Source organism: Bifidobacterium biavatii DSM 23969 (assembly GCF_000741165.1).
GTDB classification, from domain to species: Bacteria; Actinomycetota; Actinomycetes; order Actinomycetales; family Bifidobacteriaceae; genus Bifidobacterium; species Bifidobacterium biavatii.
The window spans coordinates 1-57,671 of sequence record NZ_JGYN01000007.1; the positions used below are offsets into that span (position 1 = coordinate 1).

General features: G+C 63.9%; 33 protein-coding genes and 1 rRNA gene (1 of these 34 running past the window's edge). 25 read left to right on the forward strand and 9 right to left on the reverse strand.

Annotation, left to right across the window (positions count from 1 at the left end):
- From BBIA_RS03480 to BBIA_RS03525, 10 genes are all read left to right on the forward strand, one after another.
- The coding region (locus tag BBIA_RS03480) for an alpha/beta fold hydrolase (RefSeq protein ID WP_035138012.1) at positions 1-674 on the forward strand (674 nt) is incomplete at its 5' end.
- A gap of 46 nt (positions 675-720) precedes the next feature.
- Positions 721-1,818 (forward strand): NAD(+) diphosphatase, encoded by a 1,098-nt coding sequence (gene nudC, locus BBIA_RS03485; protein ID WP_081891943.1) that lies wholly within the window; start codon positions 721-723, stop codon positions 1,816-1,818.
- Positions 1,819-1,883: 65 nt separating this feature from the next.
- Positions 1,884-2,294, forward strand: coding sequence for a glycine cleavage system protein GcvH (gene gcvH, locus BBIA_RS03490; RefSeq protein ID WP_152600637.1), 411 nt, complete (start codon positions 1,884-1,886; stop codon positions 2,292-2,294).
- A 45-nt stretch (positions 2,295-2,339) separates the two neighbouring features.
- Positions 2,340-3,572, forward strand: coding sequence for an App1 family protein (locus BBIA_RS03495; RefSeq protein WP_081891945.1), 1,233 nt, complete (start codon positions 2,340-2,342; stop codon positions 3,570-3,572).
- A 58-nt stretch (positions 3,573-3,630) separates the two neighbouring features.
- Positions 3,631-6,138 carry a S9 family peptidase gene (locus BBIA_RS03500; protein WP_033495822.1) on the forward strand — a complete coding sequence of 836 codons (2,508 nt, stop codon included), beginning with the start codon at positions 3,631-3,633 and terminating at the stop codon, positions 6,136-6,138.
- A gap of 236 nt (positions 6,139-6,374) precedes the next feature.
- Positions 6,375-7,406, forward strand: a complete 1,032-nt coding sequence (locus tag BBIA_RS03505) for a 3-isopropylmalate dehydrogenase (RefSeq protein WP_033495820.1) — start codon at positions 6,375-6,377, stop codon at positions 7,404-7,406.
- A gap of 70 nt (positions 7,407-7,476) precedes the next feature.
- Complete coding sequence (locus BBIA_RS03510) at positions 7,477-8,760, forward strand: lipoate--protein ligase family protein (RefSeq protein WP_051923735.1); 1,284 nt, start codon at positions 7,477-7,479, stop codon at positions 8,758-8,760.
- Between the two features lie 210 nt (positions 8,761-8,970).
- Complete coding sequence (locus BBIA_RS03515) at positions 8,971-9,690, forward strand: Crp/Fnr family transcriptional regulator (RefSeq protein ID WP_033495818.1); 720 nt, start codon at positions 8,971-8,973, stop codon at positions 9,688-9,690.
- Between the two features lie 117 nt (positions 9,691-9,807).
- On the forward strand, positions 9,808-12,273 hold the full coding sequence (locus tag BBIA_RS03520; protein WP_081891947.1) for a transglycosylase domain-containing protein: 2,466 nt from the start codon (positions 9,808-9,810) through the stop codon (positions 12,271-12,273).
- 260 nt (positions 12,274-12,533) lie between these two features.
- Entirely contained in the window at positions 12,534-13,634 is a 1,101-nt protein-coding gene (locus BBIA_RS03525; RefSeq protein ID WP_152600639.1) for an NADH:flavin oxidoreductase/NADH oxidase, read from the forward strand.
- Positions 13,635-13,807: 173 nt separating this feature from the next.
- On the opposite strand, the gene BBIA_RS03530 is transcribed toward BBIA_RS03525, so the two are convergent.
- On the reverse strand, positions 13,808-14,956 hold the full coding sequence (locus BBIA_RS03530) for a quinone-dependent dihydroorotate dehydrogenase (RefSeq protein WP_033495814.1): 1,149 nt from the start codon (positions 14,954-14,956) through the stop codon (positions 13,808-13,810).
- A gap of 270 nt (positions 14,957-15,226) precedes the next feature.
- Here BBIA_RS03530 and BBIA_RS03535 point away from each other — a divergent pair, with 270 nt between their 5' ends.
- From BBIA_RS03535 to BBIA_RS03580, 10 genes are all read left to right on the forward strand, one after another.
- Positions 15,227-16,030: a DeoR/GlpR family DNA-binding transcription regulator gene (locus tag BBIA_RS03535; protein ID WP_033495812.1), complete on the forward strand. Its 804-nt coding sequence runs from the start codon at positions 15,227-15,229 to the stop codon at positions 16,028-16,030.
- Between the two features lie 5 nt (positions 16,031-16,035).
- Positions 16,036-17,286, forward strand: a complete 1,251-nt coding sequence (gene galT / locus BBIA_RS03540; protein WP_033495810.1) for a galactose-1-phosphate uridylyltransferase — start codon at positions 16,036-16,038, stop codon at positions 17,284-17,286.
- Positions 17,287-17,322: 36 nt separating this feature from the next.
- A complete protein-coding gene (gene galK, locus BBIA_RS03545) occupies positions 17,323-18,582 on the forward strand; it encodes a galactokinase (protein WP_033495808.1) in 1,260 nt (419 codons plus the stop codon).
- Between the two features lie 282 nt (positions 18,583-18,864).
- Positions 18,865-20,343 (forward strand): DHA2 family efflux MFS transporter permease subunit, encoded by a 1,479-nt coding sequence (locus tag BBIA_RS03550; RefSeq protein WP_051923740.1) that lies wholly within the window; start codon positions 18,865-18,867, stop codon positions 20,341-20,343.
- A 123-nt stretch (positions 20,344-20,466) separates the two neighbouring features.
- Positions 20,467-20,739, forward strand: a complete 273-nt coding sequence (locus BBIA_RS03555; protein WP_033495806.1) for an ACT domain-containing protein — start codon at positions 20,467-20,469, stop codon at positions 20,737-20,739.
- A 32-nt stretch (positions 20,740-20,771) separates the two neighbouring features.
- A complete protein-coding gene (locus BBIA_RS03560) occupies positions 20,772-22,136 on the forward strand; it encodes a PFL family protein (protein WP_033495804.1) in 1,365 nt (454 codons plus the stop codon).
- 104 nt (positions 22,137-22,240) lie between these two features.
- Complete coding sequence (locus BBIA_RS03565) at positions 22,241-22,891, forward strand: tRNA (cytidine(34)-2'-O)-methyltransferase (RefSeq protein WP_081891960.1); 651 nt, start codon at positions 22,241-22,243, stop codon at positions 22,889-22,891.
- A gap of 33 nt (positions 22,892-22,924) precedes the next feature.
- A complete protein-coding gene (locus tag BBIA_RS03570) occupies positions 22,925-23,824 on the forward strand; it encodes an HhH-GPD family protein (RefSeq protein ID WP_033495802.1) in 900 nt (299 codons plus the stop codon).
- 165 nt (positions 23,825-23,989) lie between these two features.
- Positions 23,990-24,625, forward strand: a complete 636-nt coding sequence (locus tag BBIA_RS03575) for a hypothetical protein (protein ID WP_152600636.1) — start codon at positions 23,990-23,992, stop codon at positions 24,623-24,625.
- 120 nt (positions 24,626-24,745) lie between these two features.
- Positions 24,746-25,411, forward strand: a complete 666-nt coding sequence (locus BBIA_RS03580) for a hypothetical protein (RefSeq protein ID WP_033495798.1) — start codon at positions 24,746-24,748, stop codon at positions 25,409-25,411.
- A 97-nt stretch (positions 25,412-25,508) separates the two neighbouring features.
- Here BBIA_RS03580 and BBIA_RS03585 read toward each other — a convergent pair whose 3' ends face one another.
- The gene (locus BBIA_RS03585) at positions 25,509-27,899 is read right to left on the reverse strand and encodes a PHP domain-containing protein (protein WP_051923736.1); all 2,391 of its coding nucleotides are present in this window, start codon (positions 27,897-27,899) and stop codon (positions 25,509-25,511) included.
- Positions 27,900-28,297: 398 nt separating this feature from the next.
- Here BBIA_RS03585 and BBIA_RS03590 point away from each other — a divergent pair, with 398 nt between their 5' ends.
- Positions 28,298-29,347 (forward strand): helix-turn-helix transcriptional regulator, encoded by a 1,050-nt coding sequence (locus tag BBIA_RS03590; RefSeq protein ID WP_033495796.1) that lies wholly within the window; start codon positions 28,298-28,300, stop codon positions 29,345-29,347.
- A gap of 94 nt (positions 29,348-29,441) precedes the next feature.
- On the opposite strand, the gene BBIA_RS03595 is transcribed toward BBIA_RS03590, so the two are convergent.
- Both BBIA_RS03595 and BBIA_RS03600 read right to left on the reverse strand, forming a co-directional pair.
- A complete protein-coding gene (locus BBIA_RS03595; protein ID WP_033495794.1) occupies positions 29,442-31,865 on the reverse strand; it encodes a DUF262 domain-containing protein in 2,424 nt (807 codons plus the stop codon).
- Positions 31,862-33,757 (reverse strand): DUF262 domain-containing protein, encoded by a 1,896-nt coding sequence (locus BBIA_RS03600; protein WP_160268262.1) that lies wholly within the window; start codon positions 33,755-33,757, stop codon positions 31,862-31,864. The genes BBIA_RS03595 and BBIA_RS03600 overlap by 4 nt, the downstream gene beginning before the upstream one ends.
- A gap of 432 nt (positions 33,758-34,189) precedes the next feature.
- On the opposite strand from BBIA_RS03600, the gene rpoB reads away from it, so the two are divergent.
- Both rpoB and BBIA_RS03610 read left to right on the forward strand, forming a co-directional pair.
- Positions 34,190-37,720 (forward strand): DNA-directed RNA polymerase subunit beta, encoded by a 3,531-nt coding sequence (gene rpoB, locus BBIA_RS03605; RefSeq protein WP_051923742.1) that lies wholly within the window; start codon positions 34,190-34,192, stop codon positions 37,718-37,720.
- Positions 37,721-37,886: 166 nt separating this feature from the next.
- Positions 37,887-41,897: a DNA-directed RNA polymerase subunit beta' gene (locus BBIA_RS03610; protein ID WP_033495788.1), complete on the forward strand. Its 4,011-nt coding sequence runs from the start codon at positions 37,887-37,889 to the stop codon at positions 41,895-41,897.
- 297 nt (positions 41,898-42,194) lie between these two features.
- On the opposite strand, the gene BBIA_RS03615 is transcribed toward BBIA_RS03610, so the two are convergent.
- The 5 genes from BBIA_RS03615 to BBIA_RS03640 form a co-directional block, all read right to left on the reverse strand.
- On the reverse strand, positions 42,195-44,933 hold the full coding sequence (locus tag BBIA_RS03615; RefSeq protein ID WP_081891950.1) for a transglutaminase-like domain-containing protein: 2,739 nt from the start codon (positions 44,931-44,933) through the stop codon (positions 42,195-42,197).
- Positions 44,930-46,177, reverse strand: coding sequence for a DUF58 domain-containing protein (locus BBIA_RS13700; protein WP_081891952.1), 1,248 nt, complete (start codon positions 46,175-46,177; stop codon positions 44,930-44,932). Before BBIA_RS13700 ends, BBIA_RS03615 begins: the two co-directional genes overlap by 4 nt.
- A 34-nt stretch (positions 46,178-46,211) precedes the next feature.
- Positions 46,212-47,141 carry an AAA family ATPase gene (locus BBIA_RS03630; protein ID WP_238548424.1) on the reverse strand — a complete coding sequence of 310 codons (930 nt, stop codon included), beginning with the start codon at positions 47,139-47,141 and terminating at the stop codon, positions 46,212-46,214.
- A 318-nt stretch (positions 47,142-47,459) separates the two neighbouring features.
- The gene (locus BBIA_RS03635; RefSeq protein ID WP_051923739.1) at positions 47,460-53,768 is read right to left on the reverse strand and encodes an Ig-like domain-containing protein; all 6,309 of its coding nucleotides are present in this window, start codon (positions 53,766-53,768) and stop codon (positions 47,460-47,462) included.
- A 212-nt stretch (positions 53,769-53,980) separates the two neighbouring features.
- Complete coding sequence (locus tag BBIA_RS03640) at positions 53,981-55,507, reverse strand: serine/threonine-protein kinase (protein WP_035138017.1); 1,527 nt, start codon at positions 55,505-55,507, stop codon at positions 53,981-53,983.
- 236 nt (positions 55,508-55,743) lie between these two features.
- On the opposite strand from BBIA_RS03640, the gene BBIA_RS14115 reads away from it, so the two are divergent.
- Complete coding sequence (locus BBIA_RS14115; RefSeq protein ID WP_156103664.1) at positions 55,744-56,037, forward strand: hypothetical protein; 294 nt, start codon at positions 55,744-55,746, stop codon at positions 56,035-56,037.
- Positions 56,038-56,235: 198 nt separating this feature from the next.
- A 16S ribosomal RNA gene (locus BBIA_RS03645) occupies positions 56,236-57,671 on the forward strand (it continues 100 nt past the right edge of the window).

A 57,671-nucleotide genomic window follows, 5' to 3' on the forward strand; every position in this document is an offset into this window, starting at 1 on the left:
TCGGTGCCGACGCGGCCGAATCCGTGGCGCTTGCCGCCGGGGGAGCGGCCGAAGACGGCGCGTACGAACATGCGCTCGACCTGCTGGCCGACGCGTACGTCGCGCTGCTGCATAAGGCCGGATACGAGAAGGCCGTGTGGGTCGGCCTGTCGATGGGCGGCTACGTGATCCTCGACATCCAACGCCGCCACCCGGACGCCGTGGCCGGATTCGCGATGTGCGACACGAAGGGCGACGCCGACGCGCCGGCGCAGCGCGCGAACCGCGTGCGTGTGGCCGAAACGTGCGAAAGCGGCCATACGGTCGATCCGGTGATGCACTTCGCCGACGCGACCGACGCGGACTCGAGCTTCAAACGCTCCGAGGCTGGCAAGGCGCTGTTCTCGCGATGGATCCGCGACCAGCGGCCCGAAGGTGTCGCATGGCGCCAACGCATGGCCGCCGGACGCCCTGATCTCAACGACCAGCTACCGCTCGTCACGGTCCCGGCCGCGGTGATCGGCGGCGACCGCGACCCGTTCAGCCCGCCGGCCACCATGCGCGCCGTCGCCGACGCAATGACCGGCACAGACGTCACCTACACCGAAATCGCCGATTGCGGCCATTTCAGTGCCACCGAGCATCCCGCCACCGTCGCGGCCGCGCTCGTCGACCTCATGCGGCGCGTCGGCTGAACGACGGCAATCGAACGACGGCAATCGTCGGAAGGAAGTAATCAGTATGTTTTCACCGCTGGCGCTCACCCAGGCGCTGCCGTTCTTGCCGCTCGCCCAGGGCGACATCGACTATCAGACCGAACGGCGCGGCGAGTCGGGCCTCATCCCCGCGCTGCTCGCCGAACCGACCACCAAGGTCGTGCTCACGCGGGCGGGCCGCATCGCCGTGCCCAAGGGGCAGGGTGCGATCGTCGACTACGAGAACGTGCACATGCGCCTCGCCACGCTGCCGGGCGCGTATGTGGGCGCCGAACTCGCGGCCCATCCGCAGGCCGTCGCCATGTTTCTCGGCGGATACGGCGGCGAACGCGACGAGCACGTCATCGCCGTGGACATCACGCGCGTCGAACCCGCGGCCGACGCGACCCGGCCGAACGTGCCAGATTCGGCCGGCAACGGTGCGGACGACGCGTTCGACGAACAGCCGGACGTTTCTGCCGCGGCCGCATCGCGTCCGAGCCTGCTCGAACAGGCCGTCCGGCGCTTCGACTGGGTCGATTTGCGGGGATTCGCGCCGCACGCGTCCGCGCGCGAGGCCGGACAGGCGACCAACGCGATCACGCTGAGCATCTGGCACAACCGGCAGCGGTTCTGCCCGACCTGCGGCGCGCCGGTCACAACCGCCATGGGCGGTTGGGCCCAGCGCTGCACCAGCGAGACGGACGGCAACCGGCTTCTGTTCCCGCGCGTCGAACCGGCCGTAATCACTGCGATCGTCGACGGCGAGGACCGCCTGCTGCTGCAGCACAACAAGGCGTGGAAGGACGCGCGGCTGTACTCGGTGTCGGCCGGATTCGTGGAGGCCGGCGAAAACCTCGAACACGCGGCCCGCCGTGAGGCGCTCGAGGAAGTCGGCCTGAAGCTCGGCGAGGTGCGCTACCTCGGTTCGCAGCCGTGGCCGTTCCCCGCGTCGCTGATGATGGCGTTCAAGGCGCACGCGCTCACCACCGACGTGCACGTCGACGGCGAGGAAACTGTGACCGCACGCTGGGTGACCCGCGACGAATACACGGCCGAGCTGGTCTCCGGGCGCATGGTCGCTCCGGGCAAGGCCACGATCGCACGGTACATGATCGAGGAATGGTACGGTCGGGAGCTGTAAGGCCAGTTTGGCGCGGATCCGGCGTCCGCCGGGTCGCGCGTCACGGCGTTCGTAAGGTAGGGTAGATGACCATGAGCGAAAACAATGAAGAACAGCCGCTGAACCTTGAAGTCCCCGACCACCTCTCGTATTCCGAGGAGCACGTGTGGGTGGACGAGTCCGTCTCGCCCGCGCTTGTCGGCATCACCGAATACGCGGCCAACCAGATGGGCGAACTCGTGTTCGTCGACCTGCCCGAACCCGGTACACGTGTTGAAGCCGGCGACGAGATCGTCGAACTCGAATCCGCCAAGGCCGTGCAGCCGCTGATCTGCCCGGTGTCCGGCACCGTGCGCTACGTGAACCACGAGGCCGCCGACGACCCGAGCGTGATCACCAACGACCCGTACGGCGAGGGCTGGATCCTCAAGATCGAACTCGACGACGATGAGCCGGACCTGCTCACCGCGGACGAGTACGCGAAGCTGGCCAAGTAGCGGCCGGTAACCGTTTTAGCGGCGGCGGGCGGTATAGTTCGGGGTATGAGCAGGGAACAGCGCAATCCACGTATCATGCCCGCCGCCGACGCGACGGACGAAGACGAGATGGCGACCGTGCCGATTCCGGCGCGACGGGTCGTCACCACCTTCGACGCCGCGTCGAAGCACGAGCGCATCGAAAACAAGCCGCTGCCCGTGCAGGCCACGCGACGCATCATCACCAACGCGTTCGGATTGTGGGTGCGGTTCTCCACGCGGGCGGTGCGACGCTGGGGCTGGTATCCGAACGTCGAACCGTACGTCGGCTACGGCACCGAAGACTACTCACGCCTGATCTGCCGCACCGTATACGCGCCAGAACGCGCGCAGTCCGGAGCGCTCACGCGCGGCATCCGCGGCATGCTCACCGTGCCCGCACCGCACCGGCAGGTGCGCATCGCCATCGACGGCAATCCGCTGTCCACCGTGCAGGTCGGCAAATCGGAAACGTACGACCGCGTCGACCGCACTCTCGAACGCGGCAGCGAATACGCGATCTCCGACTCGAGCGGCTATCTTGATCTGGTCGCGGAGCACCGGCTCGAACCGGGCGTGCACCGCGTCTCCTACCAGGTCGCGCGGCGCAAAACCGTGCACGCCAACCTGTTCACCGTGCCGTCCACCGCGCGCGTGGGCATCATCTCCGACGTGGACGACACCATCATGATCACGCAGGCACCCACATTGTGGAAGGCCGCGTACAACCTGCTGCTGCTCAACCCGAAGAAGAAAGCCTCCGTGCCGGGCATGAGCGTGCTGTTCACCAAACTCGCCGACCTGTTCCCCGACGCGCCGTTCTTCTACCTGTCCACCTCGCCATGGAACGTCGAAAGCTCCATCCGGCACTTCATCGAAGACCATGGCTTCCCGGAAGGCCCGCTGCTGCTGCGCGACCTCGACCCGCGTCCCAAAACCTTCGTGCCCACCGGCCCCCAGCACAAGCTCGAATTCGCCGAACAGCTCATGGCCGACTTCCCAGACATGAAATTCATCCTCATCGGCGACGATGGGCAGAAGGACCCCACCACGTACGCGACGATCACGCGCCGCTATCCGGGCCGCGTGCTCGCCATCGCGATCCGCCAGCTCAGCCCGCGCGAATCATCGCCGCTGTCGTCCGTGGCCGGCGTCACCGCGACCCAGCCGGTGCCGGTGACCGACGTGCCCGTGTTCATGGGCACCACTGGGTCGAATCTCATGAAAACGATGCTGCCGTACCTGCGCGAACACTGCTGACCGGCAGGCGCGGGCGGCGGCGGAAGGCCGGGACGGGCGCGCATTACAATGGGCGCTCATGACTGACGAAGAGAAGACCACCGCGCCGGACACGCCGCTCGCGCCGCCCGAAGCCAAGCGCGTGCCGCACGAGCGCACGTTCCACGGCGACACGTTCACCGACCCCTACGAGTGGATGCGCGACAAGGAATCGTCCGACGTGCGCGACTACGTGGCCGCGCAGAACCGCTACTGCGACGCGCGCATGAACGGGCTCGCCGGACTGCGCGCCACCCTGTTCGACGAATTGAAGTCGCGCATCCAGCAGACCGACATGTCCGTGCCGACGCGCATGGACGGCTACTGGTACTTCGTGCGCACCGTCGAAGGCCAGCAGTACGGCTATCAGTGCCGCATTCCAGTGCGCTCCGACGACGACTGGGATCCGCCGGTCATCGATCCGGCGTCCGCGCCCGGTTCGATGCCCGGTGAACAGATCATCTTCGACGCGAACTGCGAGGCGGAAGGCCACGACTTCTTCCGGCTCGGCGGCATGGACCTGAGCCGCGACGGCCGATGGATGCTCTACGGCGTGGATACCGCCGGCGACGAACGCTACGACTTCCGCATCCGCGACCTTGACACCGGCGAAGAGCTGCCCGAACGGCTCGACGGCATCGCCGGCGCATGCTTCACACCCGACGGCAAGTGGGTGTTCTACACGCTGCTCGACGACGCGTGGCGGCCGTACGCGATCCGCCGGCACCGCGTCGGCACGCCGGTCGAATCGGACGTCGAAGTGTACCGCGAGACCGACGAACGCTTCTGGGCTGGCGTAGGTATGAGTTTCGACGAGCGCAGCATCGTCATCGGCACCGGGTCCAAGACCTCGACCGAAGTGTGGATGCTGCCGGTAAGCGACCCCGAAGGCGAGTTTTCCGTGTTCATCCCGCGCGAGCCCGACATCGAATACGACGTGAGCTTCGCCTGTTTTGAAGGCGCCGGCGAACACGGTGAGGACGTGCCGCTTGCCGTCGTCTACCACAACGCGACGAATCCGAACTTCGAAATCGACGTGATCGACATGCGCTCGCATCAGCCGCCGTACCGGCTCGGCGAAGGCATGCCCGTGGCCATCGGCTCACCATACGGATGCGAGCGCGGCGACGACGTGGAAGCCGGCGCCAGCGCGCGGCCGGTCGGCGCGGGATACCGCAATCCCAGCAATCCCGCCATTCTGCAGGGCGCGCATGGACTGGCGATCGAGGGCATCGCCATCCACCGCCACTTTGTCGCGCTCTCGTACCGCACCGACGGACTACCGCACGTGGCCGTCATGACCAAGCGACAGGCGGCCGCGGACTTTCTCGCGGGCCGTCCTTGGTCGTTCCGCGAACTGACGCCGCCCGCGCTCGACAATGACTGGGACGTCGATCCGATCGTCGACGAGGCTGAATCGGCGGCCGCGATGACCGGCGACGATGCGGCCGGTCCGCACGCGCACCATGACGCGGCGGCTGGACGTGCGGTCGGCGGAGCGTCCGCAATGGTGACGACGTGGGACGGCGCGGCCGACGACCTGCTGCCCGGCGAGACGCGACGGCTGTACTCGATCGGCACCAGCAGCAACCCGTCGTACGATGCGCCGCGCGTGCGCTACGCGTTCTCCAGCTACACGCGGCCGGGCGAACTGCACGAGATCGACCCGGCAACCGGCGAGGACCGGCTGCTCAAGCGTGCCACCGTGCTCGGCGACTTCGACCCGCGCGACTACATGGAACGCCGCGTGTGGATCACCGCGCGCGACGGTGAGCAGATCCCCGTCTCGCTCGCATGGCGGCGCGACATCCCCGTGTCCGATTCGGCTATGTTCGTCACAGGCTACGGAGCGTACGAAATCGGCTCCGATCCGGGCTTTTCGGTCGCCCGTCTGAGCATGCTCGACCGCGGCGTGCTGTACGCCGTGCCGCACATCCGCGGCGGAGGCGAAATGGGGCGCGCATGGTATGAGCAGGGGCGGCGCCTGCATAAGATGCATTCGTTCGAGGACTTCGTGGATGCGACCGTGGCCCTGCAGGACGCGGGACTCGCGGACCCGCGGCGCACCGTGGCCAACGGCGGTTCGGCCGGCGGCCTGCTCATGGGCGCGGTGGCGAACATGGCACCGGAACGGTTTGCGGGCATCGAGGCGGACGTGCCGTTCGTGGACGCGCTCACGTCGATCCTCGACCCGTCGCTGCCGCTGACCGTGACCGAATGGGACGAATGGGGTGACCCGCTGCACGACGCGGACGTCTATCGGTACATGAAGTCGTACACGCCGTACGAGAACGCGCCGGTCGACCCGGCCGACCCGCGCGTACGCGACTTCCCGAAGATGTTCGTGACCACGTCGATGAACGACACGCGCGTGCTGTACGTGGAACCGCTCAAATGGGTGGCACGACTGCAAGCGGCCGGCGTGGACGCGGTCGTCAAGGTCGAGGTCGAGGCCGGGCATGGCGGCACGTCCGGGCGCTACAAGCAGTGGGAGGAGGTCTCCTACGAGAACGCGTGGTGCCTAAGTGTGATGAACATCCTGCACTGAGCGTGGTGCGGTTCGTGCCGTGCGCGCCGGGTCCCGTCCGGTGACGCTGCTCATGCTCTGCATGTTCGCGTTTGCACAATGTGTGCGCGAACATGCAGAGGTTTGAGGCGGCTCTGTCCTCCGTATGTTTGCGCCGATGTCTTGATCGCGCGAACATACGGAGGATGCGACGGCGCGTGTCCACAGGCTGAGAGGTTCGCGGCCGGCCTGTGGGCGCGCGTGTAGTCTCGCGTGCTATGAGCAAGACATACACAATCGCCGTGATTCCCGGCGACGGCATTGGCAAGGAAGTCACCCCGTGGGCGCAGAAGGCCCTCGAAAAGGCCGCTGAAGGTGTGGCCGACTTCACCTACGAACCCTTCGACCTCGGCGCGGAACGCTACCTGCGCGACGGCGCCATCCTGCCCGACGAGGAGCTGGAGCGCATCAAGAAGACTGACGCGATCCTCCTCGGCGCGGTCGGCGACCCGCGCATCAAAGCCGGCATTTTGGAGCGCGGCCTGCTGCTCAAGCTGCGCTTCGCGCTCGACCAGTACGTGAACCTGCGCCCGTCCAAGCTGTACAAGGGCGTCACCTCGCCGCTCGCCAACCCGGGCGACATCGACTTCGTCGTCGTGCGTGAAGGCACCGAGGGGCTCTACTGCGGCGCGGGCGGCGCGGTCCGCCGCGGCACCCCGCAGGAGGTCGCCACCGAGGTGTCCATCAACACCGCGTACGGCGTCGAACGTGTCGTGCGCTACGCCTTCGAACTGGCCATGAAGCGCCGCAAGCACATCACGCTCGTGCACAAGAAGAACGTGCTCGTCAATGCGGGCGACATGTGGCAGCGCATCGTCGACAAGGTCGGCGAGGAATACCCCGAGGTCACGCACGACTACTCGCACATCGACGCGGCCACCATCTTCCTCGTCTCCAACCCGAGCAAGTTCGACGTGATCCTCACCGACAACCTCTTCGGCGACATCCTCACCGACGAAGCCGGCGCGGTCGTCGGCGGCGTCGGCTACTCGGCATCCGGCTGCATCAACGCAAGCAACGAATACCCGTCCATGTTCGAGCCGATCCACGGCTCCGCCCCGGACATCGCCGGCAAGGGCATCGCGAACCCGACCGCCGCGATCCTGTCCGCCGCGATGCTGCTCGAACACCTCGGCTTCGACGACGCCGCGAAGAAGATCCACAAGGCCGTCGAAGCGGACATCGAGGAGCTCGGCTCCACCGAACGCTCCACCGCGCAGGTCGGCGAGGACATTCTCGCCCGCATCTGACGGATTCGCACGCGACTAGCGTACATGTTGCAAGGCCCTGCCGGTGACGGCGGGGCCTTATCATTGCCGCATGAGGATATTGCGTGGCGAATGCAAGACGCCGGGCGGCAAGCTGGTCGGTGTGAACGTGACGGTCGATCCGGACGGCCGGGCGATCGCATGCCGGCTGGACGGCGACTTTTTCGTCGAAGGCGACGATGATGCGGCGTCGTCGGTGATCGCCGACATCGAACGCGCGCTGGTCGACTGTATGCTGATCGGCGATACTCCGGACAGTCCGACCGAATCGGCGTCGGCTGTGGCGGTTCGCGCGGTGATCGACCGGTATGCGATCGATCGCGGCGTGCAGATCGTCGGCACGGACGCGGCGGCGATCGCGACGGCGTATGTGCACGCGATGGGCAGTCGGCCGATGATGGGTGAAGAAGATTTCTCGACTCGGCTTCGCCTCGCTCGAAATGACAATGTTGGTAATGTTGCGCCGGTTCGAAATGACAATGTTGGTAATGCTGTGCCGGCTCGAAAGGGCCATGAGAGTGAGAAGACGTCGATTCCGGACGATGGGAAAGCCGCCGCATCCGAACGGAACGCCGCTGGGGATGATGAGGCGGAGCGGTGGCGCGCGCGATGGGCCGCATTGCGGCCGCTTGTCGTGCATGACGCGCCGCGCGATCCGGCCGAACAAATGATGATCGACGAACAGTGGGCGCGCGACGTCGCGTCCGGTGATCGACCGGCGACCGTGCGGTTCTGGGAATGGGCCGGGCCGGCCGTCGTCGTCGGCCGGTTCCAATCGATCCCGGACGAAGTGCACGAGGACGAGGCCGCGCGCGAACACATCGCCGTCGTGCGCCGGTGCACGGGCGGCGGGGCCATGTTCATCGAACCCGGCAACACGATCACCTACTCGCTGTACGCGCCGCTGCCGTTCGTCGACGGCATCGACGTTGAAACGTCGTACCGGCTGTGCGACCAGTGGCTCATCGACGCGCTGCGTGGCCTCGGCGTGGACGCGCGCTTCGCCGGACTCAACGACATCGCCTCGTCCCACGGCAAAATCGGGGGAGCAGCGCAACGCCGGTTCCCGGCGACGAACGGCGGGCCCGGCGCGGTCCTGCACCACGTGACCATGGCGTACGACATCGACGCCGAAAAAATGACGCGCGTGCTCAACACGTCCGCCGAAAAACTGTCGGACAAAGCCGTGCGGTCGGCGCGCAAACGGGTCGACCCGCTGCGCTCGCAGACCGGACTTGCACGGGAGACGATCATCGAACGGCTCATCGCGCATCTGACCGGCCTTGGCGCACGGCCGCTGTCCGGCGCCGGGTTGGCCGAGCGCCTGCCGGCATAACCGGCCATGGCGCATACATCTGGAAACCGGTCGCCGGCAACGAATACCGCCGGCGTGAGCGCCACGCCATGCGCACGGTTCGTGGAAAAAGACGGAACGTCGCCGGCGAACGCGGGATGATTACAATAATATGGTCAGTCATGCGAGACCGGCCCGACCAAGCGGGCGGACGGTGACCGCAAAGGCAGCAATGACAGCAAGGAAGGTGCGATGAGCGTAAGCAAGCCGAACGAAGTGCCAGAGGAAAGCAACACGCTGCTGCACACCGCGCTGTTCGCCCAGGTCGCGCCCGATCAGGCCGAGGAACTCCTGCCGTACCTTATGGAAACCACGCTCGACAAAGGCGACTTCATCTTCCGCGAAGGCGACACCGACTGCCGCCTCTACGTGCTCGAATCAGGCAAGGTCAAGCTCACCAGAACCTCCACCGACAACCGCGTGCAGCTGCTGTCCATCCACGCGCGCGGCGAAGTGCTCGGCGAAATCCCCGTCTTCGACCCGACCGGCGGTCCGCGCACCGCGTCCGCCGTGGCCATGACCGACAACACGCGCGTCGTCTGGCTCGAACGCGACGCCCTGTTCGGCTGGCTCGACAAGCATCCGCGCGTCGCCATCAACATGCTGCAGGTCATGGCCGCGCGCATGCGCTCCAACAACGAGCACATCAGCGACCTCGTGTTCATGGACGTGCCCGCGCGCCTCGCCAAAACCCTGCTCAACCTCGGCAGCCGTTTCGGCGAGCCGATGGAGGACGGCCTGCTCGTGCCGCACGACCTGACGCAAGAGGAAATGGCGCAGTTGGTCGGCTCCTCGCGTGAAACCGTGAACAAGGCGCTCACCGACTTTTCCAATCGCGGTTGGATCGCGCGCAAGGGGCGCTCCATCATCATCTACCAGCCGGGCATGCTCATCCGGCGGTCGCGGCGCTAGGCGCGCATCCGCCCGTTCCAAGCCAATGTCCAGCCATTATTAGGCTGTTGCGGGTTTTGTGACGAAATGCGCACGGGGGTGTGCGGGAAACAGGCAAGGTAGACCCGGCCCCTTAGAATGAGCTGCATGCCCAAGAAGAAATCCCCTACCGTCGCACGCGTGCTCTCGCTCATCATGGCCTACGTGACCCTGTGTGTCGCGGGCGGCATCGCGGCGAGCGTGCTGCTCATGCCGGCCGTGTTCGCCGCCAACAAGGCCACGCAGGCGCTGGTTCCCTCCCTTCAGGTGGAGGGCATCGACTTCGACGTGACGAGCCTGCCGCAGAAATCCATCATGTACGCCTCCGACGGCACCACGAAAATGGGCGAATTCTATGAGGACAACCGCATCGTCGTGCCCATCAAGAACGTGTCCAAATACATGCGCTGGGCCGTGGTGGCCCGCGAGGACAAGCGCTTCTTCGACCACGCCGGCGTCGACGTGCAGGGCGTGATGCGCGCGTTCGTCAAAACGTACGTGCTCAAGCAGGACGAACAGGGCGGCTCCTCGCTCACCCAGCAGTACGTCAAGAACGTGCTCATCACCAAGGCGGAAAGCGACAACGACCCGATCGCCCGGTACCACGCTTCCGAAGGCACCGTCGCGCGCAAGATCCGCGAGATGCTCATCGCCGTGCAGATGGAGCAGAAGTACTCCAAGCTGGAAATCCTGCAGGGTTACCTCAACATCGCGCAGTTCGGCCGCAACCGACTCTACGGTGTCGAAACCGCGGCCCGACGCTACTTCAACGTGAGCGCCAAGGACCTGAACATCGTACAGTCGGCCACCATCGCCGCCATCACGAAGAACCCGGAAAAATTCGATCCGTCGGTCGAAGCGAACCTGCCCACGGCGCAGAAGCAGCGCAACACCGTGCTGCAACTCATGTACGAGCAGGGCTACATCACCAAGGCCGAATGCACGCAGGCGCAAAAGACGCCGATCCAGGACACGCTCAACATCCAGCCGCTGACCACCGGCTGCCAGAACGCCGGCGACTACGCGTTCTTCTGCGCGTACGTGACCCAGCGCATCCTCAACTCCTCCGAATTCGGCAAGACCAAGGAGGCACGCCTCCAGCTGCTTAAGGAAGGCGGCCTGAGCATCGTCACCACGCTTGACGTGGACGCGAACAGCCTGCTCATGAAAGCGGCCCGCGACACGGTCCCACCCACCGACCCCAGCGGCTTCGAAATCATGATGGCCTCCGTCAAACCCGGCACGGGCGAAGTGCTCGGCTTCGGCATCAACCGAACGTACACGGGCGGCGACGCGACCGACCAGACGCAGACATCCATGAACTACATGGTCGACGCGGAAGACGGCGGCGGCGCGGGTTTCCCCGTCGGCTCGACCATCAAACCGTTCAACATGGTTGCATGGATGGAAGCGGGCAGGTCTATCAACGAGAACCTGCAGACCACCACCAGCTACGCGACCAGCGAATTCGCGTGCGAAAACTACAACGGCAAGATGCAGAACTATTCGGGCACCACCGAACTGTGGCCGGTCACGAACGCGCTCACCAACGGCACGGTCAACCCCGAAAGCCCGTTCCTCGGCCTCGTGCGCTCGCACAACACCACGCAGGCGTCCATGGGCGCGATCATCGGCCTGTGCCGTGTGGCCGACGCTTACACGCAGGCCGGCTACCACGACGCGTCCAGTCTCAAGACCATCGACCAGGTGCCCGCCACGTACAATCCGGCCATGATGATCGGCTCGGTGAACGTTTCGCCGCTGACCATGGCGAACATGTACGCGACGCTCGCCGCGGACGGCGTCGAATGCACGCCGATCGCCATGAAGAAGGTCACCCGCATGAACGGCGAGGAGATCAGCGTGCCGAAGGCCAACTGCCATCAGGCCATCGACAAGGAGATCGTGCAGACCGTCGCGTACGCGCTCAACCAGGGCACCATCCGGTCCGACGGCGCCGGCCAGTACGCGAAGCTGGACAGCGGGCGCAAAACGTTCGCCAAGACCGGTACGAACGAGACCATGTACATGGCCACCGGCGGCTTCATTCCCAAGCAGATCGCTACGTTCGTGCTCGTCGGCGACGCGCAGGCCCCGATCCAGAACCCCGTCGCCAACATCGCGATCAACGGCACCTACCGCGGCTACTGGGACGGCGGCACCATCGCGGCCCCGGCGTGGAAGGAGTTCATGGACGCCTACGCCGACAAGAAGGGACTCGGCAAGGACGTCGGCAATGACTACGGCACGCCGGTCGCCAAGTACACGACGAGCAGCGGCTCGGTCACCACGATCCAGGGACGCACGCTCGGCACGTACAGCAACACGAGCAATTCGAACAACGGCACGACGAACTCGAACGGCACGACCGGCAACAACAGCTCGTCCAATTCGACCGGCGGCAATTCGACCCAGTCGAATCAGTCGGGGCAGTCCAACCAGTCCGGCCAGTCGAACGGGCAGTCGTCGACCCAGTCGAACAGCGGCACGTCAAGCCAGCAGGGAACCTCCAACCAGCAGAGTTCCAACAGCCAGCAGTCCGGCACGACCAACAGCGGCCAGTAACGGCCAGCAGATGCGCGCCTGACGTGTGCCCGACGCTGTTCGGCATCGTCCCCAGCACCATGAGAACGCCCGCCCGTTACGGCGGGCGTTCGCCGTATATGCCGTATAACCGTTCGACGTACAATGGCGGAAGCGCACCCTCGTTGGGGGAAGCACGCGGATCCGCCCGGATCCGCATTTGGGTTCGCACGCGGGAAAGGAAACGCACGATGAGCGACACCGACGTCAAAGATGTCAAAGACGGCAAGAACGGTAAGAAAATGAAGAAAGGCAAGAACGGCGCCACGCTGTTCTCCCCGATGTCGCTGCGCGGCGTGACCGTGCGCAACCGCATCTGGATGCCGCCGATGGACACGTATTCGGCTGTGGCCCGCGACGGCAAGCCGACCCCGTTCCACTACCAGCATTACATGTCGCGCGCGATGGGCGGTTTCGGCATGATCATCTGCGAGGCGACCGCCGTGGCTCCCGAAGGGCGCATCTCGCCGTGCGACACGGGCCTGTGGAACGACGATCAGGTCGAAGCGTGGCGCTGGATCGTCGACGGCATGAAGCAGGCGGGCGCGGTGCCGGCCGTGCAGCTCAACCATGCCGGCCGCAAGGGCTCCACCGGCTGCTTCGGCGTCGGGTTCGCTGGCGGCAGCGTGCCGTTCGAGGACGGCGGCTGGCAGACCGTGGCGCCCAGTCCGATCGCCTACGGCCACTACGCGATGCCGCGCGTGCTGAGCGTGGAGGAGATCCACGGCATCGTGGCGCAGTTCCGCGACGCGGCCGCCCGCGCCGTACGCGCCGGATTCCAGGCGATCGAAATCCACGCCGCGCACGGATACCTGATTTCGCAGTTCCTCGACCCGCTCAGCAACGAGCGCACGGACGAATACGGCGGCGATCTGGCCGGCCGCATGCGGTTCCTGGTGGAAATCGTCGATGCGGTGCGTTCGGCGATTCCCGAGGACATGCCGCTGCTTGTGCGCATCTCCGCAACCGACTGGGCGGCCGGCGGTTGGGATCTCGACCAGACCGTGGAAGTGGCGAAGGTCGTGCGCGAGCACGGCGTCGATCTGGTCGACGTGTCGACCGGCGGCATCGTGCCGAACGTGACGATTCCGGTCAAGCCCGGATACCAAGTGCCGTTCTCGACGCAGGTGCGCGACCGTGCGGGCGTGCCCGTGACGGCGGTGGGGCTGATCACCAAGCCGAAGCAGGCGGCGAAGATCGTCGCCCGCGGCGAGGCCGACGTCGTCGAGATCGGCCGCGCCGCGCTGCGCGAACCGTACTGGCCACTGCGCGCGGCGTACAAGCTCGGGCTGTCCACGGCCGACGCACCGTATCAGCCGCAGTACGTGCGCGGCGCGTACTGAGCGCAGGAGTTCCTGGCTTCTTTTCGGGGAAGTCGGGAAAGCGGGCAAAGAAACTGACTGAGGGGTAGTTGGAAAGGTTGCGCATATCAATGCGGATAAACCTTCTGGCTACCCCTCAGTTTTGCTGCGTCCGGCAGTTCCCCGACAACAAAGGAAGCTGGGAGAAGCGAGCGTCACGCGTCGGCGCCGACGGCCTCGGACACGTGTTCGTAGCCGTCGCGGCGGAGCAGTTCGGCCAGACCGCGTTTCAACACGGTGATCTGCTGCGGGCCGCGGTACATGAGCGCGGAAATGAACATGACGAGGCTCGCGCCGCAACGGATCTTCTCATACGCCTGTTCGGGCGTGAATACGCCGCCAATGCCCGCGATCGCGAACCGGTCTCCGTACTCGCGGTACACCTGACGCACCAGTGCGTTGCTCGCCCGGTATGTCGGGCCGCCCGACAGGCCGCCCTCCCAGTCGCGCGGAATCTCCATGCCGGTGCGGTCCTTTTGCAGGTTCGCGAAGCTCACGCCCTGCACGTTGTGCTCGGCGAGCACGTCGAGCAGCTCGCGGAACTCGCCCCAGCTCTTGTTGAGCGGCATCTTGACGAGCGTCGGCTGCGGGCGCTCGATCTTGTCCAGCGCGGTGAACAGGCGGTCGAGCGCGTCCGGCGTCTGCGTGAACGGCTCGCCGGCGTGCGTGTTCGGGCAGGACACGTTCACTTCGACCATCGCGGTGCGGCCGGCCGCGCGGCGCATCGACGCGCAGTAGTCCTCGATGCCTTCGTCCAGATCGCCGCACAGGGCGTCGTTCGTGCGCGCGATCGAGACGGAAACCTGCATGCTCTTCGCCTTCGTCCACGCCTTCTCCGCACGTTCGATCACCTTGTCTGAACCGTCGTTCGCGAGCCCGACGTGCACGATCATCGAATCGTATTCGGGCAGGCGGTGGAACCACGGGCGCGGATTGCCCTTGCACGGGCGGGCGGTGGTTGAGCCGACCGTCTCGAATCCGAAGCCGGCGTTGTCGAGCAGCACGGGCATGTCGCAGTTCTTGTCCAGTCCGGCGGACAGGCCGAACGGGTTGGCGAAGTCCACGCCCATCACGTTCGTTTCGAGGATCGGGTCGGTGTAGTCGAGCATTTCGCGCAGCAGGAACATGAGCGGCGGAATGTTCTTGGTGATGCGGCAGAACTCGATCATCTGGTCGTGCGCCACGTCGGGCGTGTGGTTGAACACGAAGCAGGGTTTGACGATGTTCTTGTAGCCGAAGGTGAAGAGGTCGGTGGTGGCTTTGTTCACGGCGTCGTGCCAGAAGCTTTCAGATACGTAGGTCATGCGTCCCATTGTGGCACTGGACGACGAAAAACGGAATGATCGACGCCGGCGGCGGTCGGTGCCGCTGTGCGGGTCGTGGCCGTGGTGCGGATAGTTCGTGAGCGATCCGTGGTCGGCGTGCTCGGTGTGGTCTGGTGCGGCCCGGTACGGATGGCAGTGCGTGCGTTTTTGTGCGGTTTGCTGGATTGATTTGTGTGTTTGACGGCGTGTTGCGGTGCGAAACGCTCATTTCGGTTTGGTTTATGCGCGTATGTGTGCGATAATGTTCGAATGATTTCCTCACAACGTCAACATCTGATACTGAGCAGGCTGCGCACCCGCGGTGCGGTGCGCATCACCGCGCTGAGCAAGGAACTCGGCGTTTCCGCAATGACCATCCGCCGCGACATCGCCGAACTGTCCGACAAGGGACTGCTCAAGCGCGTCCACGGCGGTGCGGTCACCACCAGCACGCTGCTCAGTGAGCCGCTGTTCTCCGTAAAGTCGCAGATGGACATCGGCCTCAAGGACGCCATCGCGCAGGAAGCCGTCAAATACGTGGCTCCCGGCGACGTGATCGCCATCGGCGGCGGCACCACGGCGTACGTCTTCGCCCAGCATCTGCTCGAATCGCAGCAGTCCAGCGGCATCACGATCCTCACCAACTCGATCCCCGTCGCCGAACTCGTGCAGGCGCTCGAATCCAAGGACGTCGAAGTCATCGTCACCGGCGGCGTGATCACCCGATCCAACTCGCTCGTCGGACCGATCGCGGACAAGGTCGTTGCATCCCTGCGCGTCAACACTGTCTTCCTCGGCACGCACTCTGTGTCGCTGCCGCGCGGCTTCCTCATGCCCAACTCGCTCGAGGCCGCAACCGATATGGCGATGATGGACATCGCCGACAAAACCATCATTCTTACCGATCACACCAAGTGGAGCTGCACCTCGCTGTCGCTGTTCGCACGCTTCGACCAGGTGGATACGGTGATCACCGACGACGGGCTCGACCCTGACTCGGCGAACAAGACCAAGGAATTGGTGAAGGAGCTCGTGCTGGCCCACCAGAGCGAGCATACAGAGGAAAGTGAGTGATTCACATGGCAGAATTCGCCAACTACACGCCGGGTGAATACGCGAAGGAGCACATCCGCATCACGCCGACCACGCTGGCCGACGGCCGTGACTTCTTCTATCTCGACGACGATCCGGAATACGTGTCCGGCAAGAAGACCCGTGAGCTGCACGATCCGCGCCCGCTGGCCTACCGTTTCGCCAACCAGCTGAACGCCGCCGGCGAAGAGGTGCCGTACGCGGCCCCCGAAATGCGCCGCGACCCGCTCACCGGCGACTGGATCCCGATGGCGACCGCGCGCATGAACCGTCCGATCACCGCCGGCCCTGGCGCCACCGCCAAGGGCAACCCGCTCGCCGCGCGCAAGCCCGGCGACCCGTACCAGGACGGCGAAGTGCCGGACACCGACTACAACGTCGTCGTGTTCGAAAACCGCTTCCCGTCGATGGTGCGCGTGCCCGGCCGCTCCGAAGACGTGACCTACGTGGACGGCAACCCGCTGTGGGAGAAGAAGATGGCCGCGGGCCGCTGCGAGGTCATCTGCTTCGACCCCGACGAGAACGGCCTGCCGGCCGACCTGCCGGTGTCCCGACTGCGCACCGTCGTCGAAGCGTGGGCGTTCCGCACTGCCGAAATCTCCAAGATGGACGGCATCGAGCAGATCTTCCCGTTCGAGAACCACGGCGCCGAAATCGGCGTCTCGCTCGCCCACCCGCACGGCCAGGTCTACTGCTACCCGTTCATCGCGCCGAAGATGGAGCAGGAGCTCAAGCACACCGAGGCCTACCACGAGAAGACCGGCGGCAACCTGCTCAAGGACCTTATGAACGCCGAGATCGAAGCCGGCGAGCGCATCGTCATGCGCAACCACAGCTGGGTCGCCTACGTGCCGGCCGCCGCCCGCTGGCCCCTCGAGGTGCACGTCGCCCCGGTGCGCGACGTGCTCACCCTCGACCAGCTCAACGACCAGGAGCGCTGGGACCTCGCCTCCATGTACTCGCACCTCCTCAAGCGCGGCAACGCGTTCTTCGACAAGGGCGACGGCAAGGGCATGGACCTGCCGTACATCGCCGCATGGCATCAGGCCCCGATCCACGACCCGCGCCGCGAGAACTACCGCCTGAACCTGCAGTTCTTCTCGTTCCGCCGCGCCGCCAACAAGATCAAGTACCTCGCCGGCTCCGAATCCGGCATGGCCGCCTGGATCTCCGACACCACGCCGGAACTCATCGCCAAGCGCTTCCACGAGCTCGGCGACGTGGACATCGCCGACTGACGTTTACGAACACGGACAACACAGAAAGAGACACCAATGACTGCTGTTGAATTCATCGAACCGATCTCCCACGAGGACGGCGTGGTCCAGGCCAAGGCGCTGTTCGCCAAGACCTACGGCTCCGAGCCGGAAGGCGTGTGGGCCGCTCCGGGCCGCGTCAACCTGATCGGCGAACACACCGACTACAACGCGGGCCTGTGCCTGCCGATCGCCCTGCCGCACCGCACGTTCATCGCGCTCTCCCCGCGCGAGGACACCAAGGTGCGCGTCGTGTCCGACGTGGCTCCCGACAAGGTCGCCGAAGCTGATCTCGACGGTCTTAAGGCTCGCGGCGTGGACGGCTGGTCCGCGTATCCGACCGGCGTGGCGTGGGCGCTGCGCGAAGCCGGCTTCGACGCCGTCAAGGGCTTCGACGCCGCGTTCGTCTCCTGCGTGCCGCTCGGTTCGGGCCTGAGCTCCTCCGCTGCCATGACCTGCTCGACCGCGCTGGCGCTCGACGACGTGTACGGCCTCGGCTACGGCTCCACCGATGCCGGCCGCGTCACGCTCATCGACGCCGCCATCAAGTCCGAAAACGAGATGGCCGGCGCCTCCACCGGTGGTCTCGACCAGAACGCGTCCATGCGCTGCACCGCCGGCCACGCGATCCGCCTCGACTGCCGTCCGGGCCTGACGCCGCTCGAAAGCGTCTCCCAGCAGGAGTTCGACCTCGACAAGTACGGTCTCGAACTGCTCGTCGTCGACACGCAGGCCCCGCATCAGCTCAACGACGGCCAGTACGCCCAGCGCCGCGCCACCTGCGAGAAGGCCGCCGAGTTGCTCGGCGTTGCCAACCTGCGCGAGATCTCCGAACAGGTCGAAGCCGCGTCCGATCCGGCCGCGGCACTCGCCGATGTGCTCGCCAAGGTCGCCGAACTCGGCGACGAGACGATGGTCAAGCGCGTGCGCCACGTTGTCACCGAAATCGGCCGCGTCGACCAGTTCGTCCACGCGTTCGCTGCGGGCGACATCAAGACTGCCGGCGACCTGTTCAATGCGTCGCACGATTCGCTGCGCGACGACTACGAAGTCACCGTGCCCGAACTCGACGTGGCCGTGGACACCGCCCGCGCCAACGGCGCGTACGGCGCCCGCATGACCGGCGGTGGCTTCGGCGGCTCCATCATCGCGCTCGTCGACAAGGGCCGCGGTCACGAGGTCGCCCAGCTCATCGCCGACGAGTTCGCCAAGCGCGGCTTCCACGCGCCGAGGGCACTTGCCGCGGTCGCTGCTCCGTCAGCGAGCCGTGAAGCGTAGGCGATTCCGCGCGACACGCCCGGGCGTACTTACGAAAAACTGAAAAACGTATTACGATCGCGTCTCGTCTTGATAATCGCATGCCATATGGTGTCTTGTTCGCCGTATGGCATGCGATTTTTTGTTGCCGATCGTGACCCGGACGTTAGGGGTTGTCGGCGCTCGCCAACGAAGCCGCACACCGCATCCCGCGGTGCGCGGCCGCATGTCCGGACGGGCGCCGCGCGACGGCAGCGACATCGATTGAAGAAGAGGATTCCGTTGTCCGTCAATCAGGCAACCATTCGTAAGAACCAACTGTCCGACGACGCGTTCGTGCCGGACGCGCCCAAGCATTTCGACCATCCGCACAAGATCATGCTCGGCCTGTACATCAGCGTGTTCCTGGGCATGCTGTCGGAAACGTCCATGAACATCACCTTGCCCGATCTGATGACCGATTTCGGCATCTCGTCCGGCACCGCGCAGTGGATGGTCGTCGGCTACATGCTCGCCATCGGCGTGGTGCTGCCGTGCGTGGGCTTCATGCTCAAATGGGTCAAGGCCAAGACGCTCGTATTGTTCGCGCTGGTATGCTTCCTGATCGGTGCGATCGTATGCACTGCCGCCCCCACGTTCCCGATCCTGCTGGCCGGCCGTATCCTGCAGGGCATCAGCACCGGCATCGTGCTGCCCACCATGTACGCGGCGATCATGCGCGTGTTCCCGCCGCACAAGATCGGCGCAGCGAACGGCGTCGCGGGCCTCGTCATCATGTTCGCGCCCGTCATCGGCCCGACCATCGCAGGCGCGCTCATCGGCGCATTCTCGTGGCGTGCGATCTTCGCGCTGTTCGCCGTCGTCGCGATCATCGCGATCGCATGCACGGCGCTGTTCTTCGTCACTCCGATCGAACGCACGCGTCCGAACGTCGACGTGATCTCCATCCTCGCCTCGGCGATCGGCTTCGGCTGTCTCGTCGCCGGCGTGAGCCTGATCAGCGACATGGGCTTCTCCGCCGTCGTCATCGGCCTGCTGGTCGTCGGCGTGATCGTGCTCGCGTTCTACGCCCGCCGTCAGCTCACCATCGCCGACCCGCTGCTCGACCTGCGCGCGCTCGGCATCGCGGCGTTCCGCACGCCGGCCATCATGATCAGCTGCTCGTTCTCCTGCACGCTCGCGTTCATGTACCTCGTGCCGCAGGAACTGCAGCGCGGCATGGGCCTGAGCTCCACCGTCGCCGGCCTGCTCATGCTGCCCGGTGGCGTGATCAACGCGCTGTGCACGCTCGCAGCCGGCCGCATGTTCGACCGTCACGGCGCCAAACGTCTCGTCTGGGCGGGCTCAGTGCTGTCCATCATCGGCGGCGCGTTGTTCTGCGCGATCGGTGTGTCCACTCCGGTCGCCCTGTTCCTTGCCGCGCACATCATCGTGATGGTCGGTATCCCGTTCATCCAGCAGTCCGCACAGTCCGCGGCGCTCAAGTCGCTGCCCGGCCATATGGCCGCCGACGGCAGCACGATCATGAACACCATGCAGCAGGTGTGCGGCGCGATCGCCACCGCCGTGGCCACCTGCCTGCTCGGCCTCGGCCAGACGAACTACACGGCCGCCGGCGGCACGAATCCCGCACAAGGCTTTGTGGACGGCTCCCGCTACGGCTACCTGTTTGGCATGGCGCTCGTGGTGATCGTGTTGGCGCTCTCCTTCCTGCTCAAGGAGCGGCATGACGAGCCGAAGCTCGTGCCGGTGCACGTGGACGCCGAGACCCTGGCCGTCTGACATCGACGATGCGCGCGGGTTCCGACCCGCCGGCCCCGTCCGTCGTGAGACGGGAAACATGAGATGCGGGTGTCTTCCATATACTGGAAGACACCCGTTTTTTCGTCTCGATCAGGGAGCTTCATGAACAAGGCAATCATCACCGTCGTCGGCAAGGACACCGTCGGCATCATCGCACGCGTCTGCACTTACCTGTCCCAGCACAACGTCAACGTGCTCGACATCTCCCAAACCATCATCGACGGTTTCTTCAACATGATGATGATCGTCGACTACGCGAACTCCGACAAGGAATTCAGCGCCATGGCCGGCAATCTCGAGGATCTCGGCGACGACATCGGCGTGCGCATCCGCTGCCAGCGCGAGGAGATCTTCACCAAGATGCATCGTATCTAGTCTCGCCGGACCGAACCGAAAGGAACGCAACCATGCTGAATATCATGGAGGTCCACGAGACCAACCAGATGATCGAGCAGGAAAAACTCGACGTGCGCACCATCACCATGGGTATCTCGCTGCTCGACTGCGCGGCCGACACCGTCGACAAGACCTGCGACAACATCTACCGCAAGATCACTACGTACGCCAAGGACCTTGTCGCCACCGGCCAGGCCATCGAACAGGACTACGGCATCCCGATCGTCAACAAGCGCATCACCGTCACCCCGATCTCGCTCGTCGGCGCCAGCTCCTGCAAGACCTCCGCGGACTTCGTCAAAATCGCCCATGCGCTGGACCGCGCGGCCAAGGAGGTCGGCGTCGACCTCATCGGCGGCTACTCGGCGCTCGTGAGCAAGGCCATGACCCCGGCCGAGCGCCTGCTCATCGAATCGCTGCCGCAGGCCCTGACCGAAACCGACATCGTCTGCTCGTCCGTCAACGTCGGCTCCACCAAAACCGGCATCGACATGAACGCCGTCGAGCTGCTCGGCCGCGTCATCAAGGACATCGCCTACAACACGCGCGACAATGACTCGTACGGCTGCGTCAAATTCGTCGCGTTCTGCAACGTGCCCGACGACAACCCGTTCATGGCAGGCGGCTTCCACGGCGTGACCGAAGGCGACGCGGTCATCAACGTGGGCGTATCCGGGCCGGGCGTCGTCTCGCGGGCTTTGGACGCCGCGAAGGGACGCGATTTCGAGTTCCTGTGCGAAACGATCAAGCGCACCGCGTTCAAGATCACGCGCGTCGGCCAGCTCGTCGCGCAGGAGGCTTCGCGGCGGCTCGGCGTGCCGTTCGGCATCATCGACCTGTCGCTCGCCCCGACCCCGGCCGTAGGCGACTCGGTCGGCGAAGTGCTCGAGAAGATCGGCCTCGAACAGGTCGGCGCGCCCGGCACCACTGCGGCGCTCGCGATGCTCAACGACCAGGTCAAGAAGGGCGGCATCATGGCGAGCAGCTATGTCGGCGGCCTGTCCGGCGCGTTCATCCCGGTCTCCGAAGACAAGAACATGATCGATGCGGCGGCCTCCGGATGCTTGACGCTCGAAAAGCTCGAGGCGATGACCTGCGTGTGCTCGGTCGGCCTCGACATGATCGCCATCCCCGGCGACACGACCGCGGCCACGATCTCCGGCCTGATCGCCGACGAGGCGGCCATCGGCATGGTCAACCAGAAGACCACCGCCGTGCGCGTCATCCCCGTCTACGGCAAGGGCGTGGGCGAAATGGCCAACTTCGGCGGACTCATGGGCTACGCGCCGATCATGCCGGTCAACAACACCTCGTGCGAGGCGTTCGTGACCCGCGGCGGCCGCATTCCCGCGCCGATCCACTCGTTCAAGAACTGAACATTCGACGTCGCCCCTGCACCGGATTCGATTCGGGCAGGGGCTGTTTTATGCTCGGGTGTCGGATTACGTACAGTGCGCACGGAATATAAGAGGTGATGGTGATGATGGAACAGACGGAAGCGCAGCAGAACCCCGAGGCCAAGGTCGAGAAGATGTTCGAATACGGTTATCGCAAGTCGAACTACGGTCCGGACGAGCTTGTGACCGACGCGCACGGCAACCCGATCAGCGTGGTCGACGCGATGCTGTCCGCCGAGGACGCCGCCAAGGCCGAAACCGCCACCCCGCACTTGTGCTACTACAGCCCGCGCATCCCCGGCAACACCGGTTCCGCCATCCGCCTGTGCGCGGTGACCGGCACCATCCTGCACCTGGTCGAGCCGCTCGGCTTCAACCTGCGCGACACGAAGCTGCGCCGCGCCGGCCTCGACTATCACGACATGGCGCACGTCGTACTCCACCCGAACTTCGACAACCTCGTCGAATCCATGCCGAACTCGCGCATCATTGCGTTCACGGCCCACGCCACGAAACTGTACACCGAGGTCGAATACAAGCCGACCGACATCCTCCTGTTCGGCCCCGAACCGGGCGACATCCCCGATCCGATGGACATCATGGCCGGCCCGCACGTCGCCGAACAGGTGAGGCTTCCGATGCGTCCGTCCCTGCGCTCGCTCAACCTCACCAACTGCGCGTCTATCGCCATTTACGAGGCTTGGCGGCAGCTCAATTTTGCCGGCGGCAGATAAACAGTCGACGACCGGTAAACGATTTCGCATCGTATGAACGATCTTCAACACAGCGAACCCGTCTGCCGCAAGCTCGCCGCATGGTGGGACGCGAACGCGCGCGACCTGCCGTGGCGGTTCGGCCGCGCGACCCCGTGGGGCGTGCTCGTCTCCGAAGTCATGAGCCAGCAGACGCAGATGAGCCGCGTCGTGCCGTACTGGGAGACGTGGATGCGCGCGTGGCCCGACGCGGCGGCGCTCGCGGACGCGACCACGGCCGAAGTGATCACCGCGTGGGGACGGCTCGGCTATCCGCGGCGCGCGCTGCGCCTGCAGGAATGTGCGCGCGTGGTGCGCGACCGGTACGCCGACGAGCTGCCTCGCACGTATGACGGGCTAATCGGACTGCCTGGCATCGGCGACTATACGGCGTCGGCGGTGCTGAGTTTCGCGTTCGGCGAGCGGATCGCGGTGATCGACACGAATATCCGGCGCGTGCTGTCGCGCGTGTTCCGCGGCGCGGAGTCGTTGGGCGGGGCGGCGACGCTGGCCGAACGTGACTTGGCGAATCGTGTGCTTCCGACTGATGCCGCACGGTCGGTGACGTGGAACCAGTCGGTGATGGAACTTGGCGCAACCGTATGCACCGCGAAGAATCCTCTGTGCGACGAATGTCCGGTGCGCGACGACTGTACGTTTCTCGCCGCGGGCCGACCTGGCTTGGGGGAGCGACGCACGCGGCCGCGCCAACGGTTCGCTGGCACCGATCGGCAGGTGCGCGGGCTGGTATTGAACGCGTTGCGTAATCTGCCGGCCGACGAAACGGTGCTGACGCGTGCGCAGGTCGAATCGTTGTGGGCCGATCATATCCAGCTCGACAAGTGCGTTGCCTCGCTGGACGAGGACGGGCTGATCGAGATGCTGCCTGGCGGGGGAGTGCGGCTGCCTCGCTGACGGTCGTGATACTGACAGCCGTACGTTGCGCGTGGCCTTGCGCGTGACCGCGTGACTTGCGCTGATTGCGCGAGCGGGTGAATGCTGGTCGCGTTCTCCCGTCGCTGACCCGTGCCGCTGGTAGGTTGGAGTTGGTTGGCGTTGAGAGAGGGCACGGTGATGCAGATGGCGGATGGGTTCACGTTCAACGATGACGTCAGTTCGGATTCGACCGGCAAATGGCGGGATCCCGGCGATCCGCTGCCGTCCGTGGATCCGCTCGCGCCGGTGGACGTGTCCTTGGACGATGCGGGTGATACGGACGGCACAGACGCGTCGGGCGCTGACGGCGACCTGCCGCCGGTTGACTGGTCCGATCCCGTGCAGGCGTGTTCGGAAACCGGCGAGTTTGCGCTGGACGACATTCCGTCGATCAACGAGTTCATGGCCGACGTGAGCGGGCTTGGCGATAAGGCCGGGCTGCCGATCGTTCGTCTCGCAGTCATGCAGGGCACGTATCTAGCGTCGGTGATGGCGACGCGCATTCGCGGTGGGTTCCTGCTGGCATTGGGACGCCGTCAGAAGGACGCGCAGGAACGCGCGCGGTTCGAACGGACGGCCCTCGCCTTGTTCAACGCGCACAGCTGGCGGGACATGCAGGACCTGTTTCCCGACGTCGCCGCGTTCGACGAACTGATCGATCGTCTGGAACGCACCGGACAGCCGCAGACCGCCGCCATCGACCACGATTTTCCGTATCTGGTGCGCGTATTCCGCGATCAGGACGGGCGTATTGACATCGCGTTCGACGAGCGGCCGTAACCGGCAGGCGATTGCGACGCGACCGCAACGCGTCTTTGATCGAACACCTTTATTGAAGGACCCGTGCGCGTCCCGGACGGCCGGCCGAGCTTCGTAAGACGTGGTATACACTGAATGACTATGGCACAGCGGAAGTCGGGGCGACCAGTCGGATCCAGCGCGTCCAATCAGCGCAATCGCAAGCCCAGCAAACGACAGCGGGCGATCTATCGTCGTCGCCGCATCGTCGCTGTGCTGGTGCTGGTTGTGGCGTTGTCGCTGATTTCGTTCTGCATATACAGTCTCGGCCGCGGTCTCGGCGCGGTCGGCGACGCGCTGGGATACGGCGAGCGGGTCGCGCTCAGCCGCAAGTCGGTGCCCGATCCGATCAAAACCAACGACATCACCGATTGTTCGTCGGCGAACGTCGAGCTGACGCTCACCCCGGCTTCGCAAAGCGTTGCCGTGGGCGGATCACTGGACTTCACGGCCACGATCACGTACACCGGTTCCAGCAAGGCTGGCTGTTTGATCGACGGTTCCGATTCGAGCCGCGTGCTTACGATCACGTCCGGCAAGCAGACGATCTGGCGGTCCGACGTGTGCGAATCGGACTCGCGCATGCTGCTCATGGCCAAGGGCGATTCGGACAAGCAGACGATCACGTGGAATGCCGATTCGACCGGCGCGAAGTGCGTGGCCGACTCGGAACTGCCGCGCGTGAACGCCGGCACGTACACCGCGCAGCTGAGCCTCAAGGACTTCCCGAAGACGGTCAGTGATCCGGTGACGATCACCGTGCAGTAGCGGGGGAGCAGCAGGGCGGGCCGTTGCCGGTGGTCGCCGGTTCATTCGTGCGATTGGGTTGTTGTTTGTGGATTGCCGGCATTTCAGAATCGGCGTTTCAGAACAATGGTTCCTGCCCTTGGTCCCGTTTGATGCGCAGCGTCCGCTCTTCGGCGATTTCGATGGCGCAGTCGACGAGCAGCGCCGGTCGGTGGCGGTTCAGGGAGTCGAAGGCGCCGGCTTCGATCAGCGCGCGGATCGCCCTTTCGTTCAGGCAATCGGACGGAATGCGGTGCAAAAAGTCCAGGAAGCCGATGAATGCTCCGCCGTGGCGGCGCGCGTCCACGATGTGTTCGGCCATGGTCTGCGACACCATGGGCACGGTGGACAGCCCCATCCGGATCCGTGTTCTGCCGTCCGCGTTCTTCTCCGGCATCGTTCGGTCCATGGATTCGTTAATGTCGACCGAAGCGGTGCCATAGCCCATGCTGCAGATCTCTTCGAGCACCAAGCGCTTCCTGCGTGCCGAATACGCGCATTCATCCATCAGACTCGACAGGAATTCGGCCGGGTAGGTCATCTTCACCCATCCGACCCTGACGACGAACGCCGACATGGCGACCGTTGCGTAATGCGTCGCGTTATTGCGGGCCATGAGAGCGACCAAATCTTCAAAACGGTCGACGGGATGCTCTTTGAACGCTCTGCCGCATGGTCCCTCCAGAAAGGGGATTCCTATGGTGTGGCCTCGTGCCAGGAAGCGAAGCGTATCTTGGGCGTGGACCCAGGCGTTACGGTCAGACCATGCCGCCGTCGTCGCGCCGGCCATGCGCAATGCGCGCGCCGCGACGGTCAGCTGCCAGGATTCCCTGACTTGCAGGATGGACAGTCCCATGCTGCGGCAGGACCGTACGTCAAGGGATGCGGCCGGTTCGTTGCCGATCTGCGTGACGGAGGTGATGCGCCGGAGCGACTCGCCGCTCAGTACGATCGTGTCGTTGGATGCGGATCTGTATGCGAACAGTCGCTCCAGTCCCGAAATGATCGGCTTGAGATCGGTCCCGCCGTTGCCGGATCGGTCGCCGTATGCCGCCTCGATTGCAGTGATGGCCCGGTATCTTCCGTATTGCGCATACTCGGCGACCGGCAGCGCGTGGTCGTTTCCGTATCGGTTCCGCAGATGGTCGAGCACTGTTTTCATGCCACCGCGTCCTGTCGTCATGCTGATGGTGACGGGATGTGGCTGATCGTCGGTGTCGACGTCTTCGATATACGGCAGCCGGTACTGCAGGGGGGTGATCGTGGTGATGCCGAGCGCGTATGCGACCAGACTGTCGGCCCCATAGACCGGTCCTGTCAATATCCCGTTTTCGCGCAGTTGTCCGGTCGCGTCGGCCAAGGCAAGCAGGTAGTCTTCTATGCGCTGTTTGGCGATCGCCTCCAGCTCGTCGTCGATCCTGCGGCGGACGGCATCGGGGACGGAACGGTAGTTGTCGTTCAGCCACGCTTCGACGCGACCGGCGAGTTCTTCCTTGGCGCTCCTTGCCGCCACGCTCCGCACTCGAATGGTCGGCACGGGCATGTCGTTACTGGCTCGGGGCGACAGTCCCACACCGAAGCAGCGCTCCGCCACGGCCAATGTGTTGTCGCATGCTTCGGGCACGTCCGCGAACAGCGCGCGCATCTCCTCGGCCGAACGCAGATGGTATCCGTCGCCGTCGAATCGGAATCGGTTCGGATCGCTCATCTTCTGTCCGCCACTGATGCAAAGCATCACGTCCTGCAGTGTCCTGTCCTCCGGCAGCGTTTGGTGCACATCCGCCGTGGCGACCAACGGCGCGTCGAGTTTCCTGGCCAGGACGAGCAGATCGTTACGCACCCGACGTTCGATCTCCAGCCCGTGGTCCATGAGCTCTATGTAGAAGTTCTCCTGTCCGAAGATGTCCTGGAGGTCACCGGCCTCGCGCAACGCCTCGTCGAACTGTCCCAGGCGGAGCCGAGTCTGGATCGCGCCCGACGGGCATCCGGATCCGCAGATCAGGCCCTTGGCGTGCGATGCGAGGGTTTCCCGATCTATACGAGGATATCCGGCGACTTTTCCTTCAAGATTGGCGATGGATGACGCTTCCATCATGTTGGCGAGTCCCTCGTCGGTTTCGGCCCAGAGCGTCAAATGGGTGAAGCGTCCGCCCCCGCCCACGTCGTCCGGGTTGCAGCGGCCCGGCCGCGACGTCTTGTCCCAGCTGACGCGCTCGGGATCGCTCCGATCGGTTCCCGGGGTCACATACGCCTCGAGACCCAGAATCGGATAGACCCCGTGGCGGCGGCAGGCTTCCTGGAAGGCCATCAGGCCGTCGACGCTTCCGTAATCGGTTAGTCCGAGCGCCGGTTGTCCCAGGCGCGCCGCGGCTTGCGCCAGATCGTCGACCGTGGCCACGCCGTCAAGCATCGAGTACGAGCTGTGCACGTGGAGATGCACGAACTCCTTGCTTGTTGTCACGCGCTGCATTGTTGTCACCTTGCCTTTATCGGGAAATCATCTGCGGTGTTCCCCATCATCGGCGAGCCAAGAGTAAGCGGGTAGATATCTACCTCATAGGCATGTCGTGCCGGACCGGAGACGGAAGATTCGCGTTGGCTGCCGAACGGTCGTCAGCGAGGGATGCATCGGGAACGCGGCGATATTGCCGGCTGGAGCAGGCGATAACGGCCTGATCGGGATATACATGGCGTTGCCCGGGGCGCATTGGAGCTTGGACAGGATGATCCGTGCCCCCGGCAGGTTTTGCCTGCGACGTGAGGCGGGACGGAAGCCGTACAATAAGTGGGTAGATTTCTACCCGTCAGTCTGATGCTGTTGTGTGTTGACGGTGCCGTGACAACGATCATGTCGGAAGGAATGCGCCAATGGAGAAGGAAAAGGCCGGCAGTGGCGCCGCCCGTTCGGAGGTGGGCCTCGGAATTCTTGAACTGCTTGACGAGCACACGGATCGTGAGCACGGGGTTACGGCCGCGTGGCTCGCCGATCGGCTCGGCGTAACCGTGAAAACGGTTCGGGGTCACCTGTACGCCCTGCGAGAGATGCGTCCGTTCGGTCGCAGGGTGGATCGCATCGAACGGGGTGATCTCAAGCATGCCGAAAGCCCGGATCCGCGTCCCGGCTGGTACGTCGAGCCCGTGTTCGACGCGGCGCAGATGCGCTTGCTCGCCGACGGTGCCGCCCTGTCGCGTTCGGACGGCGAGTACCTGCAGGATCTCATCGCCAGGATCTACGCGTTCGCGGGCCGATCCCGGCAGCTGGGCGTGCGCGGGTCGCTGCCGACGCCGAGGCATTACAATCGTGAGTTCCTCAGCAACATCGAACGGTTGAACGATGCCATCGCGCACGAGCGTCGTGTTCGGTTCCGTTACTGCACGTATGACGTTAGCGGCGAGCTCGTGCCTCGTCTCGGACCGGACGGCAAGCCGAGGGAGTATACGGCCGATCCGTATGATCTGCGTTACAAGAACGAGAAGTACTATCTCATCTGCCATTTGGGCGCGTATGACAAGCTGTCCTATTTGCATGTCGAGCGTATCCGCGACCTGACCGTCGACGGCGAGGACCATACGCTGGAGCGCACGTTCGACAGTTTTAGGGACGAGCACGGCGATCCCATTGATCTGACGGCGTTCCTGGCGGAACGGCCTTATCCGTCGCCCGGACCGGCGATTCCGGTGCGGTTGCGGGTCGAGGGCGGGCTAGAGCCGGTGTTCGACTGGTTTCCCGACGCCAAGGCCACCCGGGTTGGCGACGATGTGTATGAGGTGACCGTCAAAGCGACGCCGTGGGCCACGATCTGGTGGGCGTTGCAGTACACCACCAGCGAGGTGCGCATCACCGTGCTGGAACCGCAGTCAATCCGCGACGAACTGCGCAGAGCTGGCTACATCCTGCTCGACCGCTATGAACGCTGATCGCTCGCCGAGTCCCGCCGATCGTCTCGGCGGAGGGGAAAAACAGGGTCCTTCCAAGTCCGTGCGGAAACCGTGCGGAGCATGTCTGCAGGATTTATCCCTGATGATTCCTGGACCATGATTCGTTGTCGTCGAACGGGGTCTCGCGGAGCAACAGTTCGAGCAGGCGTTCGAAGCGAAGCGTCTCCCGGCTGATTTCGTCGCCGCCCCATGTTCCGCGTCGTCTGGCGATGGCTGCCATGTACTGGAATTTCAGGCTTTGCGAGGATCGTTTCGACGGGCCGTCGAATTCGCTGATCTTGCTCATGGCGGACAGGTTGTTCCGTCGGGAGTTTTCCCTGCGCGTCATCATGCACAGGTTGCCGATCTCGTCCACGTTGTCGACGGGGTCGGCGTTCTCTGGGTGCTGCGGGGAGAAATGCTCCACGGAATCCCAGTAATGGAACCTGTAGTCCGTGGGCGAGAATCCGGCAGAATCCCCGTGCAATGTCCGGAACCATGCCATCAGCCCGTTTCTAGCTCCGGTCCGATCCGGCATGCCCACGGCAACTCCCGCGGAAACGCCGTCAGAACCGTCGGCGGAATCCTCGTCGGGAACGTTGCCCGACAGGACCCACAGCACGTAGTCGATGTAGTTCAGCACGATCCACGGCGTCCCCTGCCCCAAACGGGCGACGTTGGCGATCGTCGTGCGGTCTACGATGCTTTCGGACGGACTCTCGTCGTCTTCGCCGCGGCGCGCGCCTTTCCGCACGGCATCCGCGAAACGGCGATGAGCGTACCGCTGCAACGCGCGCAGGAATTCGTTTCCGTCGGGACGGGCGCTGTTACCCGCTGCCGTATCAGTCTGGTTGAGCAGAATGTCCAGCATTGTTGAGACGAAACCTTTGGCGGATTGCGCCGTATACGTGACCTGGAACATGGATTGCAGGGTGCGTATCCGGTCGTTGAGCGTGCCGTCAATCTCCTCGTCGGAATCGCCGTTTTCGTCGTCGTTCCCGGCGAAGGAGCTCACGTACGCGTATGAGAAACCGTTCCTGCCGGAGCGTTTCCCGTATCGCCGGTAGCGTCGCAGGCTCCACTGCACGTCGTCTTCCGCAACGGAGTCCGTGTCTTCGGTCCGGATCACGTAGTTGTCGAACAGGAAACGGCAGCGCAGCAGGTGCGCGGCGAACCGCTTCACCATGGCTGACTGTGCGTCCCCGCCGTGTCCGGCAGGAAACGCCTTGCGAAAGAAACCGATCAGGTTCTTGTCGTCCAGGCTGATATCGTCAGGTTGCGCTCCGGCGGTAACCTGATCGTCGACGGAATGCAGGAACAGCCGCAGCACGATGAGCAGAAACGTGGGAAAACGGACGATGGAACGGTACCGGCTTCCGTCTTCGCCTGTGTGCGGCGCTTCGGCCTGCTCGCGCTCGACGTCGGCGGTCGCGTCGGGGGACTCCAGCACATCCCGCAGCGTCTCCTCCCGAGGGAAGTCAATGCGTCTCGAATTGGCGCGTGTCGGAACGGCCGGTTCGGCATGTGCTTGTCCTAACCCATTGCGGATCGACACGTTCCGTACTGAACCGTCTCGTACTGAACCATCAGACTCCCGTTCGGGACCGTCCGGCTGTCGTTCGGCGACCAACGCCCTTTCGAGAGACGTGAAGTCGAGGCAATCCGGTTGTGGAGTGCACCAGTCGTCGCCGAACAGACGGCCGCGAACCGACGGCGGAATGGAGGACTGCACGTACCGATTCATGTCGGCGCAAGCGTCCCATATCGTCGCGAACGCGGTGCGGGCGTCCGTATCGTCGGACAGACGGGACATGAGCATTGCCTTGACGACCTCGTGATGCCGAAGCTGTTCGCCGCGCGTGTTCATGATCTCGAAATAGTGGTTGAGATCGGTGTCCTCCGGCAGTTCGGAACGGAACACGATCACGTTGCAGAACAGGAACCGCAAATACGCTTCCCGTTCGGCGTCGCCGATGCCGCCGGAATGCTTCAGCCATACCCGAATGGTCTCGTATCCGGCGATGATGCCGGCGCAGGGGACTGCAAACCTGTCGACGAGCCTGTCGAACTCCTGGTCCGTCTTCTTGCCGTTGTCGGCGGCCTGCGGATCGTGGCCTAGCGATCCCAGCGCCTCGAGAAGCCGGGTTGACTCCTCTCTGCAGTCAAACCGCAGCATTCCTGCTGGAGGCTCGGGAAGAAAACCGTATCCCCACAGGCGTTCCGCCACGCACCGGATCAGGAACAGCGTGGTCAATCGTTGCTGGCCGTCGACCACCTCGTATTCATCTCGATGGGCGGTGCCGGAGCCCTGCGTCTTATGGACGACCAAGCTGCCGATATAGTATCGGGTGCGGTCGGTGTGTTGCGCCGACGCCCTGAACATGTCCCGCACGTCGTCGAGCAGCTGTTCGATCTCGCGTTTACCCCACGCGTATTCGCGCTGGTAGATGGGAATGACATATCGTGAGCCGCTGTCTCCCAACAGTTGGCCGATGGAAAGCCGTTCGTCGCCGTTCATTGCTTCGCCTCGCCGTTCATGTTCTCTTCGTCGATAATGCCTGCGATTTCGTCTATCAAATTGCCTTGCCCGTGACCGTCCAATCCGTCGGCCCTCCACCATGCTCCCGATGCTGACTGAGTGACGATGCCCATGGATTTCAAAGTCTCGTAGATTCCCGCCGCAGGCACGCCCAATTGGGCGAACTTGATGATGAGGCGCCTGGTCGACTGACCGGCATCGGCGTCTTGAGCATCCAACCGTTCGGCCTGCTCGGAGCGCTCCGGCGATGGTCCCGGCTCCCGTTCCGGACGCGGCGCGAGATAACGTTGCCTATACCAGTCGCAGAACGGTTTGAGGCTGCTGTCTTTATTGCTTTTCGCGTTCCGCGCCCGATCGGCGATGTTGCTTTCAGACGCGTCGGCAATGGCGAAGCCGGGAAACCCGTCGGCCGAGTAGGTCGTCGTCAGTGTCCGGAACGGGTTCTTCAATCGCATCTCCCCGTCCCGCCACAAATCGTCTGCAAGCACGTAACGGTTGACGGAGTCGAACGACACCGATCCGCGGTTCATTCTCATCAGCGACGCGTAGCGTGCGATGCTGTCCAGCGGGGCGTCAAGATCGGCCGTGCCGAACCGGTCGGCATACGCCAGCAGCAGGCAGTCGAACAGTGTTTTCGCCCATTTCAGCCGCCCGTGCCGTCCTCCGCACCGCTGCACGATGCGCTCGAACTCGTGGATCAGGGAATCGCGGGACAGCGAACGATCGCCGTTCTGTTCGCCGTCCCCTTCGTCGTCCTTGGCGGATACTCCCAATATCCGCAGCCGTCGGCACAGGTCGTAGTAGTGGCGGGCGAATTCGAAAAACGAACGCCCGTTGATCATCGGCTGGTTGATCTGGTAGGGGAACGCAAGCCGTTCGGCCACGCCGGATCTGGCTAGTGCGCCGCGTAGTAGCGCGTCCTCGTCCACCAGGCTCTTCGCATACAGGAACACCTTGGCCCAGTTGTCGCCGGCATGGTCCTCGCTTAGGCGAATGCCCTTGAACATGTCGATCTCGTTCGCGGTGAACCCGTGTTCGTCGACGGATTCGCCGGCGCTCCACTTGCGGATGCGGTACAGGCAGTCGGCGAACATACGCTGCATGTCTTCGGCCGGTATGGACTCCCAGTCGCGGACGACCTGCATCTCCTCCCCGGGGGAGACGCCGTCCCGTTCCATTTCGCGGATGTGGAACGCCTTGAGCAGGTCTGTGGGGTCGAGCGCCTTGCCGCGCGCGTTCTGCGAGTCGAACAATTGGAACGCCTCGTCGAGCCGGTGCACGACGATGACCGTGACGGTGCACTTGTCCAGCAACGCCTTGCGCATCCGGCTCCGCTCGTCCGCGTCGAACCGTCCGAGCAGGCGGACGGCTGTGCGGTGGTTGTCCAGAATGTTGCGCCTGCCGGTCCGCGAGCCGTTGCGCAGGACCAGATTGTCGCCGTACCGCGCGGTTTCCTCCGCTGCTTTCGCGCCGGCGCCGACGGGATTCCTCCCGTCGAGTTCGCTCATCGCCGCAAGCAGCAGGATGAACGTGACGATGCGCTGCTGCCCGTCCACGATATCGATGCCGGGAGCTGCCGGCGGATCGTCGTCGGCGGTGCTGTCGGCTGAGCCGTTGTCGGGAACGTCTCCGTTGCCGCTGACGCGATCGTCGCAGAGAATGACCGTGCCGATGCGGTATTCGTCATGGTCGAGCGCGAACGCGCGTATGTCGTCGATCAGTTCCCCGACGTTCTGTTCGGTCCACGTGTACGGCCGCTGATAGTCGGGGACGACGAGACGGCGACGTCCGGCCGGCAGCACGGCGCGCAGGTCGCCGGACAGCAGGTCGCGGACGGAAACGTTCACCGACCGGGCATCGTCGTCCGGCACCGGCCGATTGTTTCCCGATACGTTCCCGGAACCTTCAGACTGGTCGAACCCCATCGCACCTCATCTTTCCTGTGTTCGTCGCGGCATACGTCGCCGCAGGCCTATGGCGTCGAGCGCTTGCTTGTATCCTACCCGCCGATTCTGGAGCGCAAACGGGAACATCGTTCCCTCGATCTCACGGGGCGTGATCGTCATCGGCATGTGGCGACACGCGGCGTTACTCAACATTGCTCAACGTTCGCAATTGTGCTATCATTCAATGTTTGCGTATATGCATGTCATATGGCGGGCATGCTGACAAAGACGAAGCGCCCGCAATTCTAGGCATATGGCGGCCTGCAAGGCGCTTGTCGTGGAACAACAGTATCGAACGAACAAGCGAGCGATAAGGAACGTCCATTGGCTACTGAAGCTACGACGAACACCACCACCATGATCGCACGCGCCGACCAGCACGACATTGATCTGCACAAGGCGTCGGACCGTGTGAACTTCGGCTCCATCCGCGAGCCCATCGATGTGCCCTACCTGCTGGGCGTGCAGACCGACAGCTTTGACTGGCTGATCGGCTCCGACCGCTGGAAGAAGCGCGTCGAGGAGGACGAAAAGAACGGCACCACCACCGTGCCGCACATGTCCGGCCTCGACGAGGTCTTCAACGAGATCTCCCCGATCGAGAACTTCGCCCAGACCATGTCCCTGACCTTCTCGGACCCGTATTTCGAAGAGCCGCGCCACACCGTGCAGGAGTGCAAGGAGAAGGACTACACCTACTCCGCGCCGCTGTACGTGAACGCTGAATTCGAAAACGGCGACACCGGCGAGATCAAGTCCCAGACCGTGTTCATGGGCGACTTCCCGCTGCAGACCCCGCACGGCACCTTCATCATCGGCGGCACCGAGCGAGTCATCGTCTCCCAGCTCGTGCGCTCCCCGGGCGTCTACTTCGACCGCTCCACCGACCGCACTTCCGGCAAGGACGTCTTCGGCGCGAAGATCATCCCGTCGCGCGGCGCGTGGCTCGAGTTCGAAATCGACAAGCGCGACGTGCTCGGCGTGCGCGTCGACCGCAAGCGCAAGCAGTCCGCGATCGTCTTCCTCATGGCCATCGGTATGACCAAGCCGGAGATCCGCGACGCGTTCGAAGGCTACCCGCTGGTCCTCGACGCGCTCGAGAAGGAAACCGTCGACACGCAGGACGAGGCCCTCACCGACCTCTACCGCAAGATCCGCCCGTCCGACACCGCCACGCCGGAGGCCGGCCGCAACCTGCTCGACTCCTTCTACTTCAACACCAAGCGCTACGACCTGGCGCGCGTCGGCCGTTACAAGATCGACCGCAAGCTCGGCCTCGAGCACGACATCAACGACCGTTCGCTCAAGCGCGAGGACATCATCGCCACCATCAAGTATCTGGTGACGCTGCACGCCGGCGAGGCGACGTTCCCGGGCAAGCGCAAGGGCCAGGACGTCGACCTGCGCGTCGAGACCGACGACATCGACCACTTCGGCAACCGCCGCATCCGCCAGGTTGGCGAGCTGATCCAGAACCAGCTGCGCACCGGCCTGTCCCGCATGGAGCGCGTCGTGCGCGAGCGCATGACCACGCAGGATTCAGAGGCGATCACCCCGCAGTCGCTGATCAACATCCGCCCGGTGAACGCCACCATCAAGGAGTTCTTCGGCACCTCGCAGCTCTCGCAGTTCATGGACCAGAACAACCCGCTGGCCGGCGTGACCAACAAGCGCCGTCTGTCGGCCCTCGGCCCCGGCGGCCTGTCCCGCGACCGCGCCTCCATGGAAGTGAGAGACGTGCACCCGTCCCACTTCGGCCGCATGTGCCCGATCGAGTCCCCTGAAGGCCCGAACATCGGTCTGATCGGCTCGCTGGCGACCTTCGGCCGCGTCAACCCGTTCGGCTTCATCGAAACGCCGTACCGCAAGGTGATCGACGGCCAGGTGACCAACGAGGTCGAGTACATGACCGCCGACCAGGAAAACGACCACGTCATCGCCCAGGTGAACCAGAAGCTCGACAAGAGCGGCAAGTTCGTCTCCGACGTCGCGCTCGCCCGAGCCGACGAGGAAGAGGCAGTCGACGTTCCGGTCAGCTCCGTCGACTACATGGACGTCTCCCCGCGCCAGATGGTGTCGATCGGCGCCTCGCTGATCCCGTTCCTCGAGCACGACGAGGGTCACCGAGCGCTGATGGGCACCAACATGCAGCGTCAGGCCGTTCCGCTGGTCGAGTCCGAGCGTCCGCTCGTGGGCACCGGTTCCGAATGGCGCGTCGCATACGACTCCGGCGACGTGATCATCGCCGACAAGCCGGGCGTCGTGATCTACGTGTCCGCCGACCTGATCCGCGTGATGAACGACGACGGCACGCAGTCCAGCTACAAGCTGTCCAAGTTCCAGCGCTCCAACCAGACCACCTGCTACAACCAGCGCCCGATCATCAAGAGCGGCGAGCGCGTCGAAGCCGGCACCGTGCTGGCCGACGGCCCGGCCATCCAGAAGGGCGAGATCGCGCTCGGCAAGAACCTGCTGGTCGCGTTCATGCCGTGGAACGGCTACAACTACGAGGACGCTGTGATCATCTCGCAGCGCCTCGTGCAGGACGACACGCTCTCCTCCATCCACATCGAGGAATACGAGATCGACGCCCGCGAAACCAAGCTGGGCGCTGAGGAGATCACCCGCGACCTGCCGAACGTGGGCGAGGACGCGGTGGCCAACCTCGACGAGCGCGGCATCATCCGCATCGGCGCCGAGGTCGAGGCCGGCGACATCCTCGTCGGCAAGGTCACGCCGAAGGGCGAGACCGAGCTGACCCCGGAGGAGCGTCTGCTGCGCGCCATCTTCGGCGAGAAGTCCCGCGAGGTGCGCGACACCTCGCTGCGCGTGCCCCACGGTGAGACCGGCACCGTCATCGCGGTCAAGGAGATCACCCGCGAGGACGCCGAGGAGGACGGCGACGAGCTGCCCAACGGCGTCAACCAGATGATCCGCGTGTACATCGCGCAGCACCGCAAGATCACCGTCGGCGACAAGCTGTCCGGCCGTCACGGCAACAAGGGCTGCATCTCCCGCATCCTGCCGGAAGAGGACATGCCGTTCCTCGCGGACGGTACCCCGGTCGACATCATGCTCAACCCTCTGGGCGTGCCGTCCCGAATGAACCTCGGCCAGGTGCTCGAACTGCACCTCGGCTGGATCGCGCACTCCGGCTGGGACATCTCCCTCGACCCGGATCTCGAGGCCGAATGGAAGAAGTACATTCCGGAAGGCGCCGAGAAGGGCGAGCCGGGCACCCCGGTCGCGACCCCGGTGTTCGACGGCGTCAAGCCCGAAGTCATCAAGGGCCTGATGAAGTCCACCCTGCCGAACCGCGACGGCGACCAGATGGTCGGCGAGGACGGCAAGGCGTGGCTGTTCGACGGCCGTACCGGCGAGCGTTTCGGCAAGCCGATCTCCGTGGGCTACATGTACATGTTGAAGCTCCACCACCTGGTCGACGACAAGATCCACGCGCGTTCTACCGGTCCGTACTCGATGATCACGCAGCAGCCGCTGGGCGGTAAGGCCCAGTTCGGCGGCCAGCGCTTCGGCGAGATGGAGGTGTGGGCCCTCGAGGCCTACGGCGCCGCCTACACGCTGCACGAGATGATGACCACCAAGTCCGATGACGTGGACGGCCGCGTGCGCGCCTACGGCGCGATCGTCAAGGGCGATAACCTGCCGCCAGCGGGCATCCCCGAGTCGTTCAAGGTGCTGCTCAAGGAAATGCAGTCCCTGTCGCTGAACGTCGAGGTGCTCAACGAGGAAGGCGTGGCCATCGACATGAAGGACGAGGACGACGATCCGGTCTCCGCCGGAGACGATCTGGGCTTCAACATCGGCGCCCGCCCCGACGCGGCCGCCAAGGAGGACCAGAAGGCTCCGGAGCCCGAGTACCAGTGATTCATCAGCCGGCCGCCGGCTGCCACCGGTTCCGTCGCGATTGCGCGGGACTGGTCGGACCGGCGGTCGCAAGCTCCGCGCGCCTCGCGCTCGCGTAATGCGCGCGGCCCTATGACACAGACATCACAGATAGTTTCACAGACAGTTTCACAGACAGGACAATAGAGTGCTGGACGTCAACGCATTTGACAAGCTTCGTATCGGCCTGGCCACCGCCGACGACATCCGCGGCTGGAGCCACGGCGAGGTCAAGAAGCCTGAAACGATTAACTACCGTACCCTCAAGCCGGAGAAGGACGGTCTGTTCGGCGAGCAGATCTTCGGCCCGACCCGCGACTGGGAGTGCGCCTGCGGCAAGTACAAGCGCGTGCGCTTCAAGGGCATCGTGTGCGAGCGATGCGGCGTGGAGGTCACCAAGTCCCGCGTGCGCCGCGAGCGCATGGGCCACATCGAGCTGGCCGCCCCGGTGACGCACATCTGGTTCTTCAAGGGTGTGCCGTCCCGACTGGGCTACCTGCTCGACATCGCGCCGAAGGACCTTGAGAAGGTCATCTACTTCGCTGCGTACATGGTCACCAAGGTCGACGAGGAGCAGCGCCATCAGGACTTGCCCGACCTGCAGGACGAGTTCGACACCGAGATCAGCCACCTCGCCAAGCGCCGCGACAACGAGATCGAGGACCGCGCCCGCAAGGTCGAGGCCGACCTGCACGAGCTCGAGGCCGCCGGCGAGGCGACCGGAGCCAACAAGGCCAAGCTGCGCAACGGCGCCGAGCGCGAGATGGCGGCCATCCGCCAGCGCTACGACGACCAGATCCAGCGTCTGAACGCCGTGTTCGACCGCTTCAAGAACCTGAAGGCCGGCGACATGGAAGGCGACGTCGACCTGTGGCGCGAGATGGAGGACCGCTACGGCGACTACTTCGAAGGTTGCATGGGCGCCGAGGCGATCAAGAAGCGCCTGCAGGACTTCGACCTCGAAGCCGCTTCCAAGCAGCTGCGCGAGGAAATCGACACCGGCTCCGGCCAGCGCAAGGCCCGCGCGCTCAAGCGACTCAAGGTTGTCAACGCATTCCTGACCACCGGCAACAAGCCGGAGGCCATGGTGCTCGACGTGATCCCGGTCATCCCGCCGGATCTGCGCCCGATGGTCCAGCTGGACGGCGGTCGCTTCGCGACCTCCGACCTCAACGATCTGTACCGTCGCGTGATCAACCGCAACAACCGACTCAAGCGACTCATCGAGCTCGGCGCGCCGGAGATCATGCTCAACAATGAGAAGCGCATGCTGCAGGAGGCCGTCGATTCCCTGTTCGACAACGGTCGCCGTGGCCGTCCGGTCACCGGTGCGTCGAACCGCCCGCTCAAGTCCCTCTCGGACATGCTCAAGGGCAAGCAGGGCCGCTTCCGCCAGAACCTGCTCGGCAAGCGCGTCGACTACTCCGGCCGTTCCGTGATCGTCATCGGCCCGTCGCTGCGCATGCACCAGTGCGGCCTGCCGAAGCCGATGGCCCTCGAGCTGTTCAAGCCGTTCGTCATCAAGCGCCTCGTCGACCTCAACTACGCGCAGAACATGAAGAGCGCCAAGCGCATGGTCGACCGCGGCGACACCGAGGTGTGGGGCGTGCTCGAAGAGGTTATCGCCGAGCATCCCGTGCTGCTCAACCGTGCGCCTACGCTGCACCGTCTGGGCATTCAGGCGTTCGAGCCGATCCTCGTCGAAGGCAAGGCCATCCACCTGCCGCCGCTCGCCTGCGCCGCGTTCAACGCCGACTTCGACGGCGACCAGATGGCCGTGCATCTTCCGCTGAGCGCAGAAGCACAGGCCGAGGCCCGTTCGCTCATGCTCGCGTCCGACAACATCCTGAAGCCGGCCGACGGTCACACCGTGACCATGCCGTCCCAGGACATGATCCTCGGCCTGTACTGGCTGTCCACCGTGACCGAAGGCGCCAAGGGCCAGGGCCGCGTGTTCTCCTCGCTGGCCGAGATGCAGATGGCGCTCGACCTGCACGAGATCGACATGCAGGCCAAGGTGCTCGTGCGCCTGCCGAAGGACTTCGTGCTGCCGACCGGCTGGGAGCCGGGCGACGTGACCGTTGTGGATCCGGAGCCGGGCAGCCCCGACGTCGTCCATGAGGAGCGCTTCTCCGACGGCACCGTGCTGTTCGCCACCTCGATGGGCCGCCTCCTGTTCAACGAGACGCTGCCGACCGACTACCCGTTCGTCAACGAGCAGGCCCCGAAGAAGGTCCTCTCGCGCATCGTCGACGACATCGCGACCCGCTACTCGACTGCCCAGGTGGCCGCCACGCTGGACGCGCTCAAGGATCTCGGCTTCACCCGCGCTCCGTGGTCGGGCGTGACCTTCGCGTTCTCCGACGTCACCGAGCCGCCGGAGCGCGAGGCGCTCGTCGCCGAATCCGAGGCGCAGGTCAACAAGATCAACCAGCAGTACGACCTCGGCTTCTTCACGGAAGAGGAGCGTCGTCAGGCGATCATCGACGAGTGGACTAAGTGCACCGAAAAGGTGTCGGACGCGGTCGTCAAGCACTTCGACCCGAAGAACAACCTGGCCATCATCGTCCAGTCTGGCGCACGAGGCAACATGACCCAGATCAACCAGATCGCGGGCATCCGTGGCCTGGTGAACAACCCGAAGGGCGAGGTCATCCCGCGACCGGTCGAGTCCAACTACCGTCAGGGCCTGTCCGTCCTGGAGTACTTCATCTCCGAGCACGGCGCCCGCAAGGGCCTGGCCGATACGGCACTGCGTACCGCAGAGTCGGGCTACCTGACCCGTCGTCTGGTCGACGTCTCCCAGGACGTGATCGTGCGCGAGGAGGACTGCGGCACCAAGCGCGGTCTGCCGATGCGCGTCGCCGACCGCCAGGCCGACGGCACGCTCACGCTGGTCAAGGCCGCCGACGGTGGTCCGTACTCCCGTCTGCTCGCCTCCGACGTGGTCGATCCGGCTGACGGCACCACCGTGCTGTACAAGCGCGGCGACGCGCTGAGCATGGACGTGCTCAAGGATCTCGTGGCGCATGGCGTCGAAGAGGTCAAGGCCCGCTCCGTGCTGACCTGCGAGTCCAAGCGCGGCGTGTGCGCCAAGTGCTACGGCTGGTCGCTGGCCACCAACAAGCTGGTGGACGTCGGCGAGGCCGTCGGCATCGTCGCAGCCCAGTCTATCGGCGAGCCTGGTACCCAGCTGACGCTGCGTTCCTTCCACTCCGGCGGCGTCGCGGCGGCCTCCGACATTACCCAGGGTCTTCCCCGTGTCACCGAGCTTTTCGAAGCCCGCACCCCGAAGGGCGAGGCGCCTATCGCCGAGTTCCCGGGCGTGATCAAGACCGATGCGGAAGCCGACCACGTCTACCAGATGACGCTGACCCCGGACGATCAGACCGTCGAGCCGATCGTCTACACGGTGACCCGTCGCGCCCCGCTCCTCGTCAAGGACGGCCAGCACGTCGAGGCCGGCCAGCAGCTGACCGAAGGCTCCGTCGATCCGAAGAAGATCCTGCGCATCCTCGGCCCGCGCGCCGCGCAGGTCAACATCGTGGAAGAAGTGCACACCGTGTACCGCTCCCAGGGCGTCGACATCCACGACAAGCACATCGAGGTCATCGTGCGCCAGATGCTGCGCCGCATCACCGTCATCGACTCCGGCGACACCAACCTGCTGCCGGGCGAGCTGGTCGATCAGGCGCGCTTCAAGGAAGCGAACATGGAAGCCGTGAAGAACGGCGGCAAGCCGGCCGCGGGACGTCCGGAGCTCATGGGCATCACCAAGGCCTCGCTCGCTACCGATTCGTGGCTGTCTGCCGCCTCCTTCCAGGAGACGACCCGCGTGCTCACCGAGGCCGCCCTGAGCCAGAAGGTCGACGACCTCAAGGGCCTCAAGGAGAATGTCATCATCGGTAAGCTCATCCCGGCCGGCACGGGCCTCGCCCGCTACCGTAACGCCGTGGTCGAGCCCGACAAGGCGATCCGCGACACCATCTACCCGAACTTTGGTCTGGGCGGCGGCACCGACGCGGACACCGACTTCTCCGATGCGGACCTGTCCGACGTGGACTTCGCGAACCTCGACTTCGGTGATCTGAAGCTCGGCGACGACTTCAACCCGGACGATTTCCTGGACGACCAGGGCGGCCAGGACGACGTCGAGTGACGGCCGACCCGTGTTGCCGCCAACTGCGCCAGAACAGCCGAATGGTTGCCTCGCCCGACATGACGAGGCTTCCAGTCGGTTGCCGATGAAGCGTGGCGGGAACGACGGACGATGATCTGTGGCTCCGGTCCCCATGCGGGATCGGGGCCACAATCGTTTCAGCCAAGAACCGTCTCTTGTGGTTTATTCCTCGGAGTGTCTGGCCGTAGTGGATAGCTGGCGCGTGTTGCGGGACACGGTTCATTCCTTGGAGCTGGCGGGCGGCATGCCGGTCTTGTGCGGTTCGACCGGCGATGTTCAGCGGAATCGCAGCGATCGGAATGCACTCATCGGCAAACCAACATGCGGCGAATGTCCAGGACGCGCAATGCGAAGCCGAGACGTCCGGCGTTGCCGATGTGTCTGATCTGACTGGTGCGGCGCTCGTCGTCGTGCCAACGACAGTCTTGTCTTCAATCGTTTCGCACATGGCAGCGATGCGAGCAGCGATTGACGGACCGGCATCAATGCCCGCCAATACGATTCAGCTTGCGCCGCGGATACCGGACCGCCGGAATACTCCGCATAATCCGCCGTATCGCACAGCGACCGCAGCAACATCTCGTCGATCCCAAACCTCCGCGCAGCCGAACGGGCCTGAGCCCGTCTGGTGCCGGTCAGATCGACGCCGCTTTGCCGAGCCAACGTCAGCAGCGACGACCAGCCGGCTACGATGCGGCGATTGGGCGGACCCCGATGCCGTAGTCGCCAGAGCATCGCCGATTTGCCCGTTAGAATGGCCCCGCATACCACTGTGAGTATCCACAGTGGACTGCCATACCCGGCAACAAGCATCACTATCCGTCCCACGGACAATCCCTGTGACTGGGGATTGGACGGATCCTCGGCGTCCTGCCCGGACACCGTCGAGGTGCCGCGGTTGCGCATTTCATCCCGCAACGGATCCGTCAGCGGGGGAGGAGGCTGCCGAACCAACGTGAGCGGGTCCGGCGGAGCCGCACCAGCGGAATCGTCTGGAATGCGGGTTTCCGGCGGCGTCGGGTACACGGCCACCCAACCCAAATCGCGGAATTTGACTTCCACCCACGCCGCCGCATCGGCGCCGGTAAACCGAGTGACGGTCGAACCGTCCGCTTGCCGGACCGTGCGCCCTTCGCTGATCGCACCGCTTTCGTCCTTCGGCAAAAATCCAAGGACCACGCGAGACGGCATGCCAAGACCACGCACGGCCAACGCCATTGCAGACGCATACTGCTCACTGTTGCCAACCATTATGTCGCCGCCAAACAGCATCGACAGACGATAATGTCCATGACCGGAAGGCGACGGGTAGTCATCCGCCAAACCGTCGGAAAACCAGCCATTGGACCGCAATGCGTTCGCCAACGCCATCACCACGGCACCATCCGTATCGTGCCCGGCGGCGGTCGCGTTTGCCCATGCACTCAATGAGTCGGGAACGTCAAGCACGGCCGTTTGCCGCATATCGTCGGCAAACGCCCGAGCCAACGTCTCATTGTCGATATTCGGGTCGGTGACCCCGGTCTCCTCATAGACCAGCCCTGCCGACAACGTCCCGGACAGCAATGCGGAACGTGATTCACCGTTGTAATACACGTTTGCGCCCGACCCGGATCCGGCCGTGCCGTTGTCGTCCGAGGATGATCCGCTCGCCGCCGAATCATCGGAAGATACGCCGGCGACAACGTTGACGGTACGGGCCGTGCCCGCGAGCGGCAACCAATGGTCCCGCAATTCCTGCTCCACGGCGAACACGGCGGAAAACGGGACGCACCCGGTCGTTGTCGTTTCCCCGACGATGTTCCCCGCAGCCGCATTCATGACGCCGTTTCCGTCTTTTTCACCGTCAGTGCAGACCGTCACGTCATCGGAAGAAGCGATGCCATCACCGATCAGCCGATACCGGGATGAGGCGGGAGCACCGTCCGACGTGCCGGACAAATGCCATACATTGCCGTCAAAAGCGTCCATCACCGCCAGACGGACCGGTGTCCCCGCCGGCAGGCCGGTGACGGCGAGCAACACGTCATCGTGATGATCTTTCAACAAGCCACGCATGCCGTTGAGCGGGCTGGTCTGACCATATGCTTCCGGAGGAGGATCGTACCGGTTCCTCAGCACCAGCCTCTGCGCCGGAGACAGCGCGCATCCTCCGGCCGCAGCCAGCAAACCGGCGGCAACCAGCATGGACATTGCCGTCAGCAGTCGACCGGAATCCAACTCATGCCGGCGATACGAGCACCACGTTAGAGGCACGATGGCCGCAAGCACGCCTGCGGCGGTGCGGTGCACCCCATTCGACGTACCCAGCAGCGCGCACAGGACGAACACCGTCATGTCGAGCGTCCAGCCGACCGTCAGCATGAGTCGTGAGCCGGCGTCCGTGCCCGCCAGACATATGGCAACAAGGAACGATCCCCACATGCAGATCGTCCATACGGCCGACAGACATGCGTACGACGCGCCGATCGGAGGCTCTACGGCGATCAGATACTTGAACGACGCCACCGCATCCGTCCATCCCGAACACGCCGTAGCCACCCATGAGACAACGGCGGGCAATCCGCCCGAACCCGACATGCCGGCACCGGCGTCCGTTCGGTCCAGCAACGACAACAGCGGCCCGGACAGCCCCTGCGCCGATGCAAGCAAGGCGATCGTTCGCCAGACGCCCCATGAGGCGCTCGCTCCCCAAGCAGCGAGCAGCCCGATTCCTGTGGACGGCAGGGCCGCGAACGCCCAAAGCATGGCGGAACCATACACGTCGATGAGATTCGACGCGGCCAACAGCACCATGACGCCTGCGACGGGAAGTGCACTCCATCCTGCACCGGCGACGACCGTGCGCGGCGACGCCGACGCCGATGCGGGCATAAACGGCGCCGGTTCGGTTACGGGGCGCGGAGAGCCACGTCGAACAATCGAAAAAGAACGCCGCTTCCCGCCCTGTGACCGGGCCGAGTTTCGAGCACGACGATGACGTGCTCCGTTCGACGGTGGGAATGAAATGGTCATGACAGGACCTCCATGATCACGGGCAGCTCATCGAGCGCTCCGATGCGAGCCACCACTGTGCCATACATGCTCATGACGCGGGACCGGGCTCCGTCGTGCCGGCCGTACGTCTCGTGATCGGACGGTTCTGGCTGCGTCTGCACCACCAGGCGATCGGTTCCGGAACGGAATGTTGGGACATGCGCATAGGTTGCGGGATCATGCCGGGATCCAATGACCGTGCACTGCAGAACGGATGGGCCGGTGCGAAGCGCAAACGATCGATGCCACGGCGCATCGAATCGTCCGGCACCGAATCCTGCACCGGGAGCCGGTTCGGAAACCGCTGCAATTGTGCTGCAAAAATCAAGGAACTCATCGGCATGCCGTGGACGAACGCATTCGCCGCTGGCTTGCGCGGTCAACGGTCGGCGCGACAGCAGGCATTGAGCTCCGATGGAGGCGAATATGCTGACCGCAAGCTCGAATTCGGCATCATCGGCATAACCGGAACCATCCGCATCGATCAGCAGATCGGTATCGACCCGGCACGACGCATCATGTTGCCGCACCATCAGTTTGCCCGTACGCGACGTGCTCAGCCAATGCACGCCGCGCAGATCGTCACCCGGTCGATATTCGCGCAGCCCCTGGAAGTCGAAATCGTCGTCGACGATGCGGCCACTCGGCTCGCCATCCAGATCATGGGCCGCGCCCACATCCGGCATGCGAAACCGCACGGTACGCGGATGAACAAACACGCGGCAAGCATCCGTGCCCCGACGTTCCCCGTGCATCAGCCCTAGCGGGTCACCCGAACGAATCAGGACAGGACCGATGTCCAGCACGCAGCGGGACCGCGACTCGACCTCCAACCGGATCGATTCCCTGCCACCAATGCCAAGACGCGGAAAACGGATACGGTGCATATTCGAGCCGACCGGCATCAGCGCGCGGCATGGCGGTATGACGGAAACGCCAGGATTCTTCGCTGTCACGCTGATGCCGAGGGATTCGCCTGCCGTCAGTCGCAACGCGGACACGACGATCGAGACATCCCCGCACACGGCATTGCTTGACAAGGCAAAGGCCATGACGGACAGGAAAACCAGCGCGATGCCCGCCGACAGCGCTCCCGACCAACCGGTAAAGGGGAACGACATCAGACAGCCGGCTCCGAACGTCAAGGCCAGCCACCCCAGTGGCGACACCGACGGACGCTGAGATCGGCCAAGACGTTGCCGGAGCCGGTGGCGGACGTTCATGGAATCCTCCTCACCTGATTTCGTGCGTTGCCGGTCACAGACCCGCCGTCAACCTTGACGATGGCACGGGAACGTTCTCCAACGTGCGTTCGACGACTGACCGCCCGGTCGTCCCCTCGAACATGGCTTTGGACGACACCGCCAACCGATGGGCCAGTACAGGCACCGACAGATCCCTGATATCGTCAGGAAGCACATATGCCCGGCCCTGCGAGGCGGCCTGAATGCGCGCGCACCGTATCAAGGCGATCGCGCCCCTTGTCGAAGGGCCAGACGCGACCTGCTCGCATCGCCGAATCGACTCGACCAAGCGCAAAACGTATTCGAGCAGGCTGTCTTCCACATGCACGCGTTGCACGGCGGCCCGCATATCGGCCACGTCAGCCGTGGTCCATACGGGTTGCACCTCGTCCGCACGATCTGCCACGTCAATCTGACGAAGAACGCTCAGACCAGCCTCATGCCCGGGATGACCGATCGACGTGCGAATCATGAATCGGTCCATCTGCGCTTCTGGCAAGCCGTAAGTGCCCAACTGATCGGATGGATTCTGCGTGGCCACCACAAAGAACGGGTTCGGCACGGCGCGAGATACCCCGTCCGTCGTGACGTGACGTTCCTCCATGACCTCCAGCATTGCGGACTGCGTTTTCGGCGAAGCCCGGTTGATCTCGTCGGCAAGCACCACCGATGCGAATATCGGGCCCTCGCGGAACGAGAACCTGCCGCTTTCGCCGTCGTATATCGTGACGCCGGTAATGTCCGACGGCAGCAGATCAGGCGTGAACTGGATGCGTTTGAACGGAACCCGTATCGCATGCGCCAGGGCGCGTGCCAGCTGGGTTTTGCCGGTGCCCGGTTCGTCCTCGATGAGCGCATGTCCTCCCGCCAGCAACGCGGTGATGCACAGCCGTATTGGCTCCGGCTTGCCTACCAGCACGCCTGCCACGGTGTCGGTCAGCAAGTCGAACGACTCCTTGAACCGTGACATGCCGCCATGCCGTGCCGTTTCCGATGCGCGGGTCTTTCGCGGGGACGCGTTTCGGCACAATGGCGGGGCTGTCGGGGAGTCCTGCTTTGTCGGTGCTGCGGCTCGCGGAGGCGTCAGACGCGTCTGATCCGACAGACATGTCTGATCGGACGGGCTGGTCGGAGGAGACAGACGTGTCATGTCGTCGAACGGAGAACTGGTGTCCATGATCGCTCCTTTACGTATTCGGCCACGTGCATTACACGTGCATTATCGGAAAGCGGCATATGGCGGAACGGGCGGGTCTTGCCTTCAGACAGCATTCGTCGGCGGCACCCGTGCCCGCTGGAGGGGCCGATCGGAAGCGGTGCGTCCCAGGACGGATTCGCTGAACGTTGCGACGGCAAATGCCGAAAAAGTCCGTGTGGACGGCAGTGCTGACGCAGTGGCCGTCTTCGCCGTGTGTCGATTCGGATGTTCGCCCGTCGTGGATTCCCGCAGCGGATCAACGATCCTGGAACGGTTCCGGTTGCTGGAACGTTGCCCGCGGTTTCGTTCGGAGTCAGCCTCCTCGCCGCGGTCATCGACGGGAACGGCATCGTCGGAGGAGTCGGCGTTGGATGGCTCCTTGGCCCCGTCACCACCGCCAGCGCCTTTGCCCTCTTGGTTTTTGGCGCCCGAACCCGCATCGCCGGCGTCTTTGTCGTTGCCGCCGTTGCCCTCAGTTATCTCCGTGTCCTTATTGTCCTTGTCGTTCTTGTCGTTCTTGTCTTTGTCCTCCTCTTTATTCTCGTTGTCTTCTGTATCGTCTGTGTCCTTCCGGTCGTCTTTGTCTTTGCTTTCCTCCTTGTTCGGATTTGCGCGAAACCCTTGCACGAACCCGCCGTTCGCTTCGTGCTCGATGCCGGTTTCCCCGGCATTGGACACAACACGAACCGACCACGTATACGATTCGGCCCGTTCAAGCCGGCACTGCGCAACATCCAGTTTTTGACTGCCGCCGTTCCACGCCACCATGCAGGAAGATCCACCTTCGGGCGTGACCACGATATACGAGGAGACATCCCGGCCCCAAGCTTCGATGCCGCCTCCGTTGACGTCGATAAGATCGGCGGTGTCGGCGCTCCACGACACATTGCCGGGCAGCTCGATGACCGCCGGCACCCGATACACGTACGGAGTCGCTGAACCCGCGGCCTCCGGTCCGGACACGCCGTTGAGTAGCTGCCGCACGCGGAAACCGGAGAACGTCTGCCACGGTTTCAACTCGAAAGTTGCGGAAGTCCCTGTCACCGTCCGGTCGGAAAAACCGGGCGACGACACGACGAACGAATCGAACGCCCCCTCCGCACTCCATGAGGCTGTGCAGACGGCATCCGCGCAGGAAAACGACGGTGACGACGGGGCCTCCACATCGTATCCGGCAACCGCTTCGTTGCTGGAAGCTGTTACCGAGGCGGCACCGGACCGGGCAGGACGCAGCGTTGCGGTAACGCGCAGCCGCCGTCCCCACTGAGATGCGTCAGCCGTGAACGACGTAGACGGTGACGCACAATCCATGTCAACGGTCGCATCCCCACTGACCGAAATGCCTCCGCATCCCGCATTGCGCAGGTCTCCAAGCGTAACGACGATACGCATCCCGCCCTTACGATCCGTCGATTCCAAAGAAACGGCAATGGGCACCGGGTCTCCCCATGGAAGCGCCGACTCGATGGACTCGCCATGGTTGCCGACTCCCACACGGTTGACTGCTGCGACCGAGGCCCGAAACGACGCACCATCTGTAATCGCCTCGTCCGGAATCGTAAACGCTGCTTCCAATCCGGTTACGGTCTGCACAGCCGAATAGCTGCCCGAAGCGCTTGACAAGGTCACCCGATATTCGTCCGGCGCGCTGCCTGAATAATCGGGGGCGCTCCATTTCACGACAACGCCGTGATAGTCGGCAGTCACCGTCACATCGACGGGTACTCCAGGCAACCGGTCGGGAGTTGCCCGAACCGCTGCGGATGGTTCAGACCAGCCAACCGCATTGCGCGCGCGAACGGTGAACTCATACGTCCTTCCGTTCTCCAAACCGGTGATGCTGCATACGGTCGCCAATCCGCACGATCGTTCGCCATCATCCCAAGACACCGCATATTCGACGATCGGACTGCCGTTCGCCGCTCCCGGCGTCCACGATAGGCTGACCATGCCGTCCGCCGGTTCTCCGGAAACTGGTGAAGGCAGCGGAGGAGCAGGCACATCGGACACGGACACGCTGATCGTGCCGTCCACCCTTCGTTCCGGATCACACGTGGCATCCTCGACGGTGAACCGTATCGAATACGCTGCCGCACCGCTATCCGCAGGCACGCGAACGAACAGGGGACCGGATCCGTCGCAGCCGTCCACAATCAGCGGAGAGTCTTGTCCCGGATCACATCCGACAAGCTTCAGCGGCGTATCGGGGAACGGATTGTACGCGTTTGCCAACGGATCAATCCGGACACGCTCGCCTGCCCCGGCCTGCACGGCAGCATCCTGCACTTTGGCCATCGGGCGTTTGGACGCCGTCACCTGCACCGTCATCTCGGACCACACGATGCCGGCCGCATAATGAACGGATACAGGCACCGCCACAGTGGTCCCGGGTTTCGCATCAACGGCGGCCGTGACGGACAACAACCCGGAGCCGGAGACCGCTGCCTCCAGGCCATTCGCCGTCATGCCTCCGGAATATGAGTATTCGGGCGCCTTCCCGGCCGCCGCATATCCGATAGGTGCCGTGGTCAGCTCGCGAAGATCAATATCCTGGCGCTCGCCGGGCTCCAGTTCGATCGATGCCGCCGTGAATGCGGGAGCGGGCGTCTCCCTGCCGATGACCGTGATGGGCAGCGTCAGCACGGAGGAATTAACGATCCGCGCCGAGTCGTCGGACTTCGCATCCGTGACCGTGAACGTGATCGAAGCAGGCCCGGCATAGCCAGCGGCAGCAGTGAACTGCAGCGTCTGATCGTCAACGACCAGATCGCCCCCATCCGATTTGGTAGCGCTGACCAGTTCGGGAGCACTGATATACGCCGTTTTACCTGCACCGACGCGCACATGGTCCGCAAGACGGATGACGATCGTCTCCCTTGCATTCACAGCCAATGCCGGCGCCTTGGGGCGCAACATCGGAGGAAACACGCCGTATGCCGGCACATGGATGAACGCGGTCGCGACAATGCCGTACGTCGTGTTCGTCACCGTGTAGGGCACGGCGCGCGCCTCGTCGACCAGATCAATGCTGATTGTCGTGGAACCGTCGCCGATCATCCGCGCATGGTCGGCTGCAGACGATGCGACCGCAACCTTGAGCTCGTCGGGAGAACCGGAAGGATTCGCGATCCAGGGAGACACATCGATCTCCACGCTTTGCCGGTCGATCGTCGCCGACGCCGGCACACGATAGTCGTAAGCCGTTGGCGGCTCGATTCCGGCCTCTTCGTCAACCGTGACGGTCAGTGTTGCCGTACTGCTGAGCCCGGCCGGATCCCTGACCGTGTAGGTCACATACCCCGTGCCGGAAACACGTGGCGCGATCAGCTCGATGGATGAGCCGTTGACGTGCGCGTCATCGATGCCCTGCGTTTCCAGCCGTTCGTCCAACGACAGCTCAACTCCTTCCGCCGCGATGTCGTTAGCGGTGACTGGAACCAAGGCACGCGTGCCGGGACGCAGCGTGATTCCGTCATCTCGGGCCACCACGCCGGATCTTGCCGCGTTGGGCACGATGCCGACGCGAATGGTTGCCTGCGCCCGCTGCCCGGTCCAATCCTCCACAGCATAGGAGAACGTGTCGGTTCCAGCCGAATCCGCATACGCCTCGTAAGTCAGATGGTCCGCGCCGACTTCGACGACCCGGCCCAGTGAAGGCACGGTATTGCCCAGTCCGAGCAGTATGACGTCATCGCCGTCGGCGTCAATGTTGGACAGGGGAATCGTCACGTGCACCGTATGCCCGGCAACGGTCTGCGCCTCCACGTTACGCGGCATGGGCGCGGCTTTGCCTTCTGCATCGCCGGCATGCACAGTTATCGTGAGTCGCCCCGATGCGGCGTTGCCGTAACCGTCGCGTATCGTGTAGGTCAGCTGATACGTGCCGGGTTCATGACCGGCCTGATAGCGAATGCTCCCATCGGACACGAATGCCAGTCCGCAAAACAGGTCTCGGTCATACCGCAGCTCGTCAAGCAGTGTTATGCCGGCGCCATTCGAGTGCAGGACCCGGTCGAGTACGTTAACCGATGCGATGCCGCCGGTACGCACCCGCATGCTGAGATCCGGAGCCGTTGGCGCGACCTCGGACACGGCTGAAGCCGGCGGGTGCAGGATGATGGTTCCCGTCGCAGTCCCGGCGGCATTGGCGGCCACATAGGATATGCGCACGGGAGCCGTCGGAATCCTCCTTGCGGTCAGGTACACGCGCTTATAAGCCACCAATCCGGCGGAAATGCCGGAATCCGCGTCGGCGCGCACCGACGTGACGCTCAGTACGCCGCCCATCGGATCGATGTCATTGGCCAACGGTTCGACGATGGCGGTTCCGTCATTGCCGAGGAGCGCCACATCGTTTGCGGCCACGGGCATCGCAGCCTCGCCGGAGACGTCCGCCACCTCGACGCGAGCCAACCCGATCGTCGGCACCTCGCCTTGGACAACGGTGTACGGCACATAGTAAGTGCCTTCCTGTGCTGCCGAAAACGAGAACGACAGTCCCGCATCCAACGTCACACTGGCACCGTCCGGCGCTTCGGCGGCAATCAATGACACGGGACGGCTCGATGTGGCTCGCACATGCGGTTCGAGATCGACGATGGTGCGAACGCCCGGCGTCGCCTGCGCGCAGACCGCCTCCACGGTCGCTGCCAAGGTGTCGGCGGGATGGACGGAGAAATATACCGTGCCAAAGCAGGTGTTCCGACCGTCGGACACCATCACTTCGACGCCGATTCTTCCTGATTCCACTGAACCCGGGTCAAAAATTAGCTGCCCGTCGGCGCGGACGGATACCGATACCCTGCCTTCTTCTGTATGTGGCGCGGCGGCGACCAGAGACAACGGGTCGCCATCCGTATCCAGAAAACCGGCAAGCGCGTTCACCGTATAGATGGCTCCCTGTTCAACATCGTATTCCGCGGGAGCATCGGCTTGCACAGGCGCGTGATTGTCGTCCGCGTCGGTCAGATTCAACGTTACGGATGCTGTGGATGATTGCCCCCGTCCGTCGTCGACCGTATACGAGAATGACGCGGTACCAGCTTCGGCGTGACTTGCGTCCAATTGCAAGTACCGTCCGCCATGAATCGGCTGTACGGCAAACGCGGCATCGGCGGGTACGTTCACCGCGGCGATGCGCAGCACCGAACAGTCGGTCTGCTCATCGTTGCGCTGCACGTCAAGAATCTGCATACCACCTGCACGGGCGCCGAGCTCATCGTCCATGGCGCGAATCGACCCCGATTCAGCTGAACACGTTGACGAGAATTCCCGCTGCCCATTGGCCGAAGCGTCGTTGCCGGTACGATCCTTGGACTCGTCGGCGCTCGTGGTGTTCCACTGGACGCTGACGGCTTGCGTGGAGGCTGCGGGATTCCACACAACGCCGTTGGCCACGTCATTGAGCAGGGCGTGACGGTGATTGGCACGAAACACCAGATCGGAAGTGCCGTCGACCGTTTCCAGCGTCGTAAACCCGGCGCCGTTGGAGGAGCCGGCAGCAACGTCGTCGAGATCGCAAACACGCAGATAATTGTCGCCCACACGGCTCCACGCCGCATGGATGCAGCCCGCCACGGACACCGGTTGCGCCGGCTCGGCCGGGATTCCGGCCGTCATGGTGTCCATTTCGCCTGATTCGGACAGATCGATCAGATATAACCCGTCACGTCCGGCGGCCGCAACCTGGCATGCCTGTTCTCCGTCAATGGAAGGGGATTGCAGGAGCAGACGCTGCTCTCCGGTGCTGGCCTTGCCGGATGGCCAGTGCACGTCGCCGCCGATCGAGACGATTGGCACGCCGCAAATCACGGTAAACCCATCCACCGGAAGGGAAGCGCCGACATCGATTGCCGTGATGCGTTGCGCCCGGCCGCCGGGCTTGGCGATGCGCAGCACGTCGCCGTCCCGAGGTCGATACCCGTACAATGAGCCGTCATGGGTGACCACGGCCCGACCTCCGTCGCCCAACGTAAGCTGTGGTTCCCCAGTCCGCGGCCTGATAGATTCGAGCGCATCCGTCCGCCCGGACCACACTTGGCCGGTTGCGGTGTCGATCATTGCAACCGTTTCGCCTCCCAATAGCGTCTTGGTTCTGGCGTCGGCAGGAAGACTGCCGTCCTCCGACAACGATGAAGCCAAAATCCGTGTGGACGTCGAGCCGTTCGTGAGCAGCATGTCGTCGCCATGCTGCATGACGTCAAAGCGTGCGGCATCCACGGACAACGAGGCATTGGTTTCCTCAGCCAGCACATTGAACCGTGCGGCTTTGCGATCCTTCAACGACGTTACCCATACCGTGCCGTCATCCAACGTCACCTGATGACTGGTCACTGACACCGCCCATATCGCGGCGAACGCGATGGCGAGCACACAGAGCAAGGCTCCCTGGAACGGCAAAAAATCGCGGTGTTTTCCGGCGTGACGATGCGAGGCACCTGCATCCGCGATTCGGCGAATCGGAAGAAGCGAGCGCACTCGCCGTAGCCTGCCGGTATTCGGCAACCTTTGCCTGCCGGACCGGCGAAACGGTGAAACTGGGTGATGCGACATCGGAAACTCCCATCGTGTCTGTTGGCAGCTGATCATCGGTGGGTTGCGCAAGCCACCGCGGGACGTGCCGACGCCCTGCGGTTCGATCGCATGATGCTCACTTGAATGCACGGTGCGGCGTCGTCCCCGCGCAAAGTGAGCGTCGTGTCCTCGATCGACACCATGGCTGCCTCCTGCGGTCCGTCGGCGTCATCCACAGGCGACCACAAATAGGAGTCGCCATCCTGCGGATCAGGATTGGACCAAGTGAACGTGATCGCGTCTTCTTGCATGGTGCCGGACAGGCGATCAGGCGTCGGCACCACGTCAACGTCAACGGCGTCATCGGGAACCGAAACCGTATCAAATACGGAAACCGACGGCGTGTGTTCCACTGTATTCGCCGCGTCTGTACCGTTGTGGGCGGCAAGCAGCATGCCGGCCATCGCGATCATGGCCAGCATGGCCATGCTGATGGCGGGGCCGGGAATGCGACGGGTGACCGTCGCGTGACGGCCACGGGAACGTGACCGGCATCGTGACGGGCGTGCCGCCTGCGGACGTTTTGGGGTATCGCGCACGGCGCGAATCGACCGGGGGGTCGTTGGTCGCAGTGCTGCCTTGGGCCTTGTCTCATTGTGCGCGACAGGTTGAGCGCCGATCTCTTTGCAAGGTCGGGCATCGGTTTCGGCGTCGGCCTGAGCCACCGTGGTGTTTTCCGGGAACGGTGACGATCCTTCGACAACCAACGGCGTCATCCGGCCGGTCATGCGACGCTGCGCTTCTTGCAGGGCGCGGGCGAATTCCACGGCCGACCCGGGCCTGTCATCGGCAACGGGAGAAAGCGCACGGACCAACACGTCGGACAGTACGGGCGGCATATGCTCCGGCAAGGCGCACACTTTCGGGGATCGACCTGCAAACGCCGCGAACAGCGTGGCCGCCAGAGAATAAACGTCGGACGATTCATCGCCGCCGCGATCGCCGTCCGTCACCTCCGGGGCGGCCCATAATGCCGAATGTCCTGTCTGTTCCCCGGGACGGTACACGTCGGCGGCTACGCCGAAATCGGCGAGCATCGGCATGCCATCCTCGTCGATCAGCACGTTCGCGGGTTTGACATCGCGGTGGGCGATACCCAGTCGGTGCGCGGCGGCCAATGCGCCGGCAAGGCGGACGCCCCAATCAGCCACTTGAACTGCCCCAAGTGTGTGCCGGGCGATCAGGTCGGCGAGCGATCCTCCCGGCGCATAGGCAAGCATCAACCATCCCCGACCGTCCGAAGACACACCGGCATCATGTATGGCAAGCACATGTGGATGGCCGCCAAGTTCGGCCAGTGCACGGGCTTCGACGACCATTCGTTGGCCGGTGGATTCGTCCAACCTGCCTCTCGACACCTTCACCGCCACCGTGCGATCGTCGTGATGCAATCGATAGAGGTATACGTCCGCCGTACTCCCGCGACCGAGCGCACGGATGAACGTGCAGCCGGGCAACATCGGCGGACGCTCGGACGGGATTTCACCCGTCGGCTGGACGGATGTGATCGTCGAGGATGCTGCACTGCCATGCTGCATGGGAACCTCCTTCGGTTGGTTGTCCGATCGTCGTATGGCTCATTCCGTGCGGCGTTCGGGACGGGTGAGGCGAGCATACACGAAGTCGCCGCGTTGCCGACCAAATTTCGACCCCTGTGGTCGAAAGGTCAGAAAACCCAGTATTTTCAACAAACGGCTTCGTACTCACGCCGGACAGGTGTGGATAAGTAGGGGGTATGGGTGCTGCATTTCGGCGTCAGACCGAGGTGGTGTGGATGGCACTGGAGGAGGCAGCGTGCGTGATGCAGCACGCGACACGCTGGTGGTGGTTGTTTTTTGGTGGTGTGGGTTGTGTGGTGGTGTGGGTTGGTGTGGGCTTGTGGGGTGTTTTTGYGTGTTTTCGACACGCCGATGGTTGCTTGTGTTTTCAGTGGTTTTGGGGTGTTTTTGTGTGGTGGGTTTGCGTTTGGGGTTGGGGTGGTGTAAGTTATTCACTCGCTGCCGCTGAGCGGTTGGGTTGCTTCCTGTTGGTTGGTTTCCTGATTGGCTTGTGTGTGGTGGTGGTTTGAGAACTCAAGAGCGTGTTTGTACTACTTTTTAGAGTCAATGTTTTGATTGCCAGTTTGTTGTCCGCCTGCTGCTGTTTGTGGTGGTGGGTCTGTGTGAGCAGGTAATGGATGGCAAGGTTTTTGTGTGAATGTCCTTCCTTATAGGATGTTCCGTCAATATGTATGAGAGTCATTGTTGGTTCTCTTTGCAAGTTTTTTTTTGTGGAGGGTTCGATTCTGGCTCAGGATGAACGCTGGCGGCGTGCTTAACACATGCAAGTCGAACGGGATCTGGAGTGCTTGCACTCTGGTGAGAGTGGCGAACGGGTGAGTAATGCGTGACTGACCTGCCCTGTACTTTGGAATAGCTCCTGGAAACGGGTGGTAATGCCGAATGTTCCACATGAGTGCATGCGATTGTGGGAAAGGGTTTACCGGTATGGGATGGGGTCGCGTCCTATCAGCTTGTTGGTGAGGTAATGGCTTACCAAGGCTTCGACGGGTAGCCGGCCTGAGAGGGTGACCGGCCACATTGGGACTGAGATACGGCCCAGACTCCTACGGGAGGCAGCAGTGGGGAATATTGCACAATGGGCGCAAGCCTGATGCAGCGACGCCGCGTGAGGGATGGAGGCCTTCGGGTTGTAAACCTCTTTTATCAAGGAGCAAGGCGGCCTTTTGGTTGTTGAGTGTACTTGTTGAATAAGCACCGGCTAACTACGTGCCAGCAGCCGCGGTAATACGTAGGGTGCAAGCGTTATCCGGATTTATTGGGCGTAAAGGGCTCGTAGGCGGTTCGTCGCGTCTGGTGTGAAAGTCCATCGCTTAACGGTGGATCTGCGCCGGGTACGGGCGGGCTGGAGTGCGGTAGGGGAGACTGGAATTCCCGGTGTAACGGTGGAATGTGTAGATATCGGGAAGAACACCAATGGCGAAGGCAGGTCTCTGGGCCGTTACTGACGCTGAGGAGCGAAAGCGTGGGGAGCGAACAGGATTAGATACCCTGGTAGTCCACGCCGTAAACGGTGGACGCTGGATGTGGGGCCCTTTCCACGGGTTCCGTGTCGGAGCTAACGCGTTAAGCGTCCCGCCTGGGGAGTACGGCCGCAAGGCTAAAACTCAAAGAAATTGACGGGGGCCCGCACAAGCGGCGGAGCATGCGGATTAATTCGATGCAACGCGAAGAACCTTACCTGGGCTTGACATGTTCCCGACAGTGGCAGAGATGTCACCTCCCTTCGGGGCGGGTTCACAGGTGGTGCATGGTCGTCGTCAGCTCGTGTCGTGAGATGTTGGGTTAAGTCCCGCAACGAGCGCAACCCTCGCCCCGTGTTGCCAGCATGTTGTGGTGGGAACTCACGGGGGACCGCCGGGGTTAACTCGGAGGAAGGTGGGGATGACGTCAGATCATCATGCCCCTTACGTCCAGGGCTTCACGCATGCTACAATGGCCGGTACAGCGGGATGCGACATGGTGACATGGAGCGGATCCCTGAAAACCGGTCTCAGTTCGGATTGGAGTCTGCAACTCGACTCCATGAAGGCGGAGTCGCTAGTAATCGCGGATCAGCAACGCCGCGGTGAATGCGTTCCCGGGCCTTGTACACACCGCCCGTCAAGTCATGAAAGTGGGCAGCACCCGAAGCCGGTGGCCT

Coding starts and splice junctions, on each gene's coding strand:
- BBIA_RS03615 (WP_081891950.1), bottom strand. CDS start 44,933: ATGACCATTTCATTCCCACCGTCGAACGGAGCACGTCATCGTCGTGCT.
- BBIA_RS03530 (WP_033495814.1), bottom strand. CDS start 14,956: ATGACCTACGTATCTGAAAGCTTCTGGCACGACGCCGTGAACAAAGCC.
- BBIA_RS13700 (WP_081891952.1), bottom strand. CDS start 46,177: ATGAACGTCCGCCACCGGCTCCGGCAACGTCTTGGCCGATCTCAGCGT.
- BBIA_RS03520 (WP_081891947.1), top strand. CDS start 9,808: ATGAGCTGCATGCCCAAGAAGAAATCCCCTACCGTCGCACGCGTGCTC.
- BBIA_RS03640 (WP_035138017.1), bottom strand. CDS start 55,507: ATGCAGCATGGCAGTGCAGCATCCTCGACGATCACATCCGTCCAGCCG.
- BBIA_RS03495 (WP_081891945.1), top strand. CDS start 2,340: ATGAGCAGGGAACAGCGCAATCCACGTATCATGCCCGCCGCCGACGCG.
- rpoB (WP_051923742.1), top strand. CDS start 34,190: ATGATCGCACGCGCCGACCAGCACGACATTGATCTGCACAAGGCGTCG.
- BBIA_RS03555 (WP_033495806.1), top strand. CDS start 20,467: ATGAACAAGGCAATCATCACCGTCGTCGGCAAGGACACCGTCGGCATC.
- BBIA_RS03560 (WP_033495804.1), top strand. CDS start 20,772: ATGCTGAATATCATGGAGGTCCACGAGACCAACCAGATGATCGAGCAG.
- BBIA_RS03570 (WP_033495802.1), top strand. CDS start 22,925: ATGAACGATCTTCAACACAGCGAACCCGTCTGCCGCAAGCTCGCCGCA.
- BBIA_RS03575 (WP_152600636.1), top strand. CDS start 23,990: ATGGCGGATGGGTTCACGTTCAACGATGACGTCAGTTCGGATTCGACC.
- BBIA_RS03525 (WP_152600639.1), top strand. CDS start 12,534: ATGAAGAAAGGCAAGAACGGCGCCACGCTGTTCTCCCCGATGTCGCTG.
- gcvH (WP_152600637.1), top strand. CDS start 1,884: ATGACCATGAGCGAAAACAATGAAGAACAGCCGCTGAACCTTGAAGTC.
- BBIA_RS03515 (WP_033495818.1), top strand. CDS start 8,971: ATGAGCGTAAGCAAGCCGAACGAAGTGCCAGAGGAAAGCAACACGCTG.
- BBIA_RS03595 (WP_033495794.1), bottom strand. CDS start 31,865: ATGAACGGCGACGAACGGCTTTCCATCGGCCAACTGTTGGGAGACAGC.
- BBIA_RS03535 (WP_033495812.1), top strand. CDS start 15,227: ATGATTTCCTCACAACGTCAACATCTGATACTGAGCAGGCTGCGCACC.
- BBIA_RS03565 (WP_081891960.1), top strand. CDS start 22,241: ATGATGGAACAGACGGAAGCGCAGCAGAACCCCGAGGCCAAGGTCGAG.
- BBIA_RS03580 (WP_033495798.1), top strand. CDS start 24,746: ATGGCACAGCGGAAGTCGGGGCGACCAGTCGGATCCAGCGCGTCCAAT.
- galT (WP_033495810.1), top strand. CDS start 16,036: ATGGCAGAATTCGCCAACTACACGCCGGGTGAATACGCGAAGGAGCAC.
- galK (WP_033495808.1), top strand. CDS start 17,323: ATGACTGCTGTTGAATTCATCGAACCGATCTCCCACGAGGACGGCGTG.
- nudC (WP_081891943.1), top strand. CDS start 721: ATGTTTTCACCGCTGGCGCTCACCCAGGCGCTGCCGTTCTTGCCGCTC.
- BBIA_RS03590 (WP_033495796.1), top strand. CDS start 28,298: ATGGAGAAGGAAAAGGCCGGCAGTGGCGCCGCCCGTTCGGAGGTGGGC.
- BBIA_RS03510 (WP_051923735.1), top strand. CDS start 7,477: ATGAGGATATTGCGTGGCGAATGCAAGACGCCGGGCGGCAAGCTGGTC.
- BBIA_RS03585 (WP_051923736.1), bottom strand. CDS start 27,899: ATGCAGCGCGTGACAACAAGCAAGGAGTTCGTGCATCTCCACGTGCAC.
- BBIA_RS03500 (WP_033495822.1), top strand. CDS start 3,631: ATGACTGACGAAGAGAAGACCACCGCGCCGGACACGCCGCTCGCGCCG.
- BBIA_RS03505 (WP_033495820.1), top strand. CDS start 6,375: ATGAGCAAGACATACACAATCGCCGTGATTCCCGGCGACGGCATTGGC.